Genomic DNA, 56,349 nt, shown 5'->3' with positions numbered 1-56,349 from the left:
AGGTGCCGTTCACGCGCCAGCCGCCGTCGGCGGGCTGCGCGGGTTGAACCGGGAAGAGGCCGCCTGCGAACACCTGATCGGGACCGTCGGCGTAGATCTGCGCCTGAGTGGCCAGCGGCAAGGCCGCGAGATACACGTTCGCCGAGCCGAAACTCGCGACCCATGCCGCCGAACCATCCGCCACCGCGATGCGTTCGATCATGTCGAGAAACGCGCCGGGTGCGAGCGCGTCGCCGCCGAAACGTCGCGGCGTGGCCGCACGATATACGCCCGCGCGCTTGAGTTTCGCGATCAGATCGCGCGGCACATGTGACAGGCGCTCGAACTCCTCGCGCCGTAGCGCGATTTCGGCGATGACATCGGCGAGCGGCAAGCGCGTTGCATCGCGGCCGGTGTCCGCGACGGCGGCAACAGTGTCTGTGACGGTGTCTGACATGGCGGGGCATCTCCTTGATTCGTTGTGGGCTGAAACTCGAGGCACGCAGGTCGCGGGCGCTGAAACGGATGACGACGCGTGCGGAGTGAGGCCAGTCTAGAAATGCAAAAAGAACGCTTCAATTGGGACGTGGGATGCGTTTTTAGGTAACGCGCCCGGGATAGCTAAAGAAATCTTCAGACGCGAATCCGGCGGACTGGTGTTATGTTCCATCCCATACGCAATCGAATTTTTCCGCCGTTCCGTCCGATGAACTTCCCCGCTGAAGAAGACTTTCACCGCCTGCTCGACGCGCTCACACTGTGCGTGCTGCTGCACGACGCCGACACAAAGGCGATTGTGTGGGCCAATCGCGCGGCCTGTGAGGCGCTCGGCTTTACGCTCGAAGAGCTGCTGCCGCTCAAGGCGAAAGACATGACCCGCCCGGTGCCGAAGTACCGGCGTGAGATTGGCGTCGGCGCAATGGACCGTGCGATCACCGAAGGCCCGCAGGTCTACGAGTGGTGTTACCGCTCGCGTAACGGAGCCGATATGCTGTCCGAGGCGATTGCCACTTACGTGCCGCTGCGCGAGCGAGCGGTGGTGATGGTGCAGTTCCGCGACATCAGTGTCGAGGACACGCTCAAGCAGACCTTGCGGCGCTACGAATCGCGGTTGCGGGAATTCATGCAGGATCTCGGCGAGGGCGTCGCCGTTCTGACGCCTGCGGGCGAAGTGGAATTCGTCAGCGAATCCGGAAGGCGCGTGCTGGGTCTGGAAGAGGGCGCGCCAATGGGCGACGTGCTCGACTATTGCAGCGAATCCGATCGCGACCGTCTGGTGGAGCAACTCGCCCGCGCGCCGCGCATCCAGCCTTCGGCCCCCCAGCGTTATCGCATCACGCGCCGCGATGGCACGCCGGGCTGGCTGCGCATTACCTGCAGGAGGATCGAGATCGAAGACGACCTTAACGGCCGTCTGCTGCACTTTCGCGATATCACGGACGAAGTCGCCATCGAAGAGGCGCGCCGTCACGAGGCGCGGCTGCTGGAATACGCGGGGCGCTACAACGCGATGGGAGAGATGGCGACCGCGATTGCGCACGAGTTGAGTCAGCCGCTCGCCGCGGTGCGTAATTTCATCGAAGGCGCGATCCGGCGGCTCGCCCAACCCGGCGCCGTCGACGAGGCGTTGTGGGGCCTGCGCAGCGCCGATCGTCAGGCCGAACACGCGGCGGTTATCATCAGGAGCGTGCGCGATTACATCGTCAAGCGGGAGCCGAGCGAGACGGATGCGGATCTGCGCGACATCGTCGCGGACGTCGCGTACTTCATCGAATTGCGTGCCAAAGATGCCGGAATCGCCGTCACGATCGAGCAGGCACCTGAAGCCTTGCCGGTGTATTGCGAGCGCGTGCTGATCGGCCAGGTGGTGCTGAATCTGGCGTTCAATGCGATCGAGGCGCTGACGGAATGCGCGGCGGAATGCACTAACGTGCCCGCACGGCGCGGTGAATTGCGGCTTGTCACCCGTCTGCAGGGCAAGCTTGCGCTCGTGCAGGTCATCGATAACGGGCGAGGCGTGCCCGCCGACGCGCATGGCCGGCTGTTCGACGGCTTTTCTTCGTCGAAGGCGGGCGGCAACGGCATTGGTTTGTCGCTGTGCAAGAGCATCGTCACGCGGCATGGCGGCGAAATCTGGGCCAAGCCGGCACGCCAGGGCGGCCTTCAATGCAGCTTTACGCTGCCGCTCGTCGCCGCGCCTCGCCGCTGAGCGCATCTCAATCATGCGTGGTGTGGACGTTCTTGGGAATGGTCACGAGCGTGATCGCGGTGATGAGCCCGAAGCCGATCAGCATTAACGCAACCGGCCAGGGCGCATGAATCTTCGAATACAGCGCGATAGCGACCAAAGGTGCAAGTCCGCCGGAGAAGACCGACGCGATTTCGTGCCCTAACGCCATGCCTGAATAGCGGACTTCAGTGGGAAAAAGCTCACCCATCAGCGCGGGCTGAGTGCCGATCATCGCGGCGTGGCAGAAGGGCAAGCCGAGCGCGAGCGAAAGGAACACGAGCAGGGGTTCGTGCGTATCGATCAGCCAGAACGCGGGAAACGCGATCGCGACGAGGCCAAGCGCGCCGATCATATACACCGGCCGGCGACCGATCACATCCGATAGCCGCCCCCACAGCACGATCGTGAAAAGTTCGAGCAGCATGGCGAGCATCACGCCGCCGAGCATCACCGAAACCGGAACGCCGATCGTCTTGCCGTACACCAGCACGAACGACAGGAAAATATAGGTGCCGCCGTTTTCGGCCACGCGCAGTCCCATGGCCTGCAACACCTGTTTCGGGTGATTGCGCAACACCGTCAGCACCGGCATGTGCTTCGGCTTGGCCGTGGCGAAGTCGCGGCTCTCAGGCAGGCGCCGGCGTATATAGACGCCCACGCCGAAGATCAGCACGCTCGCCAGAAACGGCAGGCGCCATCCCCAGGACATGAAGCTTTCCGCCGGTAGCCGCTGCACCAGATAAAACGCGGCCGCCGACAACACGAAGCCACCCGCCACGCCCAACTGACTAAACGACGCGTAGTAGCCGCGGCGATTGGCGGGTGCGCTCTCGCTGATCAGCAGCACACCGCCGCCCCATTCGCCGCCGGACGCAATGCCTTGCACGATCCGCAAACAGACGAGCGCGATGGGCGCGAGGAAACCGACCTGCGAAAACGTCGGCAACAGACCGATGCCGAAGGTCGCCACGCCCATCATCATCAGCGTCACGACGAGTGCGCCTTTGCGGCCATGCCGGTCACCAATGTGGCCGAAGACGACGCCGCCTAACGGTCGCGCCACGAAACCAATCGCGAAGCCGGCGAAGGCGGCGAGCGTACCCATCAACGGATCGCCGTGCAGCGGGAAGAACAGCGGCCCGAAAATCAGGGCCGCGGCCGTGCCGTACAGGAAGAAGTCATACCATTCGAGCGCGTTGCCGAGCACGGAGGCGACGACGATCCGCCGCAGCGCGCGCGAGGTCGCCGGCACCGCGGGCGTAGCGGACGTAGCGGACGCGAGGGGCGAGTCGGCCGTGGGAGAAAACGTGTCGTTCTGCATCGTCGTGCTCGCTGGTATCGTCGTCATTTACAGCAGGAACCCGATAGCGCTGAGCGCCTCGGTCGAATCGATCAGGCGGATCACCTTCTGGACGATACGCGCCTCGCCGCTCGCGAAACTGATGCGATGCGTGAGATCCGCGGCGAACAGGGTCGACTTGCCGCGTTTGTACGCGACGATGACCTGTGCGGAACTCACTTCGACTTCGTCGCTGGTATCGCTCGTCAACGTGAAACGCGAAACCGTGCGCACCGTGCGGGCGGCGTCGCTTGCCGAGGCTGAATAGCCGGACATCATGCGTTGCACGCGTTTCTCGCGCATGTCCTGATCGTCGTACGCGTAGTTCAGCGTGGCGGCGAAGTCGGTGGTGGCGGGATCGATCGGCACCACGTAAAAGCCCGCCGGGTCCCACAGCGAGAGCCACTCGCGATAATCCTTGCGGTCCAGCAACTCGGCTTCGCGCCAGATCAGTTCGATCGCGCCGGCAAAGGTCTGCTGCGAGAACAGTGTGTTCTTCTGGTCCATCATGCTTGCTCCATCATCGTGCGCCATTGCGCGTACGCTTCGCGCATTCCGGTTTCGTCGGTGGCGTGCGCGGTCTTTTCGCCGTTCGGCGCCGTGCTTTCGCGATTCAGGCCGCGGTTCACGAGGATCGGCAGATCGGGGCCGGCCTGTGAGCCGCGCTGAACGCGTTCCCATGCTTCGGCATCGTCCGGACTGCCGAAACCGAACGGGCCCTGGAAGTGTTCGTGAATACGCAGACGTACGCGGTTCGCTTCGTCGGGACCGCCGTCCATCGCGAGCGCGACGTGGCGAATTTCAGTTTCGTTCGCGGAGATGGGCCGCAGCACGCGGAAAAACGCCATCGACAGCGCGAGGTTCGGAAACAGATTCAGGTTGAAGCCGACACCCATCAGCGAGCGCACGATGCGGCGCACTTCCTCGGGCGGGTGTTTTTCCGCGAGCGTGGCGGCGAGTGCCTCGAAGCGCTCGGGGATCGGCGCGCCGTCGTCGCGGTCGAGGTCGACGAGTTCCGGCACCAGCACCGCGAGGCTATGGCCGTTACCGAGCGAGCGGCAAAATGCGTCGTCGCTGGTCATGAAACTCGTGATCGCGGCGGCGGTTTCGTCGTCGATCGATTTCATCCACGATTTGTGGACGACCGGGAAGTGATACAGGTCGGTGGTGTTTTCGAGCTGGATCTTCCAGTTGCCGTTGAAACGGAAGCGGTGCTCGCCGTTCGCCTTGATCGGATAGCCCGCGCCTTGCTTCATGAACAGATCGATCCACGGTTTGGCGCCACCGAGAAAATCTTCGAGCGGTTCGATCTCCTGATTGAAGCTCGCGAAGATCAGACCGTTATAGATACCCACGCGCAGACTCGCAAGGGGCAGTTCGGTCTTGTCGATCACCCCTTCATAGCCGTCGCCATAGGGCAGGGCGCGCAATGCGCCGTCGAGGCCGTAGGTCCAGCTGTGGTACGGGCACGTGAAGCCTTTCGCATTGCCTTTGTGCTGTTCGCACACCGTCGCGCCGCGATGGCGGCAGCGGTTCTGCAGAACGTTGACGGCGCCGCTCTTGTCGCGCACCACGATCACCGGCTGGCGGCCGATCGTGGTGGTGCGGAAGTCGCCCGGATTCGGCAATTCGCTCTCGTGCGCGACCCAGATCCACGTCTTGTAGAAAATGCGCTCGAGTTCGGTTTCGAAAACCGCCGGATCGTAGTACAGCGAAGGGGCGACGCGGTCGGACTGCGCGCGCTGATACAAAGCGCTCGCATCGACGGTCTGATATGAGGATTCGCTCATGGGAGTCGTATGTGGGTGGTCGATGGAGCAAAGTCTCGCTGAGCGACTGATATGCGTCAAATTGATCTAAAATAAAATATAAGATCAATCTCATGGATATCTCGATGAATTCATTGGATCACGTCGACCTCAATCTGCTGCGCGTTTTCCAGGCAATCGTCGAGGAGCGCAGCCTCACGCGGGCGGGTCTGCGCCTTGCGCTGTCGCAACCGGCGATCAGTTATTCGCTGGGGCGTTTGCGAACCCTGTTCGACGACCCGCTGTTTATCCGCACACGCGCCGGCATGCAGCCCACGCCCATTGCGCTCGAACTGTCGATCATCGTCGCGCGGGCGCTGGATACGGTGCGCGAAGCGCTGCGTTACGCGGAACATTTCGATCCGGCGGTGAGCACGCGCACGTTCCGCTTATCGCTGTCCGATGCGGGGGAGTTGGCCTATCTGCCGCCGATTTGCGAAGCGTTGCACCAGCAGGCGCCGCGCGTGAAATTGCGCATCGAGCCCTTGCCGGTAGAAGAAATCGAAGATGCGTTGCGAGGCAGCCGGCTCGATTTTGCAATCGGTAATCTGCCGACGCTGACCGCGCGCACGCGTCATCAACCGTTGTTCGAGGAGACCTACGTTTGCATGACGCGCAAGCGGCGCGGCTTGCCCCGCACCAAAGAGTTGGGCATGAAAGCGTTTCTGGACGCATCGCACGTGCAGATCACGTCGGTCGAACACAGTCACTATGCGTTGGACGATGCGTTTCGCGCGCAAGGGGTGGGCCGGCATATTGCGCTCGAATTGCCGCATTTCGTGGCCTTGCCGAGCGTGCTGGCCGTGACCGATCTGTTCGCGACGTTGCCGCGGCGTCTTGCACAGATTTTCAATCGGGACGGTGGCTTTCAGTTGTATGAATTGCCGGTCACGTTGCCGATGGCCGCCGTCACGATGCATTGGCACGAGCATTTCGATCAGGACGAAGGCAACGTGTGGCTGCGCAATCTGATGGGCGATATCGTGCGGCGGTTTGACGAGCGTTGAGAAGGGCGCAAGGTCTGGCCGGAATGCAGCGGGTGCGTCAGCCAGGTAGCCGGCAACGAGACCATGCTCAGGCCGCCCTCCGGACAATCCCTGGCCTGTCGCGGGAACAACATGGCATACAATGTTTCCATCAAACGGCAAAAAATCGCCTAAAAGCTTGATGTGACGACAACATTGCATACAATTTCAGAATTCTCGTCCAACCGCTTTTCCAGCGAAGATGTATACGCCACGCTGAAAAAAGCGCTGGGGGACAGTCAGTACGCCCCGGGCGAATACCTGCGCGAAGCCCAGATCGCCCGGTCGATGGGGGTGAGCCGAACGCCTGTGCGCGAAGCGCTGCAGCGCCTCGCCTCCGAGGGCTGGCTGGAGATCCGGCCGAACTACGGCGCACGCGTGAAACACTGGTCGGCACGCGATGTCGAGGAGATTTTCGAGGCGCGCTTGCTGGTCGAACCGTATCTGGCGGGCCGCGCGGCCCTGCGCATTACGCCGGAGGACATCGGCACGCTCGTCGAGCTGGCCGGGCGGATGAACGCTATTGCGACATGCGAGGCGACACCCGAAACCACCGAGCAATGGTTTGCCGCGAACGGCACCTTTCACGCGATCGTGACGGCAGCGGCCGGCAACGTGCGGCTGGATAACGCGCTCAAGTCCATGAAGGAAATGCCCCTGATCAAGTGGACGTACGACACGTATGGCGCCGACGATCGCCGGCGCAGCGCCCGCCAGCACGTCGAGATCGTCGAGGCGCTCGAACAACGCAACCCGGCTCTCGCCGAAGCCATCACACGCTGCCACATTCTTGCGGCAGAGCAATCGGTACTGGCGAAGATGAAATAGCGGCAATCCGCGTCGCAAATCAGCGGCCACGACTGAGCGACGCCGACAATCAACGACATTGGAGACAAAAATGATGATGACGGCGAGCGCTGGCGCGAGACTGGACCGGCTTCCTATATCCCGCTTTCATCGCCGCATCCTGTGGCTGATCGGCGGCGGGATGTTTCTAGACTCATTTGACATCTACCTTGCCGGTGGCGTGCTTGGCGCACTGACCCGCAGCGGCTGGTCGACCATGCAGCTCAACGCGACCTTCCTGTCGTCGACCTTCATCGGCATGCTGCTCGGGGCACTGACGGCAGGCCTGCTCGGCGATGCCAAAGGCCGCAAGTTCACGTATCAGTTCAATCTGCTGATCTTCGGCATCGCCTCGATTGCCGGTGCGCTCGCGCCCAATATGACGTGGCTCATCGTTTGTCGCTTCTTCATGGGCCTCGGTCTCGGCGCGGAAATCGTCGTGGGCTACGGCTCGGTCGGCGAGTTCATTCCGCCAGCCGTGCGCGGCAGATGGTCTGCCTATCTTTCGCTGATTACGAACTCCGCCCTGTTCGCTTCCACTTTCCTCGGATTCCTGATCATTCCTTCGATCGGTTGGCGCGCCATGTTCGGGATTGTCGGCGTCGGCGCGTTGATCATCTGGGTGATTCGCAAGAAGATGCCGGAATCGCCGCGCTGGCTCGAATCGAAGGGGCGTCATGAGGAGGCCGACGCGCTCCTCACTGCGATCGAAACGGAGATCGCGCGCGATCTGCCGGGGCACGCCTTGCCGCCGCCCGTCGAGTCGAAGCCGGTAGCCACGCAAATCACCACGCTATTGAGTCTGTTCCAGCGTCCTCTGTTCCACCGCATGTTCCTGTCGATTTGCGTGCAGGTGGCGATCAATATCGTGATCTACGGATTCATCGTGTGGGTGCCGACCTTCCTGATGAAGCAGGGTATCGGCGTTGCATCGTCGCTTGGCTACACGGCATTAATGTCGCTGGGCGGGCCGGCCGGCGCACTCGTCGGCGTGTTGATCGCCGACAGGGTCGGGCGTAAGAACGGCCTGATTGGCGTCGCCACGCTGGCCGCCGCGATCGGCTGGTTGTATGGCCATTCGAGCAGCGTGCAGATGGCTACGCTGCTGGGCTTCATTCTGTTCACGCTGACCTATCTGATGGTCGCGCTCGGTATCGCCACGTACATCCCGGAGCTGTTCGCGACGGAAAACCGCATGCGCGCCAACGGCGTGGCGGGTTGTTCCGGCCGCCTGGCGGGTATCGTCGCCCCGCAGGTGGTCGTGCTGATGTATGCCTCCGGCGGCATCAAGGACGTGCTCTCCGTGATCGTCGGCGCGCTCGCCGTGCTCGTGGTGGTACTGGTCGCTTTCGGCATCGAAACCAATCAACGTTCGCTGGAGGACATCGCGCCGGAAACGGATGCGCTGCCGCTCGCAACCGGGCACGAGATGCCCGGCAAACAGCATCTTTAGCCGCATCTGAATATCAAGGAATTCGCCATGATTCGCAATAACGCCCGTCTCAAGCTCAGGGCCCGCCTGTCGCAACCGGAAATCGTGGTCGCCCCGGGCGTCTTCGACATGATCTCGGTGCGCCTCGCCGACAGCATGAAGTTCGACTGCCTGTACATGACCGGCTATGGCACGGTAGCGTCGTATCTGGGGGTGCCCGATGCGGGCCTTGCTACCTACACCGACATGCTCAATCGGGTCACCGCGTTCTGCGCGCTCAGCGACACGCCGATCATTTGCGACGGCGACACCGGGTACGGCGGTTTGCTCAACGTAGCCAACACCGTACGCGGGTATGAACTCGCCGGTGCGGCCGGCATCCAGCTCGAAGACCAGGAGTTCCCGAAGAAGTGCGGTCACACGCCGGGCCGTCGCGTGATTGCGGCTGAAGACATGGTCAGGAAGATCAAGGTCGCGGTCGAGACGCGCGTCGACCCGGACTTCCAGATCATCGCCCGCACCGACGCGCGTACCAGCCTCGGTCTCGATGAGGCGTTGCGGCGCGGTGAAGCCTATGCCCGGGCCGGTGCCGACATCCTCTTCATCGAATCGCCGGAGACGCAGGAAGAGCTCGAGAAGATCGGTAAATCGTTCGACACGCCCTTGCTCGTCAATATCGTGGAAGGGGGCCGCACGCCGCAACTGACACCGGCGGAACTGGAGGCGCTCGGGTTCTCGCTCGCGATCTATCCGGCGTCGGGTTTCCTGGCGGTAACCCGTGCGCTCGAGCATGTCTATACCCAGATTCAGGCGCTCAAAGGCACCAGCGGGGAGCAGGACGCAATGTATTCATTCGAGAAGATGTGCGACCTGATGGGCTTCCCGGCCGTGTGGGAATTCGACCGGCAGCATGCCGACTGAAACTTCAGGCCCGTTTGAACAGCTCCCGCGCGAGCGAACACAGCAAGGTCGTAGTCGGCGACTCATCCTGCAGGCGCCGGCTCATGATAATCGGCGAGACGATATTGGCGGCCGGAACGGGCCGGTACACCACGCCATGCGCGCGCAAACCCTCCACGCTCTCCGGCACGAGACACACGCCGACCTGCGCCGCAACCAGACCGAGCGCGGTTTGCAGCTCCCTCACTTCATGAATGGCCTTCGGCTCCAGCGCGTGGTCGTGCATGGCCGATAGCTGCTGGTCCGCATAGCTCGGCCGTGGCGTGCTCGGATAGACGATCAGCGTTTCCTGCGCGAGCGCGGCAAGCGTCAGCGGTTTCTTCTGGCGTGCGAGCGGATGATCTTGCGGCAGTGCGGCAATCATCCGCTCTTCGACAAGTACCTCGCGCGCCAGTTGCGCATCGTCGAAACGCAGGCGGCCGAAACCGACGTCGATACGGCCGCCTTTGAGGGCGCCGAGCTGCTCGATCGTGAACATTTCAATCAGCGACAACTCGATATGCGGAGCGGCCTCGCGAAACGCACGGATCACCGCGGGCAGCGCGCCATACAGCGTGGACGGCACGAAGCCGATCACGATGCGCTCGGCCAGTTGCGCGAGGCGTCGCGTGAGCGGCGCGAGCTCGTCGGCTTCATCGACAAGGCGCCTGGCCTGCGCATAGAAAATGCGCCCGGCTTCGGTCAGACGCAGCGGCCGGGCGCCGCGCTCGAACAGCGCGAGGCCGACGCTTTCCTCGATCTGCTGGATCTGGCGGCTGAGCGGCGGCTGTGTCATATGCAGGCGATTAGCGGCCCGCGTGATATTCATTTCTTCGGCGACCGCGATGAAATAGCGGAGCTGGCGAAGTTCCATGCATACCTCTAAGGTATGGAAGTAGTCGGAATCGGTGTTGGACTGCTTCGCGGGTTGTTTCTACTATGGTGCTCTCAGGCAAGCGGTTCAGGAGGGCAGGCAATGATAGCAACACCCGTGAAGATCGAGAGCGTGGAGACGATTCTCGTCGACGTACCGACGATTCGTCCACACCGGCTTTCGGTCGCAACGATGAATTGCCAGGCGCTCGTGCTGGTGCGCGTGCGTTGCGCCGACGGCGTGGTCGGCGTGGGCGAAGGCACGACCATCGGCGGCCTCGCGTACGGCGAGGAAAGTCCGGAGAGTATCAAGGTCAACATCGATACGTATTTCGCGCCGCTGCTCAAAGGTATGGACGCGACCCGTCCAGGCGCGGCGATGGCGAAGCTGCGCACGCTGTTCCAGGGCAACCGCTTTGCCCGATCGGCGCTTGAAACCGCCTTGTTCGATGCTCAGGCGCAGCGCCTCGGCGTGCCTTTGTCGGAGCTGTTCGGCGGCCGCATCCGCGATTCGGTGGACGTGGCGTGGACGCTCGCGAGCGGCGACACGACCCGCGACATCGACGAAGCCGAGCGTGTTTTCGAAGCGAAGCGGCATCGCGTGTTCAAACTGAAGATCGGGTCGCGCGCGCTGGCCGACGACGTGGCGCACGTTCTGGCGATCCAGAAAGCGCTGCAAGGACGCGGTGAAGTGCGGGTCGACGTGAACCAGGCGTGGAGCGAATCCGAAGCGATCTGGGCCGGCAAGCGTTTCGCCGATGCAGGCGTTGCACTGATCGAGCAGCCGATTGCCGCGGAAAATCGCGCGGGTCTCAAACGTCTGACCGATCTCGCTCAGGTGCCGATCATGGCGGACGAAGCCTTGCACGGCCCGGCCGATGCCTTCGCGCTTGCCAGCGCGCGTGCGGCCGATGTGTTCGCCGTGAAGATCGCGCAATCGGGCGGCCTGAGCGGGGCGGCGAGTGTGGCGGCGATTGCGCTCGCCGCGAACCTCGACCTGTACGGCGGCACGATGCTCGAGGGCGCGGTGGGCACGATCGCCTCGGCGCAACTCTTCAGTACCTTCGGCGAATTGAAGTGGGGCACGGAACTGTTCGGACCGTTGCTGCTGACCGAAGAGATTCTCACTGAACCGCTGCGCTACGAGAATTTTGTTTTGCATCTTCCTGAAGGACCGGGTCTGGGCATCACGCTCGACTGGGACAAGATCGACCGCTTACGGCGCGATACGCGCAAGGGCGCGAGCATCACCACGAACTGACGGTTCAGTCGCCGGCCGCCACGAACATTAATTAAACGAAGGAGATACCCCATGAACAAGCAAACCATCGACGCGTTGCTGCAAAAAATCAACGACAGCGCCACCAGTGAAGGCAATCCACGCACGAAGCAGATCGTCAACCGCATCATCAAGGATCTGTTCTATACGATCGAGGACCTCGACGTGCAGCCCGACGAGTTCTGGACCGCGCTCAACTATCTCGGCGACGCGGGCAAGAGCGGCGAGCTCGGCCTGCTGGCCGCGGGCCTCGGCTTCGAGCATTTTCTCGACCTGCGGATAGACGAAGCCGAAGCGAAGGCCGGGATCGAAGGCGGCACGCCGCGCACCATCGAAGGACCGCTGTATGTGGCGGGCGCACCGGTGTCCGATGCTCATGCGCGGCTCGATGACGGCACCGATCCGGGTCAGACGCTGGTGATGCGCGGCCGTGTGTTCGGCGAAGACGGCAAGCCGCTGACGAATGCGCTGGTCGAGGTGTGGCACGCGAATCACCTCGGCAACTACTCCTACTTCGACAAGTCGCAGCCGGCCTTCAATCTGCGCCGCTCGATTCGTACCGATGCCGAAGGCAAGTACAGCTTCCGCAGCGTGGTGCCAGTGGGTTACTCGGTGCCGCCGCAAGGGCAGACGCAGTTGCTGCTCGATCAGTTGGGTCGCCACGGGCATCGTCCGGCGCATATTCACTTCTTTGTTTCGGCGCCGGGCTGCCGCAAGCTGACCACGCAGATCAACATCGACGGCGATCCGTATCTGTGGGACGACTTTGCGTTCGCCACGCGCGACGGGCTCGTGCCCGCCGTCAGGCAGGCCGAGGGCGCGGAAGGCAAACCGTATGGGGTGGACGGCAAGTTCGCGCTGATCGATTTCGACTTCACGCTGTTCAAGGAGCGCGACAATCTGCCGGGCGCGGAAGTGGAGCGCGTGCGCGCGGAAGCCTGAGATAACAAAAATAACAAAAGGAGAACCAGCATGCTGTTTCACGTAGAGATGACGGTCAACCTGCCGTCCGATATGGATGCGGAACGCGCCGCCCGTCTGAAGTCCGATGAGAAAGCGATGTCGCAGAAGCTGCAGCAGGAGGGCGTGTGGCGGCACTTGTGGCGCATTGCCGGCCGCTACGCGAATATCAGCGTGTTCGATGTGGAAAGCCCCGCGCATCTGCACGACGTGCTGAGTCAATTGCCGCTGTTTCCGTATATGGACGTCGAAGTGCGTGCGCTGTGCCGGCATGCATCGTCGATTCGCGACGACGACCGCTAAGGGTGCAAAAAAGCCGGTGTTGCGAATGCAGCACCGGCTTTCCTTAAAGATTAAAGCCCAGGTCTTAAAGATCGAGCACCAGCAGCGGCGAAGCAGCGCGCGAGACGCAACAGCAGATCACCTTGCCGCTCGCGCGTTCCGCTTTACTCAGGCAATGATCGCGATGCTCGGGCGTCCCGCTGACCACGTCGACCATGCAGGTGCCGCATACGCCTTCGCCGCACGACGTATCCACTTCAATGCCGATCGACGCCAGCGCCGCGACGATTGTCGTGTGTTTGTCCACGTGTACGGTTGCGCCACTGCTGGCGATCCGCACCTCGAATGAATCGAGCGTGTTCGATTCGCCGCCAGCCGCCGAAGCAGGCTCGGCGGCAAAGCGTTCAAGGTGAATCGCCTCGGCCGCAACGCGCTCCTCGCCGATCGCCACCACCCGCTCCATGAAGGGCGCCGGTCCGCACGTGTAGAGGTGCGAACCTTCGCTCGCATTCGCCACGCAGCCGGCCAGCACCGTGTCGAGCTGCTCCCGCTCGACGCCGAAATGAAGCCGCACGAAATCGCTGAACGGTGCGCGCGACAGCAATGGCAAGAACGCCGCGTGCTCCGCACTGCGTGCGAAATAATGCAGCACGAAGCGCTGCTCCTGCTTGAGCAACCGGTATGCCATGCTCAATAGCGGGGTCACGCCAATGCCGGCGGCAATCAGAATGTGTTCACGCGCGCCGGACGCGAGTTGAAACAGATTGCGCGGCGCGCCGATCGTCAATTCACAGCCCACCGTCACGTCGTCGTGCAGCGAGCGCGAGCCGCCGCGCGACGCTTCTTCACGCTTGACCGCAAACAGGTGCGTTTCGTGTTGATCCGGGTCGCCGCATAGCGAGTATTGCCGCGTGAGCCCGGACGGTCCGGTGACGTCGATATGCGCGCCGGGTTCGTAGCGCGCGAACGCTTGTCCGTCCAGACGCGATACGCTGAACGAGCGCACGCCGTGCGCTTCGTCACGCACGCTCTCGACGCGTACGCTTAAGGTGGTTCTTTCCATGATCTTGCCGGCAAAATGAGCGGGGACAGTGAGGGGCAGCGCGGACGCTCCATGCATTGCGCGGCGTCCGGTTGTGCATCAAGGATAAGAAACCACCGGTAATCAGGCAAATCGATTAAAAATCGGTTGTTGAATAAGTACGATTGATAATTCGGTGCCGGCCATGCCCCCTCGTCATTCCCGGACACCCGCCAGGTGCCGCACCAGCGCTTTTTCCGGCCGTTTCAGCGCATTCAGGTCGCGCATGCAGATCAGCAACTGCCGCGTGGCCCACGTGTCCGTCAGTTCGATCGTGCGAATGCCCGGCGTGCCGCGATAGCGTTTCGCGGCAGTGGCCGGCACGATGGCGATGCCCGCGCCTTGTTCGACCATGCAGCAGACGCTTTCGAAGGTTCGCATATGCGCGCGGACGCTGAGTGCTTGCCCGGCAAGCAATGCACGTTCGCCAAGGTAGGCGTGCAACGCACTGCCCGTGCTCAAGCCAATGAATTCACGCTCGGCCACTTCCGCCAGCGTCACGCGACGGCGCGCGGCCAGCGGATCGTCACGGCTCGCGATCAGCACGAGTGTGTCGACGGCGAAGGGCAGCGTCTGCAACGCGCCGTGTTCGACGGCGTCCGAGATGATGCCGATCTCCGCCGCGCCGGCCAGTACCGCTTTTACCGTTTCGCTGCTTTGCCGTTCCTTCAGATCGATCTGTACGTTGGGGTGATCGCGCAAAAACAGGCCGATCGTGGACGGCAGAAACTCGGTGATCGCGGCGGTATTGGTCCACAGACGGATGCACGCTTTGCGCCCGGCCTGATGTTCGCCGAGTTCGCCCTGCATCCGGTCGATCTGGCCGAGCACGAGTCGCGCGTGATGCGCAAGCGTATCGCCGGTCGCCGTCGATTCCACGCCGCGCCGGCCTCGTTCCAGCAACGGCTCACCCAAGGCTTCTTCCATGCCGCGCAAACGTGCGCTGGCCGACGGCAGCGACATGTTCGCGCGGGCCGCGCCATGCGTGATGCTGCCGGTTTCAAGGATGTGAAGGAAAAGGCGGAGGTCGATCAGGTCGAAGCGCATGGCGTGGGATTCGGGTTGGCGTAGTAGTTGGCTTAGTAGTTGGCGTTGTTATCGTGGCCGGGTTTGAGCCTCAGCGTTAGCCTTAGTTATAGCCTAAGTCACAGTACGTATCTTACGCATTGTGGGCGGCGCTCTGGCAATCGAAAATCCGGACATGACATTCAGAACACCATCCCGATGATCTCTTCGTTTGCTATGCGCGCGAGCGTGGTTGCCGTGACGTTCGTGGTGGCCGGCTTCGTCAAGGGCGTGACCGGCATGGGCCTGCCAACCGTCGCCATGGGCGTGCTCGGCACGCTGATGCTGCCGGCGCAGGCCGCCGCGATGCTGCTGCTGCCGTCGTTCGTGACCAACGTCTGGCAACTGTTCGCGGGGCCCAGCGTGCGGGCGCTGGTCAAGCGCCTGTGGCTGATGATGGTGGGCATTGTCGCGGGCACGCTCGCGGCAGCGTCGTTCATTGCCGGCGGCGGTGGCGCGTGGGCCGTGGCCGGCCTGGGCGCCGCGTTGACGCTGTATGCGGTGGCCGGACTGCTGGCGTGGCGCTTCTCGGTGCCGGCGCGGCACGAGCGCTGGCTCTCGCCGGCGGTCGGCGTGGTCACCGGCGCGATCACGGGCGGCACGGGGGTATTCGTCGTGCCGGCGGTGTCTTACCTTCAGGGGCTGACGTTAAAAAAAGAGGATCTGGTTCAGGCGCTCGGTCTGTCCTTCACCGTGTCCACCATCGCGCTCGCCCTCGGACTGGCGCGCGAGCATGCATTCGCGATCGATGACCTGGGCGAATCGCTGTGCGCCGTGGTGCCCGCATTGCTCGGGATGTGGATCGGGCAGCGGGTGCGCGGGCACATTAGTCCGGCGACCTTCCGGCGCTGGTTTTTTATCTGTCTGCTCGGCCTGGGCATTCAGTTGCTGGTGCGCGCATTCGTTTGATTACAGTGTGGCGAAAGTGAAGCAGGGAGGGTTGAATCGTGTGGCCGACTATTCTGGATACCTTGGGGGCCCTGGCGGTGCTGGCCAGTGTGGCCGCGCAGATCGCATTCATCCGCAAAACGCGGCAATCGGCGAGCCGCGCGGCCCATCCTCAGTCAACGCGGCGCAAGCCGCTCGGGTAACGCGTAGCGTTGCATCGTGCGTTCCATACCGTCGAGAAACGCCTGCTCGGCAGCGTTCATTTTGCGCGCGCGCAGCCACAGCAGATCGATGTCGACGTCGACCAGACCCTCTTCGGGCGGCAGGCGCCACAGCCGTTGTTGCGCGAGATCGTCGCGCACGATGTGTTCGGGCAGGCAGCCGATGCCATAGCCGGCGAAGATCAGCCGGCGTACTTCGTCGAGGCTCGGAGAGGCCGCCACGATGCGGCCGGTAAAGCCGCGTTGATCGCGAAACACGGTGAGCGGCGAGAGGCTGTCGCCGATCTGGTCGCTGGTGAACGACACGAAGTTTTCGGCCAGCAACTGATCGACCGACAGGGCATGCCGTCCGAACAGCCGATGATGCCGCCCGCAAAAAAGCGCATACCGTTGCCGCAGAAAACAGCGCTGCTCGAGTTTGTCGACGGGCGTTCGGCATAGACCGAGGCCGGCCGTGGCCGTTTTCTGCAGCAACGACGAGATGATGTCCGACGAGCGCATGACTTCGATCTGCAAATCCACGCGCGGATAGGTCTTGTGGAATTCCGCGAGGAATTCGTCGTAGACGCCGGAGTCGATCCGGCTCACGGTCAGGAGCCGGATCGACCCGGTGATGTCGTCGCTGCGGTCGTCGAGTTCGGTTTCGAGCCGCGACATGTGGCCGTAAATATCGCTGGCGATCCGGTACACCTCCTCGCCGGCACGGGTGGGTTCGAAGTGCGGGCCGCGGCGCTGGATCAGGTTGCGTCCAAGCGTGTCTTCGAGCCGTTTGAGCGCCTGGCTGACCGCGGGTTGCGTCAGGTGCAAACGGGCTGCGGCACGGCTGACACTGCGCTCCTGCATGATCACGAGAAACGTGCGCAGCAGGTTCCAGTCGAGCCTGTCATTCAAAAAGCGCGTGACGTCCGCGCGCAACTGAGTCATACCATCGCCTCCGACATTAGCTACATTTATAGTTGAGATAATAAGCCGAAATTTGACTAATGTTTTATGGCTGGCGATAAAACACCTCAACAAGATGCCCTGATGTCAGGCATCGCGACTGAGGAGCCGCCATGAACGCTTCACCTCCCGCCACCCGTCAGCCCGTACGGGCGGCCAGCGCCGCTTTTATCGGCACGATGATCGAGTGGTATGACTTCTACATCTACGCCACCGCCGCCGCGCTGGTGTTCGGCGAGTTGTACTTTCCCTCGCACGATCCGTTTGTCAGCACGATGGCGTCGTTTGCGACCTTCGCGGTCGGCTTCTTTGCACGGCCGCTGGGCGGCGTGATTTTCGGCCACCTGGGCGACCGCATCGGCCGCAAGAAGGCGCTGATGACCACGCTGATGATGATGGGCGTCGCCACCGTGTGCGTCGGCCTGCTGCCGGCCTATACGAAGGTCGGCCTGCTTGCGCCCGTGCTGCTGGTGCTGCTGCGTGTGGTGCAAGGCGTGGCGGTGGGCGGTGAGTGGGGCGGCGCCGTGCTGATGGCCGGTGAACATGCGCCGCAGGGGCGGCGCACCTTCTTCGCTTCGTTCGCGCAATTGGGCAGCCCGGCCGGATTGATTCTCTCGCTGATCGCCTTTCGCGCGGTCACGTCGATGCCGCACGACGACTTCATCGCGTATGGCTGGCGTCTGCCGTTTCTGGCGAGCGCGGTGCTGCTCGCGGTCGGCATCTTTATCCGCATGGGGGTGAACGAATCGCCGGAATTCCAGCGCGAGAAAGACGCGAAGCGCACCGTCGAATTGCCGATTGCCGAAGTGTTCCGTTCTTCCGGCGCGCTCGTGGCGCTGTGCATCGGCGCGAATACGATCGGTATTGCGGGCGTGTATTTCACCAACACCTTCATGATTTCGTACACCACGCAGAACCTCGGCGTGTCGAAGTCGCTGATTCTCGATTGCCTGTTCGCGGTCGCGATCATCCAGTTTCTGTCGCAACCGCTCGCTGCGTGGCTCGCTGAAAAGCTCGGCGGCGCGCGTTTCCTGAAGCTGGCCGCGTTCGCCGCGATGCTCTCGCCGTATCCGATGTTCACACTCGTGCAGAGCGGCAACCGGTTGTCGATGATTGTCGGCATCGCACTGGCGGTGGTGTGCATGGCGAGTTTCTATTCGGTGATCGCGGGCTTTGTCAGCGGTGTGTTTCCGGTGCGCGTGCGTTACTCCGCGATCTCGCTTTCGTACCAGGTGTGCGGCGCGATTGCCGGTGGCCTGACGCCGCTGGCGGGGACATGGCTCGCCCACAAATTCGTCGGGCAATGGTGGCCGCTTGCGGTGTTTTACACGTGCCTCGCGGGCATTTCATTGTCGTGCGTCGCCGGACTGGATGCGCTGAAACACCGTCGTGCCGATGCGCCTGAAGCACTGCCGGCACGCTGAATCACAGAGAGATCAAAGGGCTTGCCGGCGCGTGCGATGATAGTCGCACCGGCCTGTGCCTGAAGCCAAGGAACTGGACTATGCAGACTTTTTTTCATCCGGCGCAGTTAAAGCACCATCCGCGCAGCTATCTGTCGCGTGGTCAGATGCGCACGCCGCAGGAAGTGCCCGAGCGTGCGTTGCGACTCGTCGAAGCCGTGAAGAAGCTCGGCTTTGACGTGCAGGAACCGGCGGATTTCGGCGCCGCGCCGCTCGCCGCGGTGCATGGGATGAACTACCTGCGTTTTCTCGAAGAAGCGCACCGCGAGTGGAAGAAGATTCCGGCGGAATGGGGCGACGAGGTGATGTCGAACGTGTACATCCGCGAAAATAATCCCTTGCGTGGCGTGCTCGCGCAAGCGGCCCGCTATCTCGCCGACGGCAGTTGCCCGATCGGCGCGGATACTTACGAATCGGCATACTGGTCCGCGCAAAGCGCGCTGGCCGGCGCACAGGCGATTCTCGACGGCGCGGCTGATGCGTACGCGTTATGCCGGCCGCCGGGCCATCATGCACGCGCCGAAGCGGCAGGCGGTTTCTGCTATCTGAACAATGCTGCGATTGCTGCGCAAGCGTTGCGGCAAAAGTATGGGCGCGTGGCGATTCTCGATACGGACATGCACCATGGCCAGGGCATTCAGGAGATTTTCTACGGCCGCGACGACGTGTTGTACGTGTCGATCCATGGCGACCCCACCAATTTCTATCCCGTCGTAGCCGGTTTCGAAGACGAGCGTGGCGCGGAAAAAGGCGAGGGCTACAACGTCAATCTGCCCATGCCGCATGGTTCGTCAGAAGCGGTGTTCTTCGAGCAACTCGACGCGGCGCTGCGCGTGGTCGCCCGTTTTCAGCCGGACGCATTGGTCGTGGCGCTGGGTTTCGATATCTATAAAGACGATCCGCAATCCCAGGTCGCCGTGACGACGGAGGGTTTCGGCCAACTCGGCGGCCGGCTCGGTGCGCTGAAACTGCCGACCCTGATCGTGCAGGAAGGCGGGTATCACGTCGAGACACTCGACGCGAACGCGCAATCATTCTTCGGGGGATTTACGTCGAAGCGGTGAGGTGAGCGGGCAGGTTCAGCGGCCGGTTCATAACGGCGGGCCGCGACCGTGCCGCCTAGTGTTCTTGCCCCGCTTGTTCCGCTTGTTCCGCTAGTTCCGCAGGTTCCGATTGTTCGGCTCATCCGACGTATCTATTCGCCTTCAGCCGCTTTATCCCTACGGCCTGTGTGTCTACATTGGCTCCAGTGACAGCGCCACTGCATTTCCAGCTTCATCGACGCCAGCGTCGCGAATCTTCGCGACGGCGCGTCGGCGCGAACTCAATCCAAAGGACACACGATCATGAGCAAGCTCACAGGTAAGGTTGCGGTTGTAACGGGCGCATCGAAAGGTATTGGCGCGGCGATTGCGAAGGCATTGGCGGCGCAGGGCGCGTCGGTGGTGGTGAACTACGCGTCCAGTAAGGCGGGCGCGGACGAGGTGGTCGCCGCCATCGCAGCGGCGGGCGGCAAGGCGGTGGCCGTGGCAGGCGACGTATCCAAGGCGGCCGACGCGCAAGGTATCGTCGATACGGCAGTGGAAACGTATGGGCGTCTCGACATTCTCGTCAACAATTCCGGCGTGTACGAGATGGCGCCGATCGAAGAGATCACCGAAGCGCACTTCCATAAACACTTCAATGTGAACGTGCTGGGTCTGCTGCTGGTCACGCAAGCGGCGGCGAAGCATCTGGGCGAAGGCGGCAGCATTGTGAACGTCAGTTCGGTCGTCAGCCGCATCACGCCGCCGGGCACCGTGGTCTATACCGCCACCAAGGGCGCGGTGGATGCCATCACCGGCGTGCTCGCCCGTGAACTCGGTCCGCGCAAGATTCGCGTCAACTCCGTGAATCCCGGCATGGTGGAAACGGAAGGCACGCATAGCGCCGGCTTTATCGGCTCGGATTTCGAGGCGTGGGCAATCAGCACGACCCCGCTTGGCCGCATCGGTCAGCCTGAAGATATCGCGGACGTCGCCGTGTTCCTCGCCTCCGACGACTCGCGCTGGTTGACCGGCGAAAGCCTGATCGCGAGCGGCGGCGCGCGCTAACGGCGTGCAAGTTGTGGGCGCTGCGATCGTATTGGCCGGCCTCGTTCTCGACGCGATGGCGGGGCAGCGTTCGCAGCGTCTGGACAGGCAACGAGTCCGGCTAGACAGCGCGCCGCAATCCGCGGCGCTGTCGCCGTCATCCGGGCAGAAATGCGAGCGGGTCGAGTAGGATTGCTTGCGCCGCCAGCGTGTCGTTCAGCGCATCGTTCAGCACGGCGCGAAGCTGCGCCGTGTGCTCCACCCCTGCATCGAGCATGACCAGATCGCCGGCAAACGCCGCGTCGATTGACAGCCGCCCATCGAGCACGGCTCGCAATGTCGTTTCCGACGTCACGAATACGACATCGCGGTCGGCCTGATTATCCGACGTCACATCGGGCGCCTCGGGCGTAATGTCCGGATCGAAGCCGCGCCCGGTAGCGTGAAAAAATCCCCACGTCCCGATTTCGATCAGCAGCACGTAGAAATCCGGCAGCGCCAGCAACTCGCTGGCCGGTTTCGATGCTTCGAGCCGGGCGGTCAAGCCCTGTAGCGCGTCGACTGCGGCCGCGCGCATCTTCGCATTGCTCAAGGCGCCATCCAGCAGGCTTTCCGGCAGCGTGCCCGCGTCGATGGCGTTACGCGTCGCCACCGCCACCGAGAGGGCCAGCGGATGGTCGACGTTGAATTCGAGCTTCAGTTCGCAGATAGCGCACATTGCCGGGTTCGTCCTGTAGTCAGATGCGGTGTGGGTTCAGGGCGTGACGATGTTGAACCAGAAGTCTAAGTTGTCGAGCCACGACACGAATTCGCCGAGTTTCTTCGTATCGCCACTCAGTTTCGCCTTGCCGCTCATGACGAGTTTTTCCATCGTGGCGTTGCCCATCATGACGTCGTTCAGATCCGAGCGCGTCATGGTGACGGTGGCATCCGCGGTATTCGAAGTCTGGCCTTTCGAATAGTGAAGCGCGGAGTTCTCGACACCGACCAGATAGTTTTCCTTCGTATCGGTCATTACGAAGTTAAACGAAATGGTCTTGCCGGCTGCCCGTTCGGCGTTCAGCCGGACGCCCTGATAGTCGAGGAACATCTCGAGCGGCATCGCCTTGATCGTGTCGGGGCTTTGCGAACTGCCGAACGGCACCTTGTGCACGCCGTTGCGCAATTCCATGGCGCCGGTCAGATAGAAGTTGCGCCAGCTCGACGCTTCCGACTGGTAACCCATCTGCTCGTAGGCGTCGGCCAGCATATGTTTGGCGGCCACGTTCTGCGGTTCGGCGAACACGACATGGTTCACCACTTCCGCCACCCAGCGATACTCGCCCTTGTCGTAATACGCTTGCGCTTTGCGCAGCACGGCGGCCGAGCCACCCATGAACTCGACGTAATGCTTGCCGTTCTCGACCGGCGGCAAGCGGTGCAGATTCGCCGGCACGCCGTCGAAGAAGCCGAGCCGCAAGTTGTATTGCGCCACGAGGTCGTGAAACACCGTGCCGTAGTAACTGCGGCAATACCATTGCCGCGCCAGTGAATCGGGCAAGCGCAACGAGTCCGCAATTTCCAGCGGCGTATAGCCCGTGTTGGCGAGACGCATGGTCTGGTCGTGGAGATAGCGGTACATGTCGCGCTGTGCTTTCAGGAACGCGATGATCCGCTCGTTGCCCCAGGTCGGCCAGTAATGCGAAGCGAATAGCACCTGCATGTCGCTGCCGAACATGTCGATAGCGGCCTGCAGATACTTCGACCACAACAGCGCGTCGCGCACCTTGGCGCCGCGCAGCGTGTAGAGGTTGTGCAGCGTATGGGTCGCGTCCTCGGCGGCGCAGAACGCCTTGTACTTCGGAATGTAGAACATGAATTCCGACGGCGCTTCGGACTCCGGCGCCATGATGACGATCATCTCGACGCCGTCCATCACGAGTTTTTGCCCGGTCGTGGTGGCAAAGTCGGTTGGCGTGAGTAGCGTGATCGCGCCGATCGACGTGGTCTTGCCGAGTCCGGCATCCACCACGCCCGCGGGACCGCGCGGCAGCAGATTGCCGTACATGTAGGCCGCGCGCCGGCTCATCGCATTGCCGGCAATCACGTTCTCGCCCACAGCGGCCTCGGTGAAACCGGCCGGCGCGTAGATCTTGACCTTGCCCGATTTCAGATCGGCTTCGTCGACAATGCCGCGGATGCCGCCGTAGTGGTCAGCGTGGCTATGCGTGTAGATAACGTGAGTGATCGGCTTGTCGCCGATATGCGGAATGACTAATTGCTTCCACACCACGCTTGATACGTCGGCTGTCATCAGTGGGTCGATCACGATCCAGCCCGTGTCGCCGCGGATGATGCTCATCACCGAAAGATCGTAGCCACGCACCTGCCAGATGCCGTCGACCACTTCGAACAGACCGTGATTCATATTCAGCTTGGCGTTGCGCCACAGGCTGGGGTTCACGGAATCGGGCGAGTTGTTTTCCGGGCCGCCCTGAACAAAAGCAAACTGCCCGAGGTCCCACGCCGCGCCGCCTTTTGAGCTGGGGATCACGCCCTCCGGCAAGGTGGCGATGAGCCCGCGGCTGGCGTCCTGGAAGTCTTGTGTGTCGTTGAATGCGAGCTGATTCGCATAAACCGCGTTGGCCTCGCGGGTGGCCTTCGTGGGGGCCTTGGAGCCGATGCCGGTAGCGGTTGGGCCGGCTGCGGTTTGTGCCAGCGCCTCTCCGGCAACGGTGCCCATTCCGCTTGCAATGCCTACTGAAACGACACCCTTTAGAAATCCTCGGCGTTTTGATGCGGAAGCCTGATTATTTTCGTCGGACACAGAACATCCTCCATGTTTTCCAGACGTCCCATTGGCGATTGGCGCCTAGGGGGCTTTTACTTTCCGCGAGTGCTTGTTCGCGCGAACAATCCTAGTCAATGAGACGAGGGTGCGCAATGTTCTTGTGCGAATTTTTTACCGAGGCGCAAAGCGGTACCTGGGCTTTCAATCTGGCATGTCGAATTTTTACTTATGTAATGTCACTCGAAATAGCCGACGGCGAGATCGATGAATTCGCGGATCTTGCGCGGCACGAATTCGCGGCTCGGATAAACGAGCGAGACCGCGACGTCGCCATTGAGCACCGCGTATTCGCCGAGAATGTGTACAAGGGTGCCGGCGCGCAACTCATCGCTGACCATTTCGAGCGGAAGCAATGCGATGCCCATTGCGCCGAGCGTCGCCTGCTTCTGCATGATCATGCTATTGACCGTGAACGACGCGTCGAGCGTGACGCTTTCCTCGCTACCGCTGCTGTTGTCATTGCCATGGTGATCGTTTCTGAATACCCAGGTCTGCGGACTGGCGTCGAGCGATGCGGCGATCACCCGGTGCCGTGCGAGATCAGCCGGGGTGGCGGGATAACCGGCCTCGGCCAGATAGGCGGCCGCTGCCACCGGCACCACGTGCGAGTTGATGAGACGGCGCACCACCAGTGATTCGGAACGGATCATGTGCTCGGTCACGATACCTACGTCGAAGCCGCCTTCCAGCAGATCGACGCGTTTTTCGGTGAGCGTGACACGCAGATTCACGTGGGGAAATTTTGCCTGGTACTCCGCAAAAAGTGGCGTGAGCCGGAACAGCGAGAAGCTGCCCAATGCCACGATCCGCAGATCGCCCGCCACTTCCTTCGAGGTCGTCGTGGCGCGCGATTCGACCTCTTCGAGTTCGGCCAGCACAACCCGGCAGCCGTCGACATAATCGGCGCCGGCTTCGGTCAGCACGACCTTGCGCGTGGTGCGCTGAAGCAGCCGGATGCCGAGGTGTTTTTCAAGGCTCGACACATGGCGCGTCACGACCGAGGTCGCGACACCGAGTTGCTCCGCGGCTTGTGCGAAACTGCCCGCGTCGGCAACCTTGACGAAGGCCTGCATGGCCTGAAACAGATTGATCATGTCGATGCGAAATACGTATTCGTTGAGACGGGTTCGTCAGGGTGTTGCCGCGATCAGCTTCAGCCCCGCGGGCAGCGATTCGCCGAACACGCGACCTTCATCGGCGTCGTCGAGCTCCACGGTCTCGCTGACCATCCTGATCCACGCGTGCGGCGCATTGGCCGCTTCGAGCCTGCGCACCACGGTATGGCGCAACGCTTCGGGCAGGTCGCGCGAACGGTCGCCGGTCATCCGGGCGATCTGCACGGCGGCAAATGCCGCAGGGTCGATCTTCTTCCAGTCGAGCGCGAGGAGTGCGTTCAGCCATGGTGCCGCGATGTCCGGCGGCACGACGCTATGCGCGCTGCCATAGAACGGCCGACGTGCACCGATGCGGCCGACCGCCCACCAGCTTTGATGATTTTCCGCGGGCTTCTTCAATCGCGTGAGCACCGATTCGCCAAGCTCGATCTTGCGTTCGACCGGAATTCGTTCGAGCGACGCGCTTAGCCGGACCATGTCGGTGAAGCCGGTTTTCGACACGTCGAACGGTAGTTTGTGGCGCGATTGTGCGGCTGTTTGCAGATAGGCCATTGCGTCGAGCACACGCAGTTGCGCGCTTTCGTCGAGGCCGCCCGCCGCGCGCCGCCACAGCGTCCACCATTCCGACCAGACCTGGCTGTCGTTGACGTACTGGATACCGTCGTCGAACAGCGGCCAGAGTTGTTCGACGCGCCACTCGTCGAGCGGATAGCCGAAACCCGGCCGTACGCAATAGCCGGCCAGATTGAGCCACAGGCGTTCGTGGTCCGCAGAGCGCCGCCGGCGGCGCGCGCGTTCCCACAGCGCACCGAACAGCTCGCGCAGCAGCGCGCTGTTCCAGGCTTCGCGCGGGCCGAGGAGTTGTTCGAGCTGCGAGCGCAGGCGTTTGACTTCCTTGGGGTCGACTTTTTGCGCGCGGGAGCCGAAGCATCGGTCGATATGGTCGATCGCTTCGTCGAGCGCGGGGTGGCGGTTTTGTGCGGGGTCCGTAGACAGGTTCACCTGGGCAGATTCACGGCGCACCTGGAATTCGAGCAGCCAGCGCTGCGCCGGATTGTCGAGTTCGATGCAGTGCACGTCGAGGGTGCCCACTTCGGTCAGGGCGGTGGCGATCTGTACCGCGGTTTCGCCGCGCGCCGTGCTCGCGCCCCGCGCTTGCACGATCGTCGCGATGGGGGGCAGTCGAACGAAATCGCTTTGTGTGAGATCGATCAATTCGCCGGGACGATAGACCGTGTCCGCGCTTGAAGAGGCCAGGTGAAAGCGCACCGGGTGCCCGAGACGCAGCGCGAACGTGCGGTCTTCGATCCGGATCTCGTGGCCTTCTTCGGTGCCGCGCGGCAGCAGACAGATGCCGCGTTCGCCGTCACCGCTTTCGTCCAGTACGAGGAAATAACTGCGTGCCGAACCGCCACCGATTTTCGGCGCCTGGCCCTTGCGGGCGAGCGCATACGCGACCGCGCCGCGCGCCACGGCGACGTCGGGATTGTCGTTGTGCAGAACGTTGAGCGGCTCACCGCGCCATGCGCCCAAGGTGCTGGCGAGACGCTGCGTGAGCGCCTCGGCGCGAAACACGCCGCCGTTCAGCAGCAGCGTGTCGGGAATCGGCAAAGACGCGTCCTGAGCTTCGCCCGTAGTGGAAGAAAGTGCGGAGGAATCCGAAGCAGAACCCAACGCCTGACGCGACTGTGCCGCGAAGCGGCTTAGAAACGCCGCGATATGACGCGTGACCGCGGCATCGGTGGCATAGGGCAGGCCGAATTCGACGATCGCGCCGCGCGGTCTTCCGGGCCGTTCATGCGATGCCACCACGGGAAAGAATCCGTCGACGATGATCTGCTCGACTTCCTCACGCGTGACCTGCACCGTGCGCGCGCCGCCGATCAGCTTCGAGCCCGCACCGAGCAGTGTGATCGAAGCGGACTCCGGTGCGTCCGGACCGAGCAGTTGTTCCTTCGCGGCGCGGCAACGCTCGACCAGTTGCGACAGGTTCGCCGCCGACAAACGCGTGCGCTCGTTGCCCGCCTGAGGCAAACGCGCCTCGACCCGGTGCGCGAGCGCGAGATCCATGTTGTCGCCGCCGAGCATCAGATGGTTGCCCACGCCGATGCGCGTGAGCGCCGGCTCACCGTCGCGCATGCCGACTTCGATCAGCGTGAGGTCGGTCGTGCCGCCGCCCACATCGCAGATCAGCACGAGCCGGGTGCCCGACAGCTCAGTTGCAAGGCGCTCGCGATGATGAAACAGCCAGTCGTAGAACGCGGCCTGCGGTTCTTCCAGCAGCCTTAGCGTGGGCAGGCCCGCCATGCGCGCCGCTTCCACGGTCAACGCCCGCGCGCCTTCGTCGAACGACGCGGGCACCGTCAGCACGACGTCCTGCGCTTCGAGCGGCGCGTGCGGAAAGCGCTGATTCCAGGCCGCCCGCACGTGCGCCAGATAGCTCGCGCTGGCTTCGACGGGCGAGACCTTGCGGACATCGTCCGCGGCGCCCCATGGCAGGATCGGCGCGACCCGGTCCACCGAGGCGTGCGACAGCCAGCTCTTCGCGCTCGCGACCAGTCGTCCCGGCACCTGGCCGCCGAGCGCGCGCGCGAGCCGGCCGATCACGACGGGTTGATCTGCCTCATCGATCTGACCGGGCGCGCCGCAGTCCGAACCATTCGCCGCACGCCACGGCAGCTGCAAATCGCCCGCGCTCAACTCGCCCGGCGCCGCGTGATACCGCACCGAAGGCAGCAGCGGCCGCGCGGCGACTTCGCCGAGACTCACCAACTGCTCGATCTCGAAGACGTGAATCTCCTGCGAACCCGCTGCGGGATCGCCCGCCGCGGGATCGCCCGCCGCGGCGTAGGCCAGCACCGTATTGCTGGTGCCGAGATCAATCCCGACGCTGTAGCGCTTCATCGCCGTCATGCATTGGCGCCGCCGCGCACGTCGAATTCGACCTTCCAGCGCTCGTCGGTGCCGCGCGGTACGGCTTCGAGTTCGAGCGTGCCGGCTTCCGTCACGCGCGCATGCAGTTTCACCGGCACGATCTCACCGGCGGTGCGGCCGGCGGAGGGCAGCGTCGCCTGGATTTCATCGAGTTCCTGCAATTCCTCGGGGCCCCAGAAGTCGAGCAGCGTGCCGACCTGATCCTGACGACGCACCGACGATCCGAAGAAGCGGAAATGCACCGGCTCGCCAACCACCAGCCCGAACTCCTGCGCCGGCAATTCGGCCTCGGTGCCTTCCTCCATGCCGAACGGGGCGAGGCACAACGCCTGCACCGGCGGCTCGAGACCGGGGACGGCGGGCATCGCCGATTCGATTGCGATGTAGTACGCGCGCGCCGTGCCGCCGCGAATGCGCACGCCCTGGCCGCGCCGCACATAGCCGTAATAGGCCGCGCCACGCGCAACGGCGAGATCGAGATCGGCGCCTTCGAGCAGGCGCGCTTGCGGCGCGCTTTCGGCGCTGAGCCAGCCATTGAGCGTGCCCATGATCCGCTCGACCAGCAGCGGCGACTTGAACACGCCACCGTTGAAGAGCACCGCGGTGGGGTGCAGGAAGCTCGCGCCTTCGGCGCTGGCGATATCGCGCAAGCCTTCGAGTTCGGCGAGCGCGCCCACCTGACGGCCGAGGAAGGCGGCCAGATGCCGCGTGATGCCCGCGTCCTGCGCATACGGCAGGCCGAGTTGCGTCAGACCGGCACGCGCGCGGCTCACCGGACGCGCCGCGCTCTCCACCTGCGGGAAGAAGCCTTCGAGGATCGTCTGGGTCAATTCCGCGCGCGTGAGTTCGGTGCGGATCGAACCGCCGATCAGCTTCGAGCCGCGGCTCGGCACGACGAGCGGCACGGTATCGGTCGACGGGTCGCTCAGTAGCGTTTCTTTCGCCGCGCGGCAGGCATAGGTGAGGGCGCGCAGTTGCCAGGCGTCGGCCTGGGTCCCGAGCGCCGCGAGCTTGCGCGCGACCACGTGGGCGAGCGCGAGGTCCATGTTGTCGCCGCCCAGCAGGATGTGTTCGCCGACCGCGACGCGATGCAGTTCGAGATTGCCTTCGCGCTCGATCACGGCGATCAGCGAGAGGTCGGTCGTGCCGCCACCCACATCGACGACGAGAATGATGTCGCCGACCCTGACCTGCTTGCGCCACTGGCCGCCGCTCTTCTGAATCCAGCTATACAGCGCGGCTTGTGGTTCTTCGAGCAGCGTCATGCGGCCGTAACCGGCGGCCTCGGCGGCTTCGGCGGTCAGCTCGCGCGCGGCCGGATCGAACGACGCGGGGATCGTCACCGTGATGTCCTGCTGGCTGAACGGCGCGTCCGGATGCGCGTGGTCCCACGCTTCGCGCAGATGCGTCAGATAGCGCACCGAGCTTTCGAGCGGCGACACGCGCGCGACTTCGGGCGGCGCGTCGTTCGGCAGAATTGCCGCGCGACGGTCGACGCCCGGATGGCACAGCCAGCTCTTGGCGCTCGACACGAGCCGGATCGGCGTGGCCGCGCCGCGGTTGCGAGCAAACTCGCCGACTGCGAATTCGCGCTGGCCGGTCCACGGCAGGTACAGGTCGCCTGAAGCGAGTTCGTCCGGATGCGGCAGGTAGAGGAACGAAGGCAGCAGATCGAGGTTGTCGATCGCGCCGGGGCCGGTGAGTTGAGCGACCGGCAGCACGCCCTGAGCGGTCTTTTCGCCGTCGCTGGCCGTGGTGTCCACGTAGGAGAGCGCGCAGTGCGTCGTGCCCAGATCGATGCCGATTGAGAAGCGCGCGTCGCTCATAGCTCCACCTCGGCCGGTGCGATTACCTTGGCATTGTGGCTGTCGGTCAGCTTCGGCAGACGCACTTCGTCGACCCGCCAGCCGCGGTGGCTGATGCTGCCGTTAAACGGCGCCTTGCCGACGACGTTGCCGGTCAGGCGAATCGAGCTGGCGTCGAAGCCTTCGGCCAGCGTCACGCGGCTGCCCTCGGCCTCGTCGCGCACCGGACGGATCGTGAAATGCTCGCGCAGCGTCGCGCGGCAACCGTCATGCACGAGCCGGGCGGCGGCGCCAATGTCGGCGTCGCTATAGCTCTTGATGTCTTCTTCGACGAAATCGATGAAGCGCGCGTCGCGTTGCAGCAGGCCGAGCAACTGGAGCGCGGCGTCCGGGCTCGCTTCCTTCAGCGTGGGCGCGGGCTGAGGCGCGGGGGCCGGCGCCGCGGCGGGAGCGGGCGTGGGGGCCGGTGCGGGGCGCGCGGCAGCGGTGCTGCCAGCGGCGCCAGCACTGCCATTGCGCAGGCGCAGCACGCCGGCGGCGAACTCACCGTCGCCGAGGATGCTGAAAAACGTACCGACGGCGAGTGAAATCCTGCCGAGGAAAGAGGGGTTCGAGTCTGTCATGAATGCTCCTGAGGGGCTCTGTTAAAGGACGAGCTGTCCTGGCTGCGCCGCATGCGACCGGCCCGGCGCGCCGGATTGGCGTGCTGGGCCGTCGTCATGCGTCATGGCGAGGGTCGGCGGCAGGCAAGCCGCCGAGGTCTGATTCATCCGGTTTTGCGGTGCGCTGTGGTGCGTCGTAGTGCGTTTCGCTCGCGCAAACCCGTATTTTGCCTTGTCGCGCGCCCAAAGCGGGCAAAGCCGGCAATTCTAGCGGTCAATCGGCGGAGATTGGCGGGTGAAGCAGGGTGCCTGCCGGGTGCTTGCCGGGAATAGTCAGCCGCCCATTTCATGCGGTGTGAGGTCCGAATTCGGCCACCACCTGGTCGATAAACGCGCGCAGTTTCGGGGTGGCGCGGCTCGCCGGAAAGACCAGATGCATGGGCCGCGAAGGCGCTTGGTAGTCCTTCAGCAGGCGCACCAGCCGGCCCGCCGCTAGCTCGTCTTTCACCGCCACTTCGGGCGCGAGTATCACGCCGCCGCCATGCAGCGCGGCGGCCAGCAGCGCTTTCACGTCGTTGGCCTGAAAGCGGCCGGCGATCGGCACCACGTGCTGGCCGTGCGCGTCGGCAAAACGCCATTCGGTTTCGACCGGCAAGCTCGTATAGACGAAGCTCAGACACTCGTGCGCCGCCAGCGCTTGCGGTGTAGCCGGCTCGCCGTGCTCGGCCAGATAACCGGGAGACGCGCATGCGACCAGCCGGTACGGCATCAACGGCCGGGCGATCAACGACGAATCCGACAGCGAGCCGAGCCGGATCGCGGCTTCGTAGCCTTCGTCGATCAGATCGACAAAGCGGTCGGTCAGCGCCAACTCGACCCGTACCTCGGGATGCGCCTTCAGGTAGCGCGTGATCATGGGGGCGAGACAGCAGGTGCCGAAAGTCACCGGCGCGGTGATGCGCAAACGCCCGCGCGGCGAGGCCGACAGTTCCTGAGCGACCGATTCGGCCGCTTCGGCATCCGCCAGCAGCGCCTTGCAGCGTTCGTAGAAGATCTGGCCGATCTCGGTGAGGCTCTGGCGGCGCGTGGTGCGATTGAGCAAGCGCGCGCCGACCCGTTCCTCCAGCGTGCTGACATGCTTGCCGGCCATCTGCGAAGAGATGCCGAAGGCAAGCGCGGCCGCGGCGAACGAACCGCTGTCCGCGGTTTTCACGAACACGGCCATGCTGGTCAAGCGATCCATGATTCCCCACTCCTGATTTCGACAGCCGTCGAATTTAGCAGGTTTATCCGATTGAAGTTTTGAATCATAGTGCTTCTCACCGATGGGCGTGCGCTCAACGGAGCGATCCTCAGATAGACATGGAGTGTGAAACATGAAGATAGGCATTCTCGGCGCCGGCTTTATCGGCCGCGCGATGGCGGCGCTCGCCAGAAACGCGGGTCACGAAGTCATGATCAGCAATTCCCGTGGTCCGCAGACGCTGACCAGCACGGCCGCGGCGCTTGGCTGTGCGCTCGGCACGGCAGAAGAGGCGGCGAAGTTCGGCGACGTGGTGATCGTCGCCGTGCCGTTCGGGAGCCTCGATGCGCTGCCGGTTGCGGCGCTCGACGGCAAGATCGTGATCGATACGTCCAATCACTATCCCGACCGCGATGGCCGGATCGAGGCGCTCGAGAGCGGTTCGACGACCACCAGCCAGATGCTGGCCGCCGCGTTGCCGGGCGCGAAGGTGGTCAAGGCCTTCAATGCGATCCTGGCAAAGGACCTTGAAACGGACGGCAAGCCGCCCGGCGCGGCGGGCCGCCGGGCACTGCCGCTGGCCGGCGATGATGCGCAGGCCAGACAGGTCGTGAGCGGGCTGCTCGACCAGTTCGGCTTCGATCCGGTCGACGCCGGGACGCTCGCCGATAGCTGGCGCTTCGAGCGTGCGAAGCCGGTTTATTGCATTCCGCTGGATCGGGCGGGCATCGTGGAAGGATTGGCTGCGGCGCGACGGGATGTCGAGTTGCCGCACGGGTCATGGCGGCGCTGAACCGGCGTTCAGCGCCGACCCGGTCGATCCCAGCCGGCTAACGGCCCGCCATCAGACCGCCATCAGGCCGCTCAATCAGTCAGCCATCAGGCAGGAAAGTCAGTCGATGCCGACACCGTCTTCCAGGTGTCGGTTTCCTCGGCGACGTAGGCATTTTTCTCAGCGATGGCCTTCAGCGTGTCGGTGCCAAGCGGCAGCCGCAGCGGTGGCGTTTGCGCATCGACCAGTTCGACCATGGCGAGCGCGAGCTTCTCCGGGTTGCCCGGCTGGTTGTGGTTCAGGGTGGTCGCGAGCCGGCGTACATGGCCTGACGTCTCGTCATAGTCGGCGATCACGTTGCCGGCAACCACAAGCGACGACGCGTCGAGGAAGTCGGTACGGAAATATCCCGGCTCCACGACGGTGGCGTGAATGCCGAGCGGCTTGAGTTCGGCGTGCAAGGCCTCGGTCAGGCCTTCCACCGCGAACTTGGTCGAACAATACGCACCGAAGCCGGCGGCGGATCGATAGCCGCCGATCGACGACATATTGATGACGTGACCTGCCCGCTGCGCGCGCATCACCGGCAAAACGGCGCGCGTGATGTTCAGCAGGCCGAAGATGTTGGTGTCGTACATGCGACGCACGTCGGCGTCGCTGGACTCCTCGATTGCGCCAAGCAAACCGAATCCCGCATTGTTGACCAGAACGTCGATACGGCCGAATCGTTCCACCGCGGCCTGAACCGCCGCTTTCGCCTGAGTTTCATTGGTGACGTCCAGCGCCAGCGGGAGCAGTGCCGGCGAATCACCGAAGCGCTCGGCGATCGCCGCGACATTGCGGCCGGTGGCAACGACCGCGTTGCCGTCAGCGAGAGCCGCCTGGGCGATCAGGGCGCCGAGGCCCCGCGACGCGCCAGTGATGAACCAGACGCGCTTGAAGCCGTTGTTTGCGGAGGTGACCATGGTGTTGCTCCTACGTTTCGAGTGGAAGTGAACGAATCATAGGAGGGGCGATTGGCACAAACTAGCCATGGATTGGTAGACTGATAATCAACTTTTCTTTCCTAATCCGACTAGCCATGAACGAAGTTCGCGCGATCACGATATTCGTCCGGGCCGCAGCGCTGGGAAGCCTGCGCAAGGCCGCCGTGGATCAGGGCATCTCGCCGCAGGCGGCGAGCCATGCGGTGATGCAACTGGAAAAGGAGCTGGGGGTTCGGCTTTTCCACCGAACCACACGCAAGTTGAGCCTGACGGAGGAGGGGCAGGGGCTGCTGGACAGCGTGAAACCTGCGCTGGCCGTATTGTCCTCGGCACTCGACGACGCACGGCGATCGAAAGACGAGATTGCGGGCCCGCTGCGGGTGAGCGCGCCAAGAGCCATGGGACAGACCGTGCTGTGGCCGTATTTCCTGGAATTCGCCGAATTGCACCCGAATGTGCAGTTGGACGTGCAGTTCGACGACCTCTTCACCGACCTCGTCAGCGATCGCGCCGACGTCGGTTTTCGTGGCGGCTCGCCGCCCTCGGGCGGCACGATCGCGCGCCGGCTCCTGCCGATTCAACTGATCGTCTGCGCATCGCCCGCCTATCTCGAGCGGCATGGCGCGCCGCGGACCATCGACGAACTCGACGCACACCACTGCACCGGCTATCGGCGGGCGAATACCGGCAAGCAGGCGCCGTGGGAATTCCTGATCGGCGATGAGATCGTCTTTCGCGACATCGCAACAAGCTTATGCGTCAACGACACGGACGCGGAGACCCAGGCCGTGCTGGCCGGACTTGCCATCGGCCAACTCGGCAGCTTCTCGGCGACCGTGCCGATCAGGCGGGGCCAGCTCGTTCCGTTGCTCGTCAAGCACGTCACGCAGCGTGAAGCCATCTACATCTACTATCGCCACCGAACCGAGCAGCCGCTGCGCGTGCGGACGTTCATCGACTTCATGATCGGGCGCCTCGCGGGAAACACGAATTTCTACTTGGAGCCGGCCGAGCTTCGCGCTGCGCGTTGAGCCGATGAGCGCGACGTGGCGACGTACCCGTGTGGCCGGGCCGCGCCGTCAACCGTGGTCTATTTGATCGACTGGATCTGCGCCTGGCTCAGTTCCCACGTATGGGGCGGCAGTGGAATGAAGTGCACCGTATCGAGGTAGGCCTCATTCGTCTCCGACGGCACGATGGTCCAGAGCAGAAACCTGCGCAACGCGGTAGCGGTCGCGGCGTCGGCCTGTTTCGCCGACACCACCGCGTACTCGTAATTGACGAGGGGATAGGCGCCCGACGCCGGCGCGAACACCAGGCTCAGACGTTCGTCAGGCGGCGTGCGCGGGCCGAGCGAGGCGGCGCCTGCCGTGATCGTGTCCTTGTTCGGCAAGACGAATTCACCTGCTCCATTCTTGAGCGCCGCGGTACCGAGTTTTGCCGCGGCGAGTTTGTCGGTGAAGCTGACCCCGACGTAACCGAGCGACCAGGGTGTCGATTGCAGCGCCTGCACCATGCCCGCATTGCCCACCGCGCTTGCGTTACCCGGCACAGCGGGCCAGGCGATGCTGGTGCCGTAGCCCTTGTCGCTTTCCCAGGCCGGTGTCGAGAACGACAGGAATTGCGTGAACACGAACGTATCGCCGGAGCCGTCGGCCCGATGGATCGGCACAATCGCGTGATGGGGCAAGGCCACGCCGGGGTTGAGCGCCGCGATCTGCGGCGCATCCCAGTTGCGGATCGCGCCGGTGTAGATGCCGGCGAGTACCGGGCCGTCCAGCTTGAGATGCGTCGCGTTGAGGCCGGGCAGGTTGTAGTTGACCGTCTGCGCGGCGATAGCGAGTGGGACGTTGATGATCTGCGGGTGCTGCCTCATATCGGCATCGGACATATAGGCGTCGGACGCACCGATCTGCACCTTGCCCATGAGCGCCTGCTGGATACCGGCTTCCGAGCCGGTCGCGCCGGTGGTAACCCGGATGCCGGGGTGCGATTGGGTGTACGCATCCACCCAGGTCGTGAACAACGGGTACAGCAAGGTCGAGCCGGTTTCGCTCAGCGTGAGGTCCTGCGCATGGGCCAACGGGCCCGTCGTCAAGGTGAGCGCGGCGGCGCACAGCGGCGCGGCGGCGATGTGCCGCCAGCGTGCGCGCAATACCGGGTTCTTGTGTTGCTCAGTCATGCGTGTCTCCGTCGCGATACAGGGAATCCGTCGGGTGTGTGCAGGCGCCATGGCGGGGTGCGAACGCGCTTAGCGTCCAATCTCGTCAAGGCTCACGCCATTGGTTTCGATGCGGAACAGCCACGTGACCACGGCGCCGAGAAGCGACGTGCCCACGAGAATGTAGAGAAGGGGTCCGGTGCCGATGCCTGTCAGCAGAATCGGGAACAGGAAGGCGGTCGCGACCGCACCGATCTTGCCGACCGCTGCGGCGAAGCCCGCACCCGTGCCGCGAATGGCGGTCGGAAACACTTCGCCCGCCAGCAGATATGTCTGCGCGTTAGGCCCCAGGTTGGTCATGAAGTTGAACAGCATGAAGCCGGCAAAAATCACCACGGTCTTGGTGGAGCCTTCGAAACCATCGGAGAACGAAGCAACCAGCAAACCTGCCGCGCAGCCGATAAAGCCGATCACTTGCAGCCAGATTCGCCCGACCCTGTCCGCGAGGATGACGGCGAAAATGATGCCGACGATCAGCAGCATCGTGATCAGGGCCGCGCCTTTGGCGGCGAGGATGTCGTTGAGAATCAGATCGGTGATGCTGCGCACCTGGTCAGGCTTGCTGCCGAACGCCGCGGCGAGAATGGTGGGCGTGAAAATGCCGATGCCATAGGTGCCGAGATCCTGCAGGAACCACGGTATCGAGGCAAGAATCGTGGCGCGCAGGTTGCGCTTCGCGAACAGCGCGAAAAAGCTCTGCTTGCCGCCGTGGCCGCTGGCGGCATTGTCGAGTTCGCGCGATAGCGCGATGCTGGTCGGATATTGCGGTGTACGGACCAGCAGGCGTTTTGCAGCAGCTTCCGCGCGATCGACCGCGCCGCGAATGTGCAGCCAGCTCGGGCTTTCGGTAATGAAGAAGCGGCCAATGGTCACCGCCAGCGCGGGGATAATCGCGGTGCCGTACATCCAGCGCCACGCGTCGAGGGTCGGGATCGTCGAGAGGACGAGAAAGCCGACCGCCGTGCCGCCCAGTGCGCCGAGCGCCTGGAAGCCGAACGCCGCCAGCACCAGTTTGCCGCGCGCGCTACTGGGGATGCTTTCGGAGATGATCATATGCGCGGTCGGATAGTCGCAGCCGAGCGCCACACCGAGTCCGAACAGGCAGATCACGAGCGAGGTGAAGTTGGTGCAAAGGACCAGCAGCACCAGAAACGCGACGAAGATGATCATCTCGACAATGAACATCCGCTTGCGCCCGAAGTAGTCGGACATGCCGCCCAGACCCACCGCGCCGACCAGGATGCCCATCAGGCTGGCGGCGCTGATGAGGCCGTTCTGCGCCGCACCAATGCCGAACTCCCGCGAGATCAGCGGGAGCGCCACGCCGGTCATGAAGACAACAAATCCTTCGAAGAACTTTCCCGCTGCGGCGAGCGACCAGATGCGCCATTGCATGCCTGTCATCGGCACCGTTGGAAGACGGGTGCCGTCGGGCCATATTGGACGTTCGTCAATGTACTGCTGCACCGACTTCACATTGGCCTGCCGCAAACCCTCGGAATCTGCCACATCATGCATAACTTGCTCCTTGTGGAACTGCAGCGGTAGCACGGGCGATCGAAAGCATGTCGTAAGCGGGCACGCACACGTATTTCGCCGTGCATCGTGCGCCTCCCAGTGGCGCGCGAATCTGGAATCGAGCATCTGGCCGATGCACGGCGGGCGGGGAGATGGGGAACCGACCCCGTGGGCAGCCAGACTGACATGGTGCCGCCCGTGGGTGTCGTTCGGATGACACAAACCTGTCGTAAAACATTCGGTGCAATCTCGCGTATTGCGATCTTTTCGCGACGACGACGGGGTGTCACCCGGTGCAGCTTGCTGACTGGTTCGGTACGAGCGAACGACGCTTAGGTCTTTGTTTAGGTCTTTGGCAACGTGGATTTTCCGCTTCGTTTGCGCGGCTTGGGCTCGACGCCTATGCGCGGATCACGGGCGAGCACGAGCGCGGTCATCCGTTCCACGACGGGTTCGAACGCCGGGTCGTCTTGCGGCACATAAAGCCATTTGCCGAGTACCGGATGCGGCCGCAAAGCGGGCATGTCCTCGATGAGCGTGGCGTGCCGATCCTGTGAGGTGCATACCAGCAGTCCGTTCCAGGGCTTGTCGCGATCGGCTGCGATCAGGCACAGCAGGCCGTCGATATAGGCCGCGTCGCTGCCGAACATCCGCTTGCAGATATAGGTTGAATCGCGTTCGAACGCGTCGAAGATCCAGAGGAGCGAGTTGCGGATGGAAGAGGGCATTGCCGCGAAGTCCGTGACGATAAAAGCGACGTTGAGCTTACACAAATTTGTGGGCCTTGGCAGCCGGTGTCGAAACCATTCACGGATCCATTTCTAGCGTGCACGTTTTGTCTGGGCAAACGGGGTTGATCGGGCCGATACGAATCCGCCGTCAAGCGTTATTTCTCTCTTGACAGAAATAACTGAAGAAAATAAAGTTGCTGACATGGAACTCACACCGATCGCCGAACGATTCATTCTCCATTGGGGCGAAATGGGCTCGCGCTGGGGCGTCAATCGCACCGTCGCGCAGATTCACGCGCTGCTGTATCTGCTCGGCCGCCCAATCGCGGCGGACGAGATCGCCGATACGCTCGGTGTTGCCCGCTCAAATGTGAGTACGAGTCTGAAAGAACTCCAGTCATGGCGCCTTGCCAAGGTGGTGCACGTGATGGGGGATCGTCGCGATCACTTCGAAACCTCCACGGATATCTGGGAACTGTTCAAGCTGATCGTGGAAGGGCGCAGGCAACGCGAGATCGATCCGACGCTGACTATGCTGCGCGATAGCCTGGTCAGTCCGGAGATGGCGCAAGAAAGCCGCGACACGGAAAAACGCATTCGCGAGACGTTGAAGTTTCTCGAAACGCTCACAACCTGGTCCGATGAGATGCTGCGTTTGAAACCCGAAACGTTGATGAAGACGCTTGGCATGGGCGCGAAGATCAGTCGTACGGTACGACGCACGAAAGACTAGCGGGATGGCGCGGACGACAGCGTCGTCCATTTTTTTGATCGGTTATTTCTGTTTATACAGAAATAACAGTAACAGGAAGAATTAAAATGAACCTGTGTTCAGCGAGCGTATCCCGTGCTGCTTCCGTCATGGAGTTCACGGTATGAATGTTCTGGTCTGCGGTGCGAATGGCTTCATCGGCCGGGCGCTGTGCGAGGCACTCGCCAAGGCTGGGCATCGGGTGTTCAAAGGCGTGAGATGCGCCCTGCGCGAAGACGAAATCGCGGTCGACTACACGACCGATCTTGAGCCGTCCGATTGGTTGTCGAAGTTATGCGCGATCGACGTCGTGATCAACGCGGTCGGTATCCTGATCGAACGCGGCGACCAGACTTTCGAGCGCATCCACCGCCGCGCGCCGATCGCACTGTTCGAAGCGGCATCACGTGCAGGCGTGCGGTGCATCGTCCAGGTATCTGCCCTTGGCGCGCAGACTGGTGAAACGGACTACTTCGCCAGTAAGCGGGCCGCCGACGCGTACCTGCAATCGTCGCCCGTCACGCACCATATCCTCCGGCCCGCTCTGGTCTACGGAGTGACCGGTTCTTCGTCACGCTTCTTTCGCGCCATCGCGAGCCTGCCGGTTCATCCGCTGCCCGCAGGCGGCCATCAGTTGATGCGGCCGATCCACGTGGACGAGCTTGCCGAAATCGTCGTGCGGCTACTGAAGTCCGACGTTACGGATGCGCCGGTTCTCGATCTGGTAGGGGGCACGCAACTTGAATATCGGCAGATGCTGGCGACTTATCGCGCGTCGATGGCGCTGCCTCCGGCATGGTGCATCAGCATACCGGCGACCCTGATCGATGCAGGTGCAGCACTTCTCGACCGCGTGCCCCATTCCATGCTGACACGCGACACCTGGCGAATGCTCCAGGCGGGAAGCACCGGGCCGGTCGCGTCGACAACGAACGTATTGGGGCGTCCGCCCGCAGGCCTCGAAACCTTTGTCGCGCCAGCCGAGGCAATCCCGTTACGCCATGCGGCATTGGCGATGTGGCGGCCCGTCTTGCTGCGTGGTGCGCTGGCGATCGTGTGGCTCTGGACGGCGCTCTGCAGCGCCTTCATCTATCCGCAAGCGGCGAGTCTCGCACTGCTCGCGCGCGTGCATCTGCACGGCGGCGCGGCGCTGTCCGCACTCTATCTGGCGGCGGCGTTGGATTGTGTTTTTGGCGTCGCCACACTGGTTCGCCCGAGGCGGCGTCTTTGGGCGATGCAGATAGGGCTGATCGCTGCGTATTCGATCGTCATCGCCGCGGCGTTACCCGAATTCCTGTGGCATCCGTTCGGTCCGATCCTGAAGAATGTGCCGATCCTGGCTTTGCTGCTCGTTCTCTTTAGTGAGGAAACACGGTCATGAACCTCTATCTGGCGATCAAGACGCTGCACATCATGTCGTCGGTGCTGCTGGTGGGAACCGGTTTTGGCACGGCGTTCTATCTCTACTTTGCGAACCGGACGCGTTGTGTGCCCGCGATCGCCACTGTTTCGCGACTGGTGGTGCGGGCCGACCTCTGGTTCACCACGCCGGCGATCGTTTTTCAACCGCTGTCCGGCTTGTGGCTCGCGCACACCGCGGGTTGGTCGTGGAGCACATCGTGGATCGTCGCGGCGATCGGACTCTATCTGGTGGCGGGCGCATGCTGGTTGCCGGTCGTATGGCTGCAACTGGCGATGGCGAGGATCGCCGCAAGCGCGAATGCGAGCGGCGCGGCTGCGCTGCCGCCGCAGTATTGGCGCTATGCGATGCACTGGGAATGGTTGGGGTATCCGGCGTTCGTCGCGATGGCGGTGGTGTATTACCTGATGGTCTTCAAGCCGGCCTTGTAGGCGAGATAAGACGCATGCCTGTTTGCGGGGTGTGCGCCTCCGCGGTGTGCGCCTCTTCTCTTACGCTCAGTCACAGCGCTCCCCTGCCTCAGATCGACTTGACCTCTCCACCGTCCATCCTCAACGTCGAGCCCGTCATCCAGTGAGCCGCGGGCGACACGACGAACGCCATCAGTTCGGCAATCTCCTCGGCCGTGCCATACCGGGCGATTCCCGCTTCGAGAGGAAACCGCGCCGTGGCTTCTTCGACTGTCATGTTGTGGAGCGGCGCCCAATGTTCCAGATAGGATTGCCGCCGACCGGTCATCACCGGGCCGGGCAGTACGCTGTTGACCTGGACACCGTCGGCAATCCCCCGGTCAGAGAAGGCTTTCGCCAGCGCCACAATCGCTGCGTTGATCGTGCCAACGGCCGCATACGGCGCCTTGGGAAACAAGGCCGAGTTGCCCGACATGAATACAACCGATCCTGCGGTTTTCTTCAACGACGGCCACGCCGCAATCGTCAGGCGCCGCGCGCCATGCAGCTTCAGCGCGAGGCCGCGGTCCCATTGATCGTCGGTCATGTCGAAGACATCGATCTGCGGCACCGCGCCCGCGATGTTGAGCAATGCGTCGATCCGCCCGAATGCCGCGAGTGTCTGGTCGACGACCTGCTGTGCGGCCTCCGGTTCAGACAGATTGAGGTCGATCGCGAGCGGTTCGGCGCCGGCCTTCCTGACGTCGTCGGCGGTCTGCGCGAGGTTCTCGCGATTGCGCGCCACCAGCACGACCGACGCAAAATCTCGCGCTAACCGGATGGCGGTCGACCGGCCGATACCCTGGCTCGCGCCGGTCACGATAGCTACCTTGCTGGACATTTCCTTGCTCCTTTAACGCGTGGATGAGCTGCTTGAGCGGTGATCCAATGGACCACCGCCATGCTGGGTTTGCCGGTCAGCGAACAAGAAATCCGGAGATCGCCGCGGCGATCTCTGCCGCGTGAGTCTCTAGCGCGAAGTGACCCGTGTCGAAGAAACGCACTTCGGCGTTCGGTATATCGCGTTTGAATGCCTCGGCGCCGGGCGGCAGGAAAAACGGATCGTTTTTCCCCCACACGGCAAGAAAGGGAGGCCGGTGAGTGCGGAAGTACTGCTGGAATGCCGGGTACAAAGCGACATTGTTCCGGTAATCTCCGAACAGATCGAGCTGGATCTCGTCGGCACCTGGCCGGTTCAAATAGAACTCGTCAAGTGAGTAGCCGTCTGGCGACACGGCAGTCGTGTCCTGTACGCCATGCGTGTACTGCCACAGGGTCGCTTCGTGAGTCAGCATGGTGCGAAGCGCTTCGCGATTCGCATGCGATGGATCCTGCCAGTAAGCGCGGATCGGATTCCAGCCGTCGCTCAAGCCTTCTTCGTACGCGTTACCGTTCTGCGAGATGATTGCGGCGATCCGCTCGGGGTGCCTGAGCGCCAGCCGAAATCCGGTCGGCGCGCCGTAGTCGAATACGTACATGGCAAAACGATCGAAACCGATCTGCTCGGTGAAGCCTTCGATCACGTTGGCGATGTTGTCGAAGGTGTACGCAAAAGCACTGCGTTCCGGCATGTCCGACTGACCAAAGCCTGGCAGATCGGGCGCGACGATATGGAAGTGCCCGGCAAGCAGGGGGATCAGGTCGCGAAACATGTGGCTCGAACTCGGAAAACCGTGGAGGAGCAGCAGTTTCGGCGCGTTCGAACGACCCGCTTCGCGGTAGAACACCTTGACGCCGTTGACGTCGGCGAAACGATTGGCAATGGATGACATGGATTGACTCCTGATTCCAGGGGGCAGGCGGGGAGCGCCTGCTAGTGTGAAAAATTTTAGGTAATCCTAACGAGATGAAGCGGGGCTCAAACAGCCCGAACCGCTTCCACAATCACATCGGTAACGACATCAGGGGCAGTAACCATCGGTGTGTGATCGACCTCGTGTGAATGCACGCGTGCGTTCATGCGCTGGGCCATGAAATGTTGCGTGTCGGGATTGATCATCCGGTCCTGCCCGGCGATCAGGAACCAGCTCGGCCGGTCCTTCCAGAGTGGACGCCCAACCGCTTCGCCAATGCACGCAACCGAAATGGGACGTTGAACCGCGCCAAGCACGGCCAACTCCTGTGCGCTCGCATGCTGTGCGAACGCCGCCGCGAATGCTTCTTCGGGTAGCCATATCTGGCCGTGTCGATCCGGCGCCAGCCTGGGCGCAAGCGGGTGCGGTTCCCCGCGATAGAACACATCGCTCACCGCTTCGCCTTCGGCAGGCGCAAGCGCGGCGATGTAGACCAGCGCCTTGACGTTGTCGGCGCGCGTCGCGCCGATCACTGCGCCAGCGTAGGCATGCCCCGCGACAACAACCGGACCGTCGATGCGCTCCAGTGTTCTATCAAGCGCGGCCACGTCTTCGTGCAGCGTGCTGAGCGGCAACGGCGCCGCTACCGCATGAATGCCATTTGCCTTCAGACGTTCGATCACCTTGCTCCAACTCGAACCCTCTGCCCATGCGCCGTGCACCAGCACCACGCTCACATTGCCAATCGACATTTCTCGCTCCTTGGACGGACTCGTATGCATCGCGGCGCGGCGCCTACGATGTAACCTGATAAATCTGAATTTACAGGTTACAAACTAGTTGTGTAACTTGTCAAGTGCATTTTTAGTGGTTACGATATGGTCATCGTCACTTAATATTCATCATCAGAAATGGACTACCGTGAGATCCCCGCGATACTGGTGGCCGACGCACCGGGCCTCGATTTCCTGAATTCGATCGCCACGCCTGTGGATGAGCCAGTCGACTGGATCAGTGACGGGGAGGGCCTGCTCGCCTGGCTGGACCAGGCGGCGCTAGTGCCGCGCACGGTCCTGGAGGCGATGCGGGTCCAGTCGACGGCGGCCGAACTCGACGAGATTGCGGCGCGCGCGCGCGAACTGCGCGAATGGTTCAGGGTTTTTGTCCGGAAGAGGAAAGGGCGGCCTCTGCTTCCCAAAGACCTGCGTGAGCTCGGACCTTTGAATCAGTTGCTCGCGCAAGACCAGCAGCACGGAGAAATCGTGACGAACGCGGCGGACGGTGCGACGAGTTTTGAGCTTCGCGCGAACCGGCGCTGGCAATCGCCGGAGTCGCTCCTGATGCCGATCGCCGAAGTGTTGGCGAGGCTGGTATGCGAGGAGGATTTCACGTACGTGAAAGCGTGCGAAGGCCCGAGGTGCACGTTGATGTTTGCGGATCACACGCGTGGTCACGCGCGCCGGTGGTGCAGCATGGCAATCTGCGGCAATCGCGCGAAGGTCGCGGCTCACCGCAAGCGGCTCAAGGAGCAGGAGAGCGGTCAGGTGTAAGCTTCGGGACCGGCGCGCGGATCCCGGGGATCGCGAGCCGGCGCCCTGAATGCCTGACAAGTGGAATCGCAGATGAATAACAACAATCGCTGGCTGCCTGCTCTTGTCTCATTCGTGCTGTGTTCGCTATGTCTTTTGGCGGCATGCACGACGACCCGTTCCGAAAGTGAGAACGGTCCCCCGTTGCCATCGGCAGCCGACGTATCCAGTCGCTGCCTGGCGCGCGCGGCAGCCAGCGGCGAGCCGACTCCCACGCCCGATCAGCTCACCGCATTGCAATGGCGCCGCTATGTGGGTTGCGCCTTGGCCAGCAATCTGTTGGTCGAGTCAGGCAGCGTTGCCGACAACCCGGAGGCGATTATTTCTATCCGGCTCAACGCGGACGGTTCGGTTGACTCGATTGCGCCATTGCGCTCAAGCGGCAATCAGGCGTGGGACACCGCGGTGCAACGCGCGATAGCGGCTGTCTCGCCCCTACCCGCGGCACCGGCGCAGCACGATTTATCGAGAATCGACCTTCATTTCAGGCCTCAACCTCGTGGGCCCGGCATTGGCGGCAGCGCGGGGATCACGGGGCTTACGGGTGAAAGCCATTGGTCGATACGTCACTGCACGACGGTGGACGGCGTCACGGCTTGCCGTTAACGCGGCCACGATCGCCTCGCGCCGCGAAGTCCATTCCTGAATCGGGCATCTGCAACTTCTGCGTGATTGCGGCAGACTAACCGACTCGATCGGATTCGACTCGACCCAATCGAAATCAATTTATTCCATTTGCATACTATGGCAGAAAGGCCGCGCAAGTTTGCACTGTTCATGCAAAGACCCTTGTACTATATGGTTCAGCGGGAATCGGCCCGGGAGCCAATGTGAGAGAAACCGGCGTGTAAGCCGGTGCGAGGCGCGCCACATATTCCACGTAAAAGACATGAACAATTTTATTCGACCTCCTGTTTCCTATCCGGCATCCGTCGTTTTCGTGGACGACAGCGACAGCTACCTCGATGCATTGCGCCGATTCTTTCCGGATATTTCCACCAATCTGTTTTTCACGCGGCCTCAAACCGCACTCGCTTTCATCCGCAACAATGCGCGCGAGAATTCGCTGGCGTTCGCGCCGGCGTCAGCCGGTCTGACTGAGACAGGTCTCGAGCGGTTTGTCGAAAGCTCGGCGGAGCGCGATGTATTGGCCCGGGATTCGCGATTTGCAGAGGTGGCCGCGGTGGTGGTCGATTACGACATGCCTGGGCTGAGCGGTGTCGAATTCCTCTCGTCCATCTCCAATGTGCGTTGTGCGAAAGTCCTTCTGACCGGCGTTGCGGATGAGACCGTCGCGGTAAAGGCCTTCAATGCGGGCATTGTCGATCTGTACCTGAGAAAGACGGATGCCGATTCAGCCAACCGCCTGGTTCATTTTCTGAAAGACGCCAGAAGCAGGCATTGTTCAGAGGCAGGCTGGCTGGGTCTGGGCGATAACGGCATGACCTATTGCGACCCGCGAACCAGAAAAGCGATCGACACGGTGGTTGCCGCCGAGGGTATCGTCGAGTACTACTGGCGTCCGGAACAAAATACGATCCTGATGTTCGACCGTGCAGGCAACCCGAGCGTTTTCCTCGCGTGGGCAGAGAACGACTGGATCTCGCAGGCGGAGATCGTGGCGGATGAGAACGGGCCGGCGGATCTGTTGAAGCAGATGGCCGTACGCGAGGCTATGCCGGTTTTCTGGCCACACCTGGCGTTTCGCCCCGGCGTGGATTTCAGAACGGTCAGGCCGCAAACAATCCCGGGTTGGGACGACGCGTTTTATTGCTGGACCAGAATAGATTCGACCGACGTAGGTCTGAATACACTGACATTTTCACAATGGCGCAGTGGCCGGAATCAGCCGGCCCACACATGAGCGATTAGCCTGTTCGCATACTCCGCTGAAATAATGCCGCAATAGGCCAACGTTTCCAGACACCTCGAGCCACATGTACGCCATTCCGACCGCCTTTGTGTCTGCGCTGTTCGTGGTGTTCGGCCTTTACGTACTGATCACTCAAGGGGTGACGCGTCTGTCCGCGCCATTCCTGTTGATGTGCGCGACAACCTTTGCATGGCAGGGCACATGGACCTTGCTGTTCCAGACGCACGATCCCCACATTGCGAGCGTGCTGGTTCGGGTCGGTTATCTGTTCATTCTCTTCCTGCCTACCACGTTCTATCACTTCGTCACGGAGGTGGCGGCGAGGCGCCGTGAGCAGCCGATCCTGCTCGCGTCTTACGGCATGTGTCTTGTCTTCGCCGTGCTCCTGCCAGGCAACGAAGTCGTCGCCGGCTACCGGCACTACTTCTTTGGCTACTATCCGAGCGCCGGACCGCTGCATCCTTTGCACGTGCTGCAGACCGTGTTGCTCGCCGGCCGCAGCGGACAGCTTCTGCTCGCCGCGCGCAAGCAGGCCGGCGCCGAAGCGCGCAGGCGTCTCGATCTCTGCCTGGCGAGTCTTTGCGTCTATTCGCTCGCGGCCGTCGACTATGCGGTCAACTACGGCTTTACGTTCTATCCCCCAGGGGTACTGTTTATTGCCCTCAGCCTGGGGCTTCTCGCGATCACGATCGTCCGTTATCACCTGATTCACCCCTATGCGATCGCGGCAACCATCGCGCACGAAATCGCCACGCCGCTCGCCACGATCGCCATGCACGCCGACGAAATCGCCAGCGTCTGGTCCCACGTGTTCAAAGGCTACCGGATGGCCGTCACGCACGGGCTTTACGACGATCAGGAAGTGCACGCCGGGCAGACCGAACGCGTCAGCCAGCTCGCCACGGCGATCAGAAGGGAGGTCTCGGGCACCAGCGCGATGGTCGAAATGGCCCTCGCATCGTTCACCCTGGATCGACTGGACCGCACTCGCTTTACGCCCCATTCCATGCAGCTCTGTGTGACGTCGGCGCTCGAGCGTTATCCCTTCCGTGGCGACGAGCGCGCACGCGTCACCGTGGCGCCGATCGACGCGGCATTATGCTTTTCGGGTTCGGACACGCTGGCGGTTTTTGTCCTGTTCAATCTGTTGAAGAACGCGTTGCACGCCATTCACGTGAGCGGCGAGGGCGAGATCGCGATCAGCGCGTTTCACGAGCAAGGCTTCTGCGTACTGCGGTTCCGCGACACGGGGCCGGGCATCCCGCCCGACGTGCTGCCGCATATCTTCGACGCCTTCTTCTCGACCAAGCGGCACGGAAGCGGCGCGGGAATGGGGCTCGCATTCTGCCGTCGCGCGGCGGAGCTTCTCGGCGGCAATATCGAATGTAGTTCGACGCGCGGGGCACACACTACTTTCACCGTGCGCCTGCCGGTGCCGGGCTCGCCGGCGGACCGCGCACTGATCAAACCGCCAGCGCGTTCTTTGCGCCGGCGGCAAAAAGTGAAAGTTTAAGGTTGCAAGTTGAGGGTGAAAGTTAAGTGTGGAAGGTAACGGTGAACGTTAGCGGCGAACCCCCACGACAAAACCCGGCGGAAAAACCAAACGGCGAAAGACTGTTGTCGAGATCAGGCGGCTAGCGCTGTCCATGGCAGCTCATATTCCTTGACCCGTTCGACGATTCCCTGCGGGAAGCGCCTGATCTTCCGGTCCCGTCCGGCGTACAGGATCTGCTGATAGCCCTGCGAAACCTCACGGCCATCCACGCAAAAACGAAACAGCAGGTAGGCCGAGCACTGCTTGACCTGCACCGTGTTCAGATAGCAATCCACGCGCTGGAACGGGAAGGTTTCGTGGACGTACTCCTGGTGCGCGCGCTTGGTCACGAACATGCCGTCCGATCCCAGCAGATCGTTGTGTATGCACTCATGAAACCATCGCTCGCGGCATACACCTTGCCACTCGAAGTAGCGTGAGAAATAGGTATTCATGAACGCGTTCGAGTCCTTTAGATAAATGTCGAACGTATGGTGGAAGGTCTTGAGCGAGGACGGGCTAATCGGGTCTTGCGAAAGAAGAGCGGAGCCTCGGGTCAGGGCGGTAGGGATTGCTTCACGCATCAACATACGATTTTCCTTTATGCAGGAATGGCTGCTTGCGGCAGCCACGCATGCCCCCCTATATGGCGGGCACATCCCATTCTGTTGGGGATGGGGGTTGCGTGGCTATTGGCTGGCAAACATGTCGTGCAGAAAAAGGACGGGCGCCCGTGATTCCATCGCTCGGTCGTTTGATGCTTTTATCGTCACTACGCCCGGTGTGTCTCCTGCCGTATCCGAGCAACGCGTCAACTGGCGCCGCGTTGTATGGCTTCGCCCAGTTCGGCGTCGGAATACGCTTTGCCGCCGATACCCCATGCACCCTCGACCGCATACGTCACATTGACGAAGGTTCGCTCGCGCGGATGAGAACCTGCGCTGAGCCGGTCGATGATGTCCGTGGCCGCACTGACGAACGCCTGCTTGACTTCGGCATTCGGAAAGGTGGCCGCCGGAACCTTCACTTCGATAACGGCCAGTGACTGGGGCTTGCCGCCGACGTAGCTCTGCGATTCCGGGCTGACGATCAGATGGCCAATTACGTTCGGGGTCATGAAGCCGTTGCCGCTCAGGCCGTGCGCGCCTAGCAGCACGTCCGCGACGAGCGGCAGCACCTCACGTTCTCCGTGCGGGGTGAGAAGACCTTGTGTGACGTGGACTGAAATAGGCATGGCTATCGCTCCTTGATCAAACGGGTTAGTCGAATCAGAGTTGTTGCGCCTGCATCACGGCCGGGATATAACGATCGTGATGTCGCGATAGTTTCATAACGGTCGTGATGTCGTCAAGAACTAAATAGCGATCGTTATCTGGAGGCGTGCGCAATGGCACATCGGGCTGGCAAGAAGGAAGAAGGCAGGGCGAGGATTCTCACGAGCGCGGGCCGGGGGTTTCGTAGCCGCGGGTTCGGCGGTTCGGGCGTGGACGGGCTGGCAAAGGACGCCGCCGTGACGTCGGGTGCGTTCTACGCACACTTCAAATCGAAAGCAGCGGCATTTCGCGAGGCGGTGGTTGTGGGTCTCGACGACCTGCGACGAGGTATCGGGCAGACACGCGAACAGATGGGCAGCGGCTGGCGCACGTGGTTTATCGACTTCTACCTGGGAGAGCGCCGCACCTGCGATCTCGCGGACAGTTGCGCCCTGCAGAGTCTTTCCGGCGAAGTGGCCCGCGCCGATGACGAAACCCGGCAGGCCTATGAGGTGGAGTTGGGTTCGATTATCGAAGCCGTGGCGGCTGGGCTCGAAGGTAAGCCGAAGGCCCGGCGCGAGGAAGCGATCGCGCTGCTCGCGCTACTGGTGGGCGGCGTCACACTTGCGCGGGCCGTCAAGGATCCGGCGCTCAGCGACGAGATTGCCGCGTCGGTCCGCAAGGCCGCGCTCGACCTTGGCGTTCAGCCAGAGTCGCGCTAAAAGGGCGGCGACCTTAGCCGCCGACACCCGTTCGGCGCGATTCGCTTGAGGGTGTCGACGGATCAACGCAGTGCCTGAGTGCGTGCGTAGCGCGTTAGCGTACGCACGCGTGCATCAGAAGCGGTGGCGCACGCCGACACGGAACGCCAACTGGCTGTCCGCGCCCGAACCGGACGGCCCGAAGAAGCTCGTGCTGGAGCCGATCTGTGCCTGCACGTCCTGCGTGCCGTTGTGGCCGGCAGCGATCTGGTAGATACCCAGTGCATACACGTCCGTCCGCTTGCTCAGCGCGTAGTCGACGCTCAGATCGCCCTGGTTCCAGTGGCCCGCTTTGGCGCCGCTCAGGTGCATGTACGTGTAGCCTGCACCTGCCGTCAGCGCCGGCGTGAAGGCGTACTTCGCGCCTGCTTCGTACGCGGCGAACGTGGTCGACGCGCCCGTGATTGGAGCGAAGCGCGTGTTCGTGTACAACGCCCACAGCGTGGCAGCAGCGATCGTATAGCGGCCGCCGACGCCGAACGTGCGCAGATCGCGGATGTTGCCGGTCGTCACGTTGGCCATGGACGTCGAAGCTTGCGTCGTCGTCGCCTGGCTCGGGTAGCGGATGTCGGTGTACGCCGCGCCAACGCCGAACGGGCCGTTTGCGTAGTTCACGCCGAAGCTGTAAGCACGCGACGAACCTGCGACCGGTGCCGCGGTCGTGCCGCTCGCCGGCGCGCCGGCGAATGCGCCAGCCTGGTTCGAGAAGCCATACAACGCGCCGAACGTGAAGCCCGAGAAGTTCGCGCTGCTGAACTTGATTGCGTTGTTGATGCGGCTCGAGGTCAACTGGTCGACATCGTTGATGTGGTAAGCGTAGTTACCCGCGACGGTTTGGCCACCCGTCGAGTAGTTGCCGCCCAGATAATCCGTCGAAAACGAGTACTGGCGACCGAACGTCAGCGAGCCGACGCCGTTCTGCGACAGACCGACAAATGCCTGACGGCCGAACATCGAGTTGCCCTGGCCCGCAGCACCCGTGCCGCTGTTAAAGCCATTTTCCAATACGAACAGCGCCTTGAGGCCGCCACCCAGATCTTCGGTGCCGCGCAGGCCCCAGCGGCTGCCCGATGCCACGCCGTCGTCGTACTTGACGAGGCTGCCGTGGCCGGTGCCGGCACGCGCGTTGTTCACGTAGCTGATACCGGCGTCGATCAAGCCGTACAGCGTGACGCTGCTTTGTGCATGAGCGTTGAGCGAGATGCTTCCGAGCACGGCGGTGGCGAGGATAGTCTTCTTCATTTTTTCCTTCTTCTTTTAAGGTGTCCATGCCGCGTGCATTTGAGAGCGCGGCGTGGACCCGGGTTGGCAAGCGATGCGGACCGCACGCCCACGACAAAGCCGCGCGAGGCCGCGCAGAAATGAAATCAATGTCGGGAGGGGGCGATCGAACGGGGGCGCGGCGAAAACCTCGTTGTGCGAGGTCGTTACCGGCGGGTGACGGAAGCACCGGAGCATCGGCGAATCCATCTGGCGCGTGGCGTCTTCAGGCGAAGCGAAACGTCTGTCCCGTTGTGTTTGACGGAATATATCGATCCGTCATCTATTCGTAAACAGTTTCAAAGGAAATTGTCGCCTTTATGACACATGGTGGTGACTCAGAGGAGCACGACACACTTCCCAACGGCCTCGTTGCGCTCCATCAGTTCATGGGCGATCGGGACTTCGGAAAGAGCGAATACATGCGCGGGTCGGCCTCGATATAGGCCGCTCGCCTCGAAATCCACGATCTGCTGCATGGGTACGTCCGATAGTGGAAAGCAGGGTGTTCCGAAGTTGAAGCTGCCGAAAAAACTCATCTGAACGCCGCCTGGCATCTGGCTGAGCGGATCGAAGTCGGCGAGTGGCGCGAGCCCGCCCAGAAATCCGGCGAGGCACACGCGACCCCCACGGCGTGTGGCGTGCATTGAGTCGAGAACGGCGCTGTTGCCGATGAGGTCGAGCACAGCGTCGACCTTGCCGCCCGGCCAACCCGGTGCCGTGCATAGCTCATCCGCGTTCGTCACGACATGGGCGGCTCCACGCGAACGTAGCAAGGCGGCTCCCTCTGGCCGACGGGTGCTTGCAATCACCTCCACGCCGAGTTGGCTGGCGATATCGATAGCGGCCTGCCCGAGGCTCGACGTGCCGCCCCGCACGACGAGTCGCTGGCCGGCCTTGACTTCCAGGTTCCGGTGAAGGCATGTCCACGCCACCGCATAGGCTTCTGGCAGGGCGGCGAGATGTTCCCAGTCGAGGCCGCTGTCAACGGGCACGACATTAGTGGCGGGTACGGCGACGTACTCCGCGTAACTGCCGTCGATCGTTCGCCCCATCCCGCCCATCAGCGCCACGACCGTCTGACCCTCGCGCAGGGTTCCGGTCGCGTCCTGCACGACGGACCCAACGCATTCGATGCCGCTCACTTCCGCTACATCGCCCCACAACCCGCGCCGCATATAGAGTTCGGCCCGGTTCAGGCCAAATGCCCGAACGCGAATCAGGATACAGCCCGGTTTGACCGCAGGCAGGGGTCTGTCGGCGATGCCGAGTACCTCGGGACCCCTAAACCTGCTCCTCACGATTGCCTTCATGTCGATCTCCTCACGTTGAGACTGAATCGTAGGATCGACATTCATAGAAATAAATTACTATGTTTCGACAAAGACTGAAGGTCATTTCTACAATGAACGAGCCTACGTTACTCCAGCTGCAGTGCTTCGACGCGTTGGTTGCCGAAGGCAGCTTTGCCGCGGCCGCGGTTCGTTTGAACCGGACGCATCCAACCGTCCATGCAGCGGTGAGGGCGCTTGAAGCTCAAGTGGGCATGGTCCTGCTCGACCGGGCTGGGTACCGTGTGTCGCTCACGGAAGAAGGCGCGGCGTATCACGCACGGGCGGCGCAGTTTCTTCGCCACTATGAGAATCTCCAGCGAGAAGCGGCTCAGCTCTCTGCCGGGCAGGAGGCGGAGTTACGTGTCGTCGTGGGTGATTTGTGCCCGTTGCCGGAGACATTGGGCACGCTCAGGCGGTTCTTTGAGGCGAGTAGCGGCACGCGCCTCACGCTTCTATTCGAGGCGATCAGTGGTCCCTGGGAGCGGCTGAAGAACGGCGATTGCGACCTGATCTTTCACCACCTCGACAAACCGTCGCCTGCGATCGAAACCGTCGAGCTCTTCGAGGTGAAGCTCGTGCCGGTCGCCGCACCGGGGTTTCTCAGGCAGTCCCCTGACGAATCGCTCACGCCTGATGATTTGAGGCCGTACGTTCAGTGCGTCATTCGCGATACCAGCAGGCAACCCTCAGACGCAAACTACTATCTGATCGAGGGCGCGCCCACCTGCACCGTGCCGGACCAGTTGATGAAGCGCGAGCTGATCGTGCAAGGACTCGCGTGGGGCCACATGCCCCTTCATCTTGTCGCTCGCGACCTCGAGGGACATCGTCTCGTGTCGCTCGAGGGACGGCATCTGCACGGCGCCACGCTCAGGCACTACGCCGCGAGGCGTCGAGACATGGCGCACGGTCCCGTGGCGCAGCGTCTTTGGAGCCAGTTGCTGGAGCAGGGCGCACGCTGATCGTCACCTGGCGCTGGTCAGCATCAAAATGTAGGCGATCGTCGAAACAACGATGACGCCCGCGCCGATCAAGACCTTCGTCTGGTTGAACTCGACGAGACCAAATACGCAAATGGCGATGCCGAAAACCGCGGTCAACGTGCCGATCGCCGCAAGCGCGACGCACACCTTGCTTCCGGTCGTTTCCTGCGGATTTTCATTCGCTTCCAGGGGTTCAGATTTCATGTGGAATCCTTGCGCGAAACGAGCGCGCGGCCTCCAGCCAACACTCACCGGCGGGGGAGATTGTTCAGACAATCTGGCGCCCCACATACCGGTATGTTTATTGTAGAAAGTCTGGCTTACACATCGATGCGCGCGTGGCCACCAGCCGGACGCCCGCTCAGAGCGCGACACCCGCGACAGCCGGCTTCTCTGCGATCGACAGCTCGAAACAGAATGCCGAGCCGGTTCCCGGGCGCTCGAGCAAGCGTATCTGGCTGTGATGCAATTGCAACATGCGCTGCACGATCAGCAGTCCGAGGCCGCCGCCACGGTGCGCGCCGCCGGGATTCAACGGACGCTCGAACAATCCCTCGCGCTGTGCCGCGGGAATGCCGGGCCCGGTGTCGCTGACGGTGACCGATACCTTGCCGTCCTTGTGCGCGAGATCGACGTTAATCGATCCGCCGGCGGGCGTGTGGCGAATCGCGTTGTCGAGCAGGTTTGTCAGCACGCGCTCGATCATGCCCAGATCGGCGTTGACGGCCGGCAGACGAGGCGGGAAATCGGCGCGCAACTGGATGTGCCGCGCCTCCGCCGGCAACTCGAATTTCTGGAAGACATCCTGGACCAGATCGACCAGCGAGAATGACTCGAGCGCGGGTTGCACATTGCCGTGTTCGAGCCGGGCCAGCTCGAATAGCGCCTGCGCGAGCCGTCCGACCTTGACGCTCTGTGCCAGCGCGATCGCCAGATAGCGTTTGCGCTCCGTTTCGCCGAGGGTGTCGGCTTTCAGCGAGAGCGTCTCGAGGTAGCCGTGCAGCGAGGTCAGCGGCGTGCGCAGATCGTGCGAAATATTGGCGATCAGCTCGCGCCGCTGCTGATCCTGGCGGGTCAGCGCACACCACTGATCGCCGATACGGTTGGCCATTTGCGCGAAGGTGGCTTCGAGCACGGCGATTTCGTCGCGCCGCCCGGCAGGCGACGAGCGTGGCACCGCCGGCTGCCGGGCGGGTTCGCCATCGGCGTCGAAGCGGCGCATGGCGTCGGTCAGGCGGCGCAGCGGCCGTGTGATCAGGCCGAATGCCGTCAACCCTGCAAGCAATCCCAGCAACGCGACCAGCGCCATCGACCAGAGCGTGGTGCGCAGCACCGAACTGGCGTCGACGCGCGCGGCGAGCGCGTCGTGTTCCTCGCCGAGCAGGACCACGTAGATGTAGCCGGAGGGTGCTTGCCCATCCATTTGCAGCGGCGCGGCGCTAAACACTTTCTTGCCGTCGACGCTGCGCGGGTCGTCGCCGAGAATCGGCAACGCGTCCCCGGCGATGAACTGGCGGATCGGCGCGAGATTCACCTGAGCGCGCTTGACGTGACCCGCGGGGGCGTCGTCGCCCTTGATGCGCCCCTGGTTGTCGAGCAAATACACCTCGACGCTCGGATTCACCCGCATCAACTGGCCGAACAGTTGACGCACCGCGTCGGGCCGCAAACCGTTGGCGTCCATCAGCGTGGTGCGATGCGCGATATGGTCGGCGAGATCTTTCGACAGGCGCTGCACGACCTCTTTTTCGTGCAGATCGCTCGAACGGATTTGCAGCCACGCTGACGCACCGCAGCATGCGAGCAGCAGCACGGAGAAGACGAGCGAGAGCCGCTGGGTCAGAGTCAGATTCACGGCGCGTCCTTCAGTGTGCCGGCGGGCGCGGGCGTGTCGCCTGGCGTGCCGGGTACGGCGAGCTTGTAGCCGCGCCCCCAGACGGTCAGGATGCGCTCGGGCTGGGCGGGATCGGTTTCGATCTTGGCGCGCAGCCGGTTGATATGGGTGTTGACGGTGTGCTCGTAGCCCTCGTGCTGATAACCCCACACGGCATTGAGCAGGTCCATCCGCGAGAACACTTTGCCGGGATGCTGCGCGAAGAAGTACAGCAGGTCGAATTCGCGCGGCGTCAGTTCGATGGGCTTGCCCTCGACCGCCGCCTCGCGCGTCAGCGGATCGATCGTCAGCCCGGCGAGCTGCAGACTGCCCGCGTCGACGCGTGAATCTTTCGCCATGGCTTCGACGCGCCGCAGCAAAGCCTTGACGCGCGCAACCAGTTCGAGCACCGAGAACGGTTTGGCCAGGTAGTCGTCGGCGCCGAGTTCGAGGCCGAGAATCCGGTGTACTTCGCTCGAACGCGCGCTGGTGATGATGATCGGCGTATAGCGGGTCATCGCGCGGGCGCGGCGGCAGATTTCCAGACCGTCGACGCCGGGCAGCATCAGGTCGAGGATCAGCGCGTCCCAACCGCCTTGCTCCAGCAGGCGCAGCCCTTCGTTGCCGTCGGCGCTGTGCACGACCTCGTAACGCTCATCGCGCAGATGAAGGCTCAGCACGTTGGCGATGTCGACGTCGTCTTCGACGATCAGGATGCGCTTTGCTTGGTCCATGGAGGGCTTTAGCCGCGGGTAAGAGCGGGGGTTGAGTGCGGTGGAAGGAAAGGGCGCCCGCAAAAGCGGGCCGTTGCGTCATTGTGCAAAATTTCCGCACGGCGAGTTATCACATTTAATTTAACTTTTCGTGAGGACTTCGATATCCCCCGCGCCATAGGATGTGGGCACTTTCCGCTGATTCGCACCGTACCCGAACGTACCCGAACCTACCTGAGCGCACGTAATCGCGTACCCACCCTCACCGACTGACAACCACGCCCGGAACCGACATGTTACTCATCGTTCTCGCCTATCTTGGCGGCGCCCTGACGATCCTCAGCCCGTGCATTCTGCCGGTGCTGCCGTTTGTCTTCGCGCGCGCCGATCAGCCCTTTGTGCGCAGCGGGCTGCCCTTGCTGGCCGGCATGGCGCTGACCTTCGCCATCGTCGCGACCCTCGCCGCCGTGGGCGGCGGTTGGGTTGCGCAGGCCAACCAGTATGGCCGCTGGCTCGCGATCGCCTTGCTCGCCGTGTTCGGACTGACGCTGCTGTTGCCGCGTTTCGCCGATCATCTGATGCGTCCTCTTGTGAGCGCCGGCAATCGCCTGTCGAATTTCGCGCAGGGCGACGGCCAGCAGGCACGCATGGGATCGTCCTTTCTGCTGGGCATCGCGACTGGCTTGCTGTGGGCACCGTGCGCCGGTCCGATTCTCGGCCTCGTGCTGACTGGCGCGGCGTTGCGCGGCGCAAGCGTCGGCACCACGCTGCTGCTGGTGGCTTATGCGGCCGGCGCCGCGACCTCGCTCGCGGTGGCGCTGCTGATCGGCGGCCGGGTGTTCACGGCAATGAAGCGCTCGCTGGGCGCGGGCGAATGGATCCGCCGCGGGATCGGCGCGGCGATGCTGCTCGGCGTGGTGGCGATTGCGCTCGGGCTCGACACCGGTGTGCTGGCGCGTGTATCGACCATCGCCACGGGCGGCATCGAACAGAAACTGGTCGACAGGCTGTCGCCCGGTGCGACGCCGGGCAATCCGGCTGTGGGCGGTAGCAATATCAATGCGTCCGCAAATGCATCGGCCATCGCGTCGACCAATGCCCCGGCCAACGCATCGGGCAGCGATGCCGCGACGACGGTCAACCCCGCAGCGGATGCAAGCGATACCGGCGCGCTGATGCACACCTCGCAAGCCGCGCCAGGTGGCGCGGCCGCATTGCCCGTCGAAGGCGTGCTGCCGACCTTGAACGGCGCCGTCCAGTGGCTGAATTCCCCGCCGCTGAC

General features: G+C 62.9%; 53 protein-coding genes (1 of these 53 only partly in view). 24 read left to right on the top strand and 29 right to left on the bottom strand.

Going from position 1 to position 56,349, the window contains the following annotated elements:
* A protein-coding gene (locus tag PQR67_RS33665) for an acyl-CoA dehydrogenase family protein (protein ID WP_408467117.1) crosses the window boundary here: on the bottom strand, positions 1-436 show its 5' portion. The gene continues 764 nt to the left of window position 1, outside the view; 436 of the gene's 1,200 nt are visible here — the first part of the coding sequence; the start codon lies at positions 434-436; the stop codon falls past the left edge of the window.
* A 249-nt stretch (positions 437-685) separates the two neighbouring features.
* Here PQR67_RS33665 and PQR67_RS33660 point away from each other — a divergent pair, with 249 nt between their 5' ends.
* Complete coding sequence (locus PQR67_RS33660) at positions 686-2,188, top strand: PAS domain-containing sensor histidine kinase (RefSeq protein ID WP_408467140.1); 1,503 nt, start codon at positions 686-688, stop codon at positions 2,186-2,188.
* Positions 2,189-2,195: 7 nt separating this feature from the next.
* Here PQR67_RS33660 and PQR67_RS33655 read toward each other — a convergent pair whose 3' ends face one another.
* From PQR67_RS33655 to PQR67_RS33645, 3 genes are read right to left on the bottom strand one after another with little or no spacing between them, the layout of a single operon-like run.
* Entirely contained in the window at positions 2,196-3,530 is a 1,335-nt protein-coding gene (locus tag PQR67_RS33655; RefSeq protein ID WP_408467138.1) for an MFS transporter, read from the bottom strand.
* A gap of 27 nt (positions 3,531-3,557) precedes the next feature.
* Positions 3,558-4,058, bottom strand: coding sequence for an aromatic-ring-hydroxylating dioxygenase subunit beta (locus tag PQR67_RS33650; protein WP_408467116.1), 501 nt, complete (start codon positions 4,056-4,058; stop codon positions 3,558-3,560).
* Positions 4,055-5,338 (bottom strand): aromatic ring-hydroxylating oxygenase subunit alpha, encoded by a 1,284-nt coding sequence (locus tag PQR67_RS33645; protein ID WP_408467115.1) that lies wholly within the window; start codon positions 5,336-5,338, stop codon positions 4,055-4,057. Before PQR67_RS33645 ends, PQR67_RS33650 begins: the two co-directional genes overlap by 4 nt.
* Before the next feature lie 104 nt (positions 5,339-5,442).
* Here PQR67_RS33645 and PQR67_RS33640 point away from each other — a divergent pair, with 104 nt between their 5' ends.
* From PQR67_RS33640 to PQR67_RS33625, 4 genes are all read left to right on the top strand, one after another.
* On the top strand, positions 5,443-6,363 hold the full coding sequence (locus tag PQR67_RS33640; protein ID WP_408467114.1) for a LysR family transcriptional regulator: 921 nt from the start codon (positions 5,443-5,445) through the stop codon (positions 6,361-6,363).
* A 174-nt stretch (positions 6,364-6,537) separates the two neighbouring features.
* The gene (locus tag PQR67_RS33635; RefSeq protein ID WP_408467113.1) at positions 6,538-7,209 is read left to right on the top strand and encodes a GntR family transcriptional regulator; all 672 of its coding nucleotides are present in this window, start codon (positions 6,538-6,540) and stop codon (positions 7,207-7,209) included.
* Between the two features lie 70 nt (positions 7,210-7,279).
* The gene (locus PQR67_RS33630) at positions 7,280-8,680 is read left to right on the top strand and encodes an MFS transporter (RefSeq protein WP_408467112.1); all 1,401 of its coding nucleotides are present in this window, start codon (positions 7,280-7,282) and stop codon (positions 8,678-8,680) included.
* A 27-nt stretch (positions 8,681-8,707) separates the two neighbouring features.
* Positions 8,708-9,580 carry an isocitrate lyase/PEP mutase family protein gene (locus PQR67_RS33625; protein ID WP_408467111.1) on the top strand — a complete coding sequence of 291 codons (873 nt, stop codon included), beginning with the start codon at positions 8,708-8,710 and terminating at the stop codon, positions 9,578-9,580.
* 4 nt (positions 9,581-9,584) lie between these two features.
* Here the strand turns inward: PQR67_RS33625 and PQR67_RS33620 are convergent, their stop codons facing one another.
* Complete coding sequence (locus tag PQR67_RS33620) at positions 9,585-10,472, bottom strand: LysR family transcriptional regulator (protein WP_408467110.1); 888 nt, start codon at positions 10,470-10,472, stop codon at positions 9,585-9,587.
* Positions 10,473-10,574: 102 nt separating this feature from the next.
* Here PQR67_RS33620 and catB2 point away from each other — a divergent pair, with 102 nt between their 5' ends.
* From catB2 to catC, 3 genes are read left to right on the top strand one after another with little or no spacing between them, the layout of a single operon-like run.
* On the top strand, positions 10,575-11,732 hold the full coding sequence (catB2, locus tag PQR67_RS33615; protein ID WP_408467109.1) for a muconate cycloisomerase CatB2: 1,158 nt from the start codon (positions 10,575-10,577) through the stop codon (positions 11,730-11,732).
* Between the two features lie 51 nt (positions 11,733-11,783).
* On the top strand, positions 11,784-12,692 hold the full coding sequence (gene catA / locus PQR67_RS33610) for a catechol 1,2-dioxygenase (protein ID WP_408467108.1): 909 nt from the start codon (positions 11,784-11,786) through the stop codon (positions 12,690-12,692).
* Between the two features lie 30 nt (positions 12,693-12,722).
* On the top strand, positions 12,723-13,013 hold the full coding sequence (catC, locus tag PQR67_RS33605; protein ID WP_408467107.1) for a muconolactone Delta-isomerase: 291 nt from the start codon (positions 12,723-12,725) through the stop codon (positions 13,011-13,013).
* Between the two features lie 64 nt (positions 13,014-13,077).
* On the opposite strand, the gene PQR67_RS33600 is transcribed toward catC, so the two are convergent.
* Both PQR67_RS33600 and PQR67_RS33595 read right to left on the bottom strand, forming a co-directional pair.
* Positions 13,078-14,055, bottom strand: coding sequence for a PDR/VanB family oxidoreductase (locus PQR67_RS33600; RefSeq protein WP_408467106.1), 978 nt, complete (start codon positions 14,053-14,055; stop codon positions 13,078-13,080).
* Positions 14,056-14,229: 174 nt separating this feature from the next.
* A complete protein-coding gene (locus PQR67_RS33595) occupies positions 14,230-15,120 on the bottom strand; it encodes a LysR family transcriptional regulator (RefSeq protein WP_408467105.1) in 891 nt (296 codons plus the stop codon).
* Between the two features lie 177 nt (positions 15,121-15,297).
* Here PQR67_RS33595 and PQR67_RS33590 point away from each other — a divergent pair, with 177 nt between their 5' ends.
* Positions 15,298-16,047, top strand: a complete 750-nt coding sequence (locus PQR67_RS33590; RefSeq protein ID WP_408467103.1) for a sulfite exporter TauE/SafE family protein — start codon at positions 15,298-15,300, stop codon at positions 16,045-16,047.
* A 155-nt stretch (positions 16,048-16,202) separates the two neighbouring features.
* Here PQR67_RS33590 and PQR67_RS33585 read toward each other — a convergent pair whose 3' ends face one another.
* Entirely contained in the window at positions 16,203-17,162 is a 960-nt protein-coding gene (locus tag PQR67_RS33585; RefSeq protein WP_120343219.1) for a LysR family transcriptional regulator, read from the bottom strand.
* Between the two features lie 140 nt (positions 17,163-17,302).
* Here PQR67_RS33585 and PQR67_RS33580 point away from each other — a divergent pair, with 140 nt between their 5' ends.
* From PQR67_RS33580 to PQR67_RS33570, 3 genes are all read left to right on the top strand, one after another.
* On the top strand, positions 17,303-18,613 hold the full coding sequence (locus tag PQR67_RS33580) for an MFS transporter (protein WP_408467102.1): 1,311 nt from the start codon (positions 17,303-17,305) through the stop codon (positions 18,611-18,613).
* An 80-nt stretch (positions 18,614-18,693) separates the two neighbouring features.
* A complete protein-coding gene (locus PQR67_RS33575) occupies positions 18,694-19,716 on the top strand; it encodes a histone deacetylase family protein (protein WP_408467101.1) in 1,023 nt (340 codons plus the stop codon).
* 282 nt (positions 19,717-19,998) lie between these two features.
* The gene (locus PQR67_RS33570; protein ID WP_408467099.1) at positions 19,999-20,745 is read left to right on the top strand and encodes a glucose 1-dehydrogenase; all 747 of its coding nucleotides are present in this window, start codon (positions 19,999-20,001) and stop codon (positions 20,743-20,745) included.
* Positions 20,746-20,881: 136 nt separating this feature from the next.
* Here PQR67_RS33570 and PQR67_RS33565 read toward each other — a convergent pair whose 3' ends face one another.
* The 7 genes from PQR67_RS33565 to PQR67_RS33535 form a co-directional block, all read right to left on the bottom strand.
* A complete protein-coding gene (locus tag PQR67_RS33565; RefSeq protein ID WP_408467098.1) occupies positions 20,882-21,442 on the bottom strand; it encodes a hypothetical protein in 561 nt (186 codons plus the stop codon).
* Positions 21,443-21,478: 36 nt separating this feature from the next.
* Complete coding sequence (locus tag PQR67_RS33560; protein ID WP_408467097.1) at positions 21,479-23,446, bottom strand: alkyl/aryl-sulfatase; 1,968 nt, start codon at positions 23,444-23,446, stop codon at positions 21,479-21,481.
* A 284-nt stretch (positions 23,447-23,730) separates the two neighbouring features.
* The gene (locus PQR67_RS33555) at positions 23,731-24,648 is read right to left on the bottom strand and encodes a LysR family transcriptional regulator (protein ID WP_408467096.1); all 918 of its coding nucleotides are present in this window, start codon (positions 24,646-24,648) and stop codon (positions 23,731-23,733) included.
* Positions 24,649-24,684: 36 nt separating this feature from the next.
* The gene (locus tag PQR67_RS33550) at positions 24,685-27,582 is read right to left on the bottom strand and encodes an Hsp70 family protein (protein WP_408467095.1); all 2,898 of its coding nucleotides are present in this window, start codon (positions 27,580-27,582) and stop codon (positions 24,685-24,687) included.
* A complete protein-coding gene (locus tag PQR67_RS33545) occupies positions 27,579-29,429 on the bottom strand; it encodes an Hsp70 family protein (protein ID WP_408467094.1) in 1,851 nt (616 codons plus the stop codon). Before PQR67_RS33545 ends, PQR67_RS33550 begins: the two co-directional genes overlap by 4 nt.
* On the bottom strand, positions 29,426-30,031 hold the full coding sequence (locus PQR67_RS33540) for a DUF2760 domain-containing protein (protein WP_408467093.1): 606 nt from the start codon (positions 30,029-30,031) through the stop codon (positions 29,426-29,428). The genes PQR67_RS33545 and PQR67_RS33540 overlap by 4 nt, the downstream gene beginning before the upstream one ends.
* A 325-nt stretch (positions 30,032-30,356) precedes the next feature.
* Positions 30,357-31,253, bottom strand: coding sequence for a LysR family transcriptional regulator (locus PQR67_RS33535; protein ID WP_408467092.1), 897 nt, complete (start codon positions 31,251-31,253; stop codon positions 30,357-30,359).
* A gap of 133 nt (positions 31,254-31,386) precedes the next feature.
* On the opposite strand from PQR67_RS33535, the gene PQR67_RS33530 reads away from it, so the two are divergent.
* Positions 31,387-32,046: an NADPH-dependent F420 reductase gene (locus PQR67_RS33530; protein WP_408467091.1), complete on the top strand. Its 660-nt coding sequence runs from the start codon at positions 31,387-31,389 to the stop codon at positions 32,044-32,046.
* A gap of 86 nt (positions 32,047-32,132) precedes the next feature.
* On the opposite strand, the gene PQR67_RS33525 is transcribed toward PQR67_RS33530, so the two are convergent.
* A complete protein-coding gene (locus PQR67_RS33525) occupies positions 32,133-32,990 on the bottom strand; it encodes an oxidoreductase (protein ID WP_408467090.1) in 858 nt (285 codons plus the stop codon).
* Between the two features lie 116 nt (positions 32,991-33,106).
* On the opposite strand from PQR67_RS33525, the gene PQR67_RS33520 reads away from it, so the two are divergent.
* Positions 33,107-34,042 (top strand): LysR family transcriptional regulator, encoded by a 936-nt coding sequence (locus PQR67_RS33520; RefSeq protein ID WP_408467089.1) that lies wholly within the window; start codon positions 33,107-33,109, stop codon positions 34,040-34,042.
* Between the two features lie 59 nt (positions 34,043-34,101).
* Here PQR67_RS33520 and pstS read toward each other — a convergent pair whose 3' ends face one another.
* The 3 genes from pstS to PQR67_RS33505 all read right to left on the bottom strand — a co-directional run bounded on the left by pstS (position 34,102) and on the right by PQR67_RS33505 (position 37,478).
* Positions 34,102-35,193: a phosphate ABC transporter substrate-binding protein PstS gene (gene pstS / locus PQR67_RS33515; RefSeq protein ID WP_408467088.1), complete on the bottom strand. Its 1,092-nt coding sequence runs from the start codon at positions 35,191-35,193 to the stop codon at positions 34,102-34,104.
* 69 nt (positions 35,194-35,262) lie between these two features.
* Positions 35,263-36,750: an MFS transporter gene (locus PQR67_RS33510; RefSeq protein ID WP_408467087.1), complete on the bottom strand. Its 1,488-nt coding sequence runs from the start codon at positions 36,748-36,750 to the stop codon at positions 35,263-35,265.
* 344 nt (positions 36,751-37,094) lie between these two features.
* Complete coding sequence (locus PQR67_RS33505) at positions 37,095-37,478, bottom strand: hypothetical protein (protein ID WP_408467086.1); 384 nt, start codon at positions 37,476-37,478, stop codon at positions 37,095-37,097.
* A gap of 205 nt (positions 37,479-37,683) precedes the next feature.
* Between PQR67_RS33505 and PQR67_RS33500 the strand changes: the two genes are divergently transcribed.
* The 3 genes from PQR67_RS33500 to PQR67_RS33490 all read left to right on the top strand — a co-directional run bounded on the left by PQR67_RS33500 (position 37,684) and on the right by PQR67_RS33490 (position 40,083).
* Entirely contained in the window at positions 37,684-38,214 is a 531-nt protein-coding gene (locus PQR67_RS33500; RefSeq protein ID WP_408467085.1) for a GbsR/MarR family transcriptional regulator, read from the top strand.
* A gap of 142 nt (positions 38,215-38,356) precedes the next feature.
* The gene (locus PQR67_RS33495) at positions 38,357-39,613 is read left to right on the top strand and encodes an SDR family oxidoreductase (RefSeq protein WP_408467084.1); all 1,257 of its coding nucleotides are present in this window, start codon (positions 38,357-38,359) and stop codon (positions 39,611-39,613) included.
* A complete protein-coding gene (locus tag PQR67_RS33490; protein ID WP_408467083.1) occupies positions 39,610-40,083 on the top strand; it encodes a DUF2269 family protein in 474 nt (157 codons plus the stop codon). The genes PQR67_RS33495 and PQR67_RS33490 overlap by 4 nt, the downstream gene beginning before the upstream one ends.
* Before the next feature lie 88 nt (positions 40,084-40,171).
* On the opposite strand, the gene PQR67_RS33485 is transcribed toward PQR67_RS33490, so the two are convergent.
* The 3 genes from PQR67_RS33485 to PQR67_RS33475 form a co-directional block, all read right to left on the bottom strand.
* The gene (locus PQR67_RS33485) at positions 40,172-40,942 is read right to left on the bottom strand and encodes an SDR family oxidoreductase (protein WP_408467082.1); all 771 of its coding nucleotides are present in this window, start codon (positions 40,940-40,942) and stop codon (positions 40,172-40,174) included.
* A 76-nt stretch (positions 40,943-41,018) separates the two neighbouring features.
* Entirely contained in the window at positions 41,019-41,873 is an 855-nt protein-coding gene (locus PQR67_RS33480; protein ID WP_408467081.1) for an alpha/beta fold hydrolase, read from the bottom strand.
* Between the two features lie 86 nt (positions 41,874-41,959).
* Positions 41,960-42,646, bottom strand: a complete 687-nt coding sequence (locus tag PQR67_RS33475; protein ID WP_408467080.1) for an alpha/beta fold hydrolase — start codon at positions 42,644-42,646, stop codon at positions 41,960-41,962.
* 159 nt (positions 42,647-42,805) lie between these two features.
* Here PQR67_RS33475 and PQR67_RS33470 point away from each other — a divergent pair, with 159 nt between their 5' ends.
* From PQR67_RS33470 to PQR67_RS33455, 4 genes are all read left to right on the top strand, one after another.
* Complete coding sequence (locus PQR67_RS33470; RefSeq protein WP_408467079.1) at positions 42,806-43,444, top strand: CGNR zinc finger domain-containing protein; 639 nt, start codon at positions 42,806-42,808, stop codon at positions 43,442-43,444.
* A 72-nt stretch (positions 43,445-43,516) separates the two neighbouring features.
* Entirely contained in the window at positions 43,517-44,089 is a 573-nt protein-coding gene (locus PQR67_RS33465; RefSeq protein WP_408467078.1) for an energy transducer TonB, read from the top strand.
* Between the two features lie 283 nt (positions 44,090-44,372).
* Positions 44,373-45,347, top strand: coding sequence for a response regulator (locus tag PQR67_RS33460; RefSeq protein ID WP_408467077.1), 975 nt, complete (start codon positions 44,373-44,375; stop codon positions 45,345-45,347).
* Between the two features lie 73 nt (positions 45,348-45,420).
* Positions 45,421-46,869, top strand: coding sequence for a sensor histidine kinase (locus PQR67_RS33455; RefSeq protein WP_408467076.1), 1,449 nt, complete (start codon positions 45,421-45,423; stop codon positions 46,867-46,869).
* 113 nt (positions 46,870-46,982) lie between these two features.
* Here PQR67_RS33455 and PQR67_RS33450 read toward each other — a convergent pair whose 3' ends face one another.
* Both PQR67_RS33450 and PQR67_RS33445 read right to left on the bottom strand, forming a co-directional pair.
* Positions 46,983-47,480, bottom strand: coding sequence for an acyl-CoA thioesterase (locus PQR67_RS33450; protein WP_408467075.1), 498 nt, complete (start codon positions 47,478-47,480; stop codon positions 46,983-46,985).
* A gap of 221 nt (positions 47,481-47,701) precedes the next feature.
* Positions 47,702-48,124 carry a tautomerase family protein gene (locus tag PQR67_RS33445; protein ID WP_408467074.1) on the bottom strand — a complete coding sequence of 141 codons (423 nt, stop codon included), beginning with the start codon at positions 48,122-48,124 and terminating at the stop codon, positions 47,702-47,704.
* Between the two features lie 153 nt (positions 48,125-48,277).
* Between PQR67_RS33445 and PQR67_RS33440 the strand changes: the two genes are divergently transcribed.
* Positions 48,278-48,865 (top strand): TetR/AcrR family transcriptional regulator, encoded by a 588-nt coding sequence (locus PQR67_RS33440; protein WP_408467073.1) that lies wholly within the window; start codon positions 48,278-48,280, stop codon positions 48,863-48,865.
* 114 nt (positions 48,866-48,979) lie between these two features.
* On the opposite strand, the gene PQR67_RS33435 is transcribed toward PQR67_RS33440, so the two are convergent.
* Complete coding sequence (locus PQR67_RS33435; protein ID WP_408467072.1) at positions 48,980-50,146, bottom strand: porin; 1,167 nt, start codon at positions 50,144-50,146, stop codon at positions 48,980-48,982.
* A 356-nt stretch (positions 50,147-50,502) separates the two neighbouring features.
* Positions 50,503-51,477, bottom strand: coding sequence for a zinc-binding dehydrogenase (locus PQR67_RS33430; RefSeq protein ID WP_408467071.1), 975 nt, complete (start codon positions 51,475-51,477; stop codon positions 50,503-50,505).
* 92 nt (positions 51,478-51,569) lie between these two features.
* Here PQR67_RS33430 and PQR67_RS33425 point away from each other — a divergent pair, with 92 nt between their 5' ends.
* The gene (locus PQR67_RS33425) at positions 51,570-52,460 is read left to right on the top strand and encodes a LysR family transcriptional regulator (RefSeq protein ID WP_408467070.1); all 891 of its coding nucleotides are present in this window, start codon (positions 51,570-51,572) and stop codon (positions 52,458-52,460) included.
* A gap of 3 nt (positions 52,461-52,463) precedes the next feature.
* Here the strand turns inward: PQR67_RS33425 and PQR67_RS33420 are convergent, their stop codons facing one another.
* From PQR67_RS33420 to PQR67_RS33410, 3 genes are all read right to left on the bottom strand, one after another.
* Positions 52,464-52,685 (bottom strand): hypothetical protein, encoded by a 222-nt coding sequence (locus PQR67_RS33420; protein ID WP_408467069.1) that lies wholly within the window; start codon positions 52,683-52,685, stop codon positions 52,464-52,466.
* Between the two features lie 157 nt (positions 52,686-52,842).
* Positions 52,843-54,336, bottom strand: a complete 1,494-nt coding sequence (locus tag PQR67_RS33415; RefSeq protein ID WP_408467068.1) for a sensor histidine kinase — start codon at positions 54,334-54,336, stop codon at positions 52,843-52,845.
* Positions 54,333-55,088 (bottom strand): response regulator transcription factor, encoded by a 756-nt coding sequence (locus PQR67_RS33410; RefSeq protein WP_408467067.1) that lies wholly within the window; start codon positions 55,086-55,088, stop codon positions 54,333-54,335. The genes PQR67_RS33415 and PQR67_RS33410 overlap by 4 nt, the downstream gene beginning before the upstream one ends.
* Positions 55,089-55,360: 272 nt before the next feature.
* Here PQR67_RS33410 and PQR67_RS33405 point away from each other — a divergent pair.
* A partial coding sequence (locus tag PQR67_RS33405; protein WP_408467066.1) for a cytochrome c biogenesis CcdA family protein occupies positions 55,361-56,349 on the top strand: 989 nt, incomplete at its 3' end.

It is taken from the genome of Paraburkholderia fungorum, assembly GCF_046026025.1.
GTDB classification, from domain to species: Bacteria; Pseudomonadota; Gammaproteobacteria; order Burkholderiales; family Burkholderiaceae; genus Paraburkholderia; species Paraburkholderia fungorum_E.
Note: the sequence above shows the minus strand (reverse complement) of the source record. Positions and strands in the feature narration are given on the sequence as shown.

Coding starts and splice junctions, on each gene's coding strand:
- PQR67_RS33530 (WP_408467091.1), top strand. CDS start 31,387: ATGAAGATAGGCATTCTCGGCGCCGGCTTTATCGGCCGCGCGATGGCG.
- PQR67_RS33410 (WP_408467067.1), bottom strand. CDS start 55,088: ATGGACCAAGCAAAGCGCATCCTGATCGTCGAAGACGACGTCGACATC.
- PQR67_RS33495 (WP_408467084.1), top strand. CDS start 38,357: ATGAATGTTCTGGTCTGCGGTGCGAATGGCTTCATCGGCCGGGCGCTG.
- PQR67_RS33650 (WP_408467116.1), bottom strand. CDS start 4,058: ATGATGGACCAGAAGAACACACTGTTCTCGCAGCAGACCTTTGCCGGC.
- PQR67_RS33460 (WP_408467077.1), top strand. CDS start 44,373: ATGAACAATTTTATTCGACCTCCTGTTTCCTATCCGGCATCCGTCGTT.
- PQR67_RS33475 (WP_408467080.1), bottom strand. CDS start 42,646: ATGTCGATTGGCAATGTGAGCGTGGTGCTGGTGCACGGCGCATGGGCA.
- PQR67_RS33645 (WP_408467115.1), bottom strand. CDS start 5,338: ATGAGCGAATCCTCATATCAGACCGTCGATGCGAGCGCTTTGTATCAG.
- PQR67_RS33510 (WP_408467087.1), bottom strand. CDS start 36,750: ATGCATGATGTGGCAGATTCCGAGGGTTTGCGGCAGGCCAATGTGAAG.
- PQR67_RS33640 (WP_408467114.1), top strand. CDS start 5,443: ATGAATTCATTGGATCACGTCGACCTCAATCTGCTGCGCGTTTTCCAG.
- PQR67_RS33655 (WP_408467138.1), bottom strand. CDS start 3,530: ATGCAGAACGACACGTTTTCTCCCACGGCCGACTCGCCCCTCGCGTCC.
- catB2 (WP_408467109.1), top strand. CDS start 10,575: ATGATAGCAACACCCGTGAAGATCGAGAGCGTGGAGACGATTCTCGTC.
- PQR67_RS33440 (WP_408467073.1), top strand. CDS start 48,278: ATGGCACATCGGGCTGGCAAGAAGGAAGAAGGCAGGGCGAGGATTCTC.
- PQR67_RS33505 (WP_408467086.1), bottom strand. CDS start 37,478: ATGCCCTCTTCCATCCGCAACTCGCTCCTCTGGATCTTCGACGCGTTC.
- catC (WP_408467107.1), top strand. CDS start 12,723: ATGCTGTTTCACGTAGAGATGACGGTCAACCTGCCGTCCGATATGGAT.
- PQR67_RS33575 (WP_408467101.1), top strand. CDS start 18,694: ATGCAGACTTTTTTTCATCCGGCGCAGTTAAAGCACCATCCGCGCAGC.
- PQR67_RS33595 (WP_408467105.1), bottom strand. CDS start 15,120: ATGCGCTTCGACCTGATCGACCTCCGCCTTTTCCTTCACATCCTTGAA.
- PQR67_RS33600 (WP_408467106.1), bottom strand. CDS start 14,055: ATGGAAAGAACCACCTTAAGCGTACGCGTCGAGAGCGTGCGTGACGAA.
- PQR67_RS33550 (WP_408467095.1), bottom strand. CDS start 27,582: ATGACGGCGATGAAGCGCTACAGCGTCGGGATTGATCTCGGCACCAGC.
- PQR67_RS33425 (WP_408467070.1), top strand. CDS start 51,570: ATGAACGAGCCTACGTTACTCCAGCTGCAGTGCTTCGACGCGTTGGTT.
- PQR67_RS33480 (WP_408467081.1), bottom strand. CDS start 41,873: ATGTCATCCATTGCCAATCGTTTCGCCGACGTCAACGGCGTCAAGGTG.
- PQR67_RS33455 (WP_408467076.1), top strand. CDS start 45,421: ATGTACGCCATTCCGACCGCCTTTGTGTCTGCGCTGTTCGTGGTGTTC.
- PQR67_RS33490 (WP_408467083.1), top strand. CDS start 39,610: ATGAACCTCTATCTGGCGATCAAGACGCTGCACATCATGTCGTCGGTG.
- PQR67_RS33525 (WP_408467090.1), bottom strand. CDS start 32,990: ATGGTCACCTCCGCAAACAACGGCTTCAAGCGCGTCTGGTTCATCACT.
- PQR67_RS33450 (WP_408467075.1), bottom strand. CDS start 47,480: ATGTTGATGCGTGAAGCAATCCCTACCGCCCTGACCCGAGGCTCCGCT.
- PQR67_RS33625 (WP_408467111.1), top strand. CDS start 8,708: ATGATTCGCAATAACGCCCGTCTCAAGCTCAGGGCCCGCCTGTCGCAA.
- PQR67_RS33420 (WP_408467069.1), bottom strand. CDS start 52,685: ATGAAATCTGAACCCCTGGAAGCGAATGAAAATCCGCAGGAAACGACC.
- PQR67_RS33620 (WP_408467110.1), bottom strand. CDS start 10,472: ATGGAACTTCGCCAGCTCCGCTATTTCATCGCGGTCGCCGAAGAAATG.
- catA (WP_408467108.1), top strand. CDS start 11,784: ATGAACAAGCAAACCATCGACGCGTTGCTGCAAAAAATCAACGACAGC.
- PQR67_RS33590 (WP_408467103.1), top strand. CDS start 15,298: ATGATCTCTTCGTTTGCTATGCGCGCGAGCGTGGTTGCCGTGACGTTC.
- PQR67_RS33580 (WP_408467102.1), top strand. CDS start 17,303: ATGAACGCTTCACCTCCCGCCACCCGTCAGCCCGTACGGGCGGCCAGC.
- PQR67_RS33465 (WP_408467078.1), top strand. CDS start 43,517: ATGAATAACAACAATCGCTGGCTGCCTGCTCTTGTCTCATTCGTGCTG.
- pstS (WP_408467088.1), bottom strand. CDS start 35,193: ATGACTGAGCAACACAAGAACCCGGTATTGCGCGCACGCTGGCGGCAC.
- PQR67_RS33570 (WP_408467099.1), top strand. CDS start 19,999: ATGAGCAAGCTCACAGGTAAGGTTGCGGTTGTAACGGGCGCATCGAAA.
- PQR67_RS33485 (WP_408467082.1), bottom strand. CDS start 40,942: ATGTCCAGCAAGGTAGCTATCGTGACCGGCGCGAGCCAGGGTATCGGC.
- PQR67_RS33555 (WP_408467096.1), bottom strand. CDS start 24,648: ATGATCAATCTGTTTCAGGCCATGCAGGCCTTCGTCAAGGTTGCCGAC.
- PQR67_RS33630 (WP_408467112.1), top strand. CDS start 7,280: ATGATGATGACGGCGAGCGCTGGCGCGAGACTGGACCGGCTTCCTATA.
- PQR67_RS33545 (WP_408467094.1), bottom strand. CDS start 29,429: ATGAGCGACGCGCGCTTCTCAATCGGCATCGATCTGGGCACGACGCAC.
- PQR67_RS33660 (WP_408467140.1), top strand. CDS start 686: ATGAACTTCCCCGCTGAAGAAGACTTTCACCGCCTGCTCGACGCGCTC.
- PQR67_RS33540 (WP_408467093.1), bottom strand. CDS start 30,031: ATGACAGACTCGAACCCCTCTTTCCTCGGCAGGATTTCACTCGCCGTC.
- PQR67_RS33430 (WP_408467071.1), bottom strand. CDS start 51,477: ATGAAGGCAATCGTGAGGAGCAGGTTTAGGGGTCCCGAGGTACTCGGC.
- PQR67_RS33520 (WP_408467089.1), top strand. CDS start 33,107: ATGAACGAAGTTCGCGCGATCACGATATTCGTCCGGGCCGCAGCGCTG.
- PQR67_RS33435 (WP_408467072.1), bottom strand. CDS start 50,146: ATGAAGAAGACTATCCTCGCCACCGCCGTGCTCGGAAGCATCTCGCTC.
- PQR67_RS33500 (WP_408467085.1), top strand. CDS start 37,684: ATGGAACTCACACCGATCGCCGAACGATTCATTCTCCATTGGGGCGAA.
- PQR67_RS33565 (WP_408467098.1), bottom strand. CDS start 21,442: ATGTGCGCTATCTGCGAACTGAAGCTCGAATTCAACGTCGACCATCCG.
- PQR67_RS33470 (WP_408467079.1), top strand. CDS start 42,806: ATGGACTACCGTGAGATCCCCGCGATACTGGTGGCCGACGCACCGGGC.
- PQR67_RS33445 (WP_408467074.1), bottom strand. CDS start 48,124: ATGCCTATTTCAGTCCACGTCACACAAGGTCTTCTCACCCCGCACGGA.
- PQR67_RS33535 (WP_408467092.1), bottom strand. CDS start 31,253: ATGGATCGCTTGACCAGCATGGCCGTGTTCGTGAAAACCGCGGACAGC.
- PQR67_RS33560 (WP_408467097.1), bottom strand. CDS start 23,446: ATGGGCACCGTTGCCGGAGAGGCGCTGGCACAAACCGCAGCCGGCCCA.